We start from the raw sequence: 57,126 nt of genomic DNA on the forward strand, positions 1-57,126 counted from the left end.
CCGGCGTGCCCGTGGACCATCCGACCGGGGCCCCTTCTTGCGACTCATGACCCCATCCTGGGCCGTGACCACGCCAACAGCAGTATTCAACGTTTCTCGATCCTGAACTCGCCCTGTTCGGCGGACTTGCTATGAACCGCTGGCCTCAACTCACCCTGACACACAGGGGTCCGCCATTCCTTGTAGGCGGGGCTGCGCATCCAGCGGGACAGGGCTGCCTCAGCCTCGATCCACCGATGAAGATCGGCCAGGCAGGACCCCGGATATAGAAAGTGCCCTCTGAACTGGAAGGATAGGAGTTCTTCAGGCTTCTATCACTCGGTTCGAGAGGGCACCTCGCAGGTGAGATTACGCTATGACGCGCCGGTGACGGCCGTGACGTTCGACGACGCGAATCTGGTGTCTTGCGCCGGCCTGGTGCCGGTGATGCGTCTGGCCGAGCAGGCCGGTCTGCATGACGCGGTCGCCGGGCGGGTGAGCCTGCCGACGGACAAGGGCGCGAATCCGGCGGGCAAGGTCGCCACGATCGTGGCCGGGATGCTCGCGGGCGCGGACAGCATCGATGACCTCGACGTGGCTCGGCACGGCGGGATGCGGTCACTGTTCAGTAGCGTGTACGCCCCGTCGACGCTGGGGTCGTTCCTGCGGACCTTCACCCACGGGCACGTGCGGCAGTTGCAGGCCGCCGCCCGCGACACCCTGATCGGAGATCGTGGTGCGGGCCGACTCGGCGTTCTACGCCAAGACGGTCATCAGCACCTGCCGACGCCACCAGGTGCGGTTCTCGGTCACCACCCGCATCGACACCAAGATCCGCGCCGCCTGCGACAGCATCGGCGATGACCAGTGGATCGACATCCGGTATCCGCAGGCCGTCTGGGACGACGACGAGCGGCGGTGGATCTCCGACGCGCAGATCGTCGAGACCACCTACACCGCGTTCGCCGGCACCCGGCATCAGGTGACCGCCCGGCTGATCGTGCGCCGCATCCGCCGCGACGACCCGACTCGAACCCCCGGCCAGGAAGAACTCCTGTCCGCCTACCGATATCACGCGGTGTTCACCGACAGCCCGTTCACCCTCGTGCAGGCCGAAGCCCAGCACCGGCAACACGCCGTCATCGAGCAGATCAACGCCGACCTGATCGCCGGCCCGCTCGCGCACCTACCCTCCGGCCGGTTCAACGCCAACGCCGCCTGGCTGACCTGCGCCGGCATCGCCCACAATCTCACCCGGACCGTCGGTCACCTCGCCGCCAGCGCCTGGACAACAGCCCGAACCACCACGATCCGGACCCGAATCGTCAACGTCGCCGCCCGCCTCGCGCACCGGGCCCGCACCATCCACCTGCACCTACCCGAGCACTGGCCCTGGCAGGCCGCGTTCGACAACCTGTTCACCGCCGTCCGTACCGCACCCGGCTGACCACCGCATACCGACCGGAACCAGGCGGCCCGACCACAGGCCACGAACCCCGCCCCACCCCAGCACAACCCTGCCCGGAGCAAGCCGATCACGTAATCGGCGAATCCACCCCGCCCCGAAACCACATCGAACCAAATCTATTCAACAGCGATCAACACGAACCGCATCGGTGGATCGAGGCTGAGCAGGCCGCCGAAAGGGGTAGGGGTTTAGAGAGGTAGAAGATGGCCCTGGCCCCGCTCCACGGTGTGTGGGTCGGCGGCAGACGGGACGGCGTTAGCGCGGAGTATGTTGCGTGCCTGACGTCAGGGTCAAGTCGGTGCGAGCCCTGCGCTCATACAATTCGGCCATGACCGCCCTGGCCCTGCTGGTGTGTCTGGCAGCGTGGCTCGCCTTGATCTACGCGCTGATGTCAAAGGGAGGATTTGCGAGCGGAGTGAGGCAAACCGGCCGTTATCTCCTAGTGGGCGTGCTGGTCATTGCCCTCGGGGCGCTATCTGTGCTCGGCATCTGGCAGTCGTTCGGCGAACTTCGTCCGTCGTGGCAGGCTGCGACGGGACACGGCACCGAGGGCACGTTCATGCCTGAGCGGATGCACGTCATCGGGCGAGGCGGCGATCGCCAGTGGCGGGGCACATTTGTAAGCACGGATCAGACGATCATCCGTCCCGACGTGGCGCTTGATAGCCCGCCTGATCGGATCCAAATTGGCTTGGCCGTACCTGCGCGCGATACGGGAGCGCAAAGGGCTGTCTATGGTGAGGGGATACCCCTCGCGGCAGTACGCAACCTGGCCACGCTGGCGCTGATCACGCTCGGATGGGGGTTGACCGGCTGGTTGCTGGTGGCAAGGCTGCGCCGCCAACCCCGATCGCCGAGTGCCCCGGGTGACTAACTAGGTGACGACGGATGAGAGCAAGGATCAAGGGTGGACGCGGTGGACGGTGGTGGACTGTCTCGGCGGGTCAACGGGCATGTCGGCCAGTTCCTTGACCGCTGACCGTTCTTTCGGGACGAAGGGATTCGGCCTCGCCAGCGGGCCGTTTTCTTGATCAAGTTCGGTGTTCAGTCAAGATCATCGGGCACAGATTCGGCACAACTGAGCCCGAAAAGCCGTGTAAGACGTCGAGAAGCGCTGAGGACTCCAGCCCTGTTCAGGAGCCAGATCTGCCCGATTCTGGATGATCTTTACCCAGCCCAAGGCATTAGGGGTTCGAATCCCCTCAACTCCACCCATCCTGAAGGCCGTTTCCGCTTGTCGGAGACGGCCTTTCTCAGCCTTCGCAGCGGTCACCGAACAGGTCGACCGGACTGACCCGTCAGCGGTCCTGCCCGACGTCGGAGTCGAGGCGAGACGTCTGGCATGCTTGCCCGGCTCAGTCGGCCGACGCGGCTGCTGCCAGGAGCCGGTACGTGGCCTCGTCGAAGGCGACCAGGCGGACGTGTCCGACGGCGGTGGGTGTCGCCCTGATGGTCGTGACCGCGATCGTCGCCGCCTGGTCGGACGGGTATCCGTAGACGCCGGTGCCGATGGCGGGGAAGGCGACGCTGCGAGCGCCGATCTCGTCGGCGACCTGGAGACTGCGCCGGTAGCACGACGCCAGGACGTCCGACTCGCCGTGACCGCCGCCCTGCCACACCGGACCGACCGTGTGGATGACGTGGCGTACGGGCGGGTCGAGGTCGAACGCGGGGGTGGCGACGGCCTCGCCCGGGTCGCACGGCGCCAGGGCGGCGCCCGCCTGCGCCAGCCGCGGTCCCGCCGCCCGGTGGATGGCCCCGTCGACGCCGCCGCCGCCGAGCAGCGACTCGTTCGCCGCGTTGACGACGGCGTCGACGTCCTCGCGGGTGATGTCACCACGTACCACTTCGATCAGAGGCATGGCTCGATGATGTCATCGCCGGTGCGGGCGGGCGCGCGCTGCCGGAGTCAGGGACCGCAGGGTCAGCACGTCACCGAGCCCGTCGACGTGGGTCAGGTCGGTGGCGAACGCGTCGCTCAGGGCGCTGCGCAGGTAGTCCAGCACCGCCGGCCCGGGGGTCAGCGGCACCGGTCCGGCTTCGCCGGTCGAGACCAGGTGCACCTCGCGGGCGAGTCGTCCGGAGGTGTTGACGAACCGGCACAGGTCGTCCCAGCGCAGATACCGCCAGAAGTCGACGCTGACCACCGCGTCGAGGCTGCCCGCCGGGATGGGCGGGTCCATGCCGACCAGGTGGTAGTTCCTGGGACCGGGCGGGGCGGCGTAGTCGAAGGTCAGCGCGCCGGGCGGCAGGTCGACCTGCTCGCTGCCGGTGCCCACCCACAGCACGCGGGGGCCGGGCAGCCGGTCGGCGAGCCGGTCGAACGCCGGCCCGATGCGGCACGTCGAGCGGTGTGCGCAGTCGGTGGCCGCGGCGCGGTAGTAGACGATGCGCTCCAGCGAGTCGTACACGTCGAGGAGACCGTAGAACTCCCACTCGATCACGTGGTACTGCCCCGTGAGCAGGCTCCGGTTGGCCGCGAAGTCGGCGAAGTTGCGGTCCGTGTTGCGGTGGTGCGGGAGGTGGAAGGCGCGGGCCTCGTCGTCGTAGGCGAAGTTCGACCCGGTGACGCCGAGGTGCCGGTGCACCCGGTAGAACAGCTCGATGTCCTCCAGGCCCCAGCGCAGCCCGGAGCGTTCGTCGAACCCGCCGGTGCGGTCGAACAGTTCGCGGGCGAGCGAGATGTTGTGGGTGTAGGCCAGCGCCCAGCCCGCCAGGAGCCACTCCTGCCCCGGCGGCTCGCCGTGCGGGAAGCGCAGGTCCCCGGAGCGCTCCGCGCGGCGGCGGGGGACGGCGGTCATCTCCCGGCCGTCGAGGACGGCGTCGACGTGTTCCAGGCTCAGCTCGTCGCGCCGGCCCATCAGCACGGCGGGCCGGCCGGCGACCGCGTGATGGGCCAGGTGGCGTTCCAGCAACTGCGGGGAGGCGTACGAGTCGGCGTCGAGGAACAGCAGCAGCGGCGCCCGGGTGTGCCGGACCGCCTCGTTGCGGGCTGCGGAACGTCCCCGCCGCCGGGGGAACTCCAGCAGGCGGAGGTCGAGGCCGGCGGCTGCCTCGACGGCGTCGGCGTACCCGGCGGGGGAACCGCCGTCGCGGACCACGACCACCTCGAAGCGCTCGGGGCTCACCGTCTGCCGGGTCAGCGACCGCAGCGTCAGCGACAGGCACTGCGCGTCCTGGTAGGTGGGTATGACCACGCTCAACTCGACCGGGTCGTCCGTCCGTACCGTCATCCGACTTACCTCCGTCATTTGGTGGTGCCCGGTGGACCGGGGTGCCGGCACGCGCCGGCACCCCGTCCGCGATGCCTCCGGCGCCGGACCGGCCGCTGCGGAGACGCCGCGCCGGGAGCGCTTCCATCAGGTCATGGGATTATCGATCACGGGATGGTAGCGATGCATGGTTCCCATCGGCGCGGCTGGCAAGTGAGCCCGGATCAGGCGTAGTAGTTCACGCTGACCGGCCAGGTGCCGGTGTACGGCGTCCAGCCCTGGAGGGTGGCGGGGATACCCACCCGGGTGTTGCAGTTGATGACCTGGAAGTGCAGGTGCGGGCCGGTGGACGCGCCGGTGTTGCCCGACCAGCCGATGACGCGGCCCTGCGGCACCCACGTGCCGGCGTTGTAGATCGCCCGGTTCAGGTGCGCGTAGTGGGTGCACTGGCCGTTCGAGTGCCGGATGATCACCTCGATGCCGTTCTGCCAGTACGGCGACCAGTTCGACATGATGATGGTGCCCGCCTGCGAGGCGGAGACCTCGTAGTTCGCCGGCAGCCCGAAGTCCCAGGCGTACTCGTTGTAGGGGCCCACGTGCGAGTAGGTGCCCTCCGGCCCCTGGGTGACCCGGTAGGACTCGCCCGCCGGGTACGGCAGCTCGTAGTAGTAGTTCGCGGCGGAGGCAGGGCTGGCCCCGACGACCGCGGCCCCGGCAACCATCAGCAGGGCGCTCACGGTCGCGCCGATCCGGCGTAGCACCGTCGTCACTCTGTTCATTCTGGACTCTTCCTGGTACGTCAGCAGAAATCAGCCTCGTCGTGGTTGACGGTGCCGTGGGGAGCTAAACAGCGCACCAGATGTGGATCAATGAATACCTGGACGACTGGGGTGCGATCAGTGGGTCGACAGGGGTCACGACGACACGGGGTGACGACCGTGAGGCGTGGCGTCGGAAGAACCCCGCAACGGAGGCCGGCATCCGGGTCCGCGACCGTCCCGAGGCCCGGCGGACGTGTGGCCGGTCACTACGCTGCCGCCCGTGGAGCGGATGGGGAGCGTGTTCTGGATGGGCGGCTGCGCGGCCGTCGCCGTCCTCCTCGGTGCGGGCCTCGTCGCGCTGGTCGTGGCGGCCCACCGGCGGGAACGGGAGCGGCGGGAGGACTGGCGGCAGTGGGCCGCCCGGCACGGCTGGACCTTCACCGAGCGGCCCGAGATCACCTGGACCGACCGGGTGCCGGGCCGCAGCCGCCGGGGCGTGCGGTTCGCGCTGACCGGGACGCCGCACGGCCGCCCCGTCTGCGTGGCCGAGTACGCGTACACCGAGTCGTACACCTCGACCGGCGCCGACGGCAACCAGACGACCAACTCGCAGACCCACACGTACGTCGTCGGTTCGGTGTGGCTGCGGCGGCCGTTCCCGGCGCTCGCGGTCGGACCGCGCCACACGTTCTCGAAACTGGGCCGCGCGCTGTTCGGCAGCGACACCTATGCCACCGGGCACGAGGAGTTCGACCGGCAGTGGCGGGTGGCCGCGGCGGTGCCGGGGCAGCAGGCGCTGGTCGGGCCGACCCTGATCGCCGCGCACCTGGCGGGGGCGGTGCCGGCCTGGAGCGTGCGGGGGGCGGAGCTGATCACCTACCGGCGCGGCCGGCTGGAGGACCCCGCCCTGTTGCCGTCGCTGCTGACCCCGCTGCTCACGGTCGCCGACCTGCTGGAGCAGGGCCGCTGACGACGGCCCGCCGGCGGACGGCCGGGAAGAGCGCGGGAGGCCGGCCCCGAGGGGACCGGCCTCCCGTCACGGGTGCGGATCACGGCCGCCAGGAGCCCGCGGTCTCGAACCTGTGCTGGTATTCCAGCGTGCCGTTCTTGTCGGCCACGTCGAACACCACCGTGCCCGCCCGCTTGCTGCCCGCGCGCAGGTTGTTGCCGGAGTCCAACGTGTCGCCGCAGCCGGAGAGCACGCCCGCCAGGCCGTTGGCCGTGGTGCCGTTGGCGGCCACCCACTTGAAGTAGAACGGGTTGATGGAGCTCTTGCCCTTGGTCACCGTCGCGGTGACGTGGGCGATCAGGTACATGCCCTTGTCCGGCGCGGGGGCGTACGTCCGGCATCCCTTGGTCTCCGTGGTGAACCGGGTGACCGTGATCTCCATGGTCCCCTCGTCGTCGGAGACCACCAGGGTGGCGCCGGGCCTGAGGTTGAAGGTCTCGCCGTCCTTCGCCGACGGGGACGGGCCGTCCGGTGCCGGGTCCGTGATTCCCGGAGTGGGCAGGGCCCTCTTCAGGTCGTCCGCCGCCCTGTTGGCGCCGACCATGAGCGCGACGACGCCGCCGACGCAGCAGAGCAGGGCCAGCACGGCCACCACGGCCACGACGATCAGGACGGTCTTGTTCTTCTTCGGCGGGGCGACCGGATACGGCGCACCGGGCGGGTAACCGGGCGCGCCGGGCGGCGGGTAGCCGGGCGGCGGGTAGCCGGGCGCACCAGGCGGCGGGTAGCCGGGCGGCGGGTAGCCGGGCGTGCCGGACACCGGCGGGTACGGCGTGCCCGAGGTCGGCTGGTGCGGGGCGGCCCACGGGTCGCCGGTCGGCGGCTGCGGCGGGTGGCCGCCCTGCTCCGCGGGGAACTGCGGGGCCGGCGGGTACGGCTGCTGCTCCGGGTTCGGTTGGTTCGGATCCTGAGGCCCGTAAGGGGGCGGGGGGTGACTCACCGTACTCCTAGGCACACCTGACGACGACGGCAAACGCGGCTGACGCTACCGTGCGCGGACGACGGACCATCTTCGCCTCCGCGGCAGCGCCGCGCTGTCCCCGGTTCGGAATCCGCGCCCGGGTCGACCGGTGCCCCTTCGTACGGGTCAACCGGGCAGCAGCACGGCGGCGGTGCGGACCAGGGCCTCGTCGACGCTGAAGCGGCCCGTGACCAGCGCGGGCGGATCGGGCACCGGGGCGGCGTCGCGCCGCGCCGGCGAGATGCGGGCGGTGAACGTGCCGGCGTCCGGGTCGAGCTCCACGAGGGCGTCGCGGAAGTCGAGCCACGTGCCGACGAGCGGGTGCCACACCTTGTAGACCGTCTCCTTGACGCTGAACACCACCGCCGGCCAGGAGGTCCCCGCCGGCAGGCGGGCGCACCGGTCCTCCTCCTCCGGCAGGCAGATCAGCCGGCGTACGCCCGCGTTGAGCTCGCGGTGCCCCTCGGCGTCGATGCCGACCGACCGGATCTCGCCGGCGCGGGCCGCGACGGCCGCGCAGTAGCCCTCGGTGTGGGTGATCGCGCCGACCACGCCGGCCGGCCAGACCGGCGACCGGTCGGCGGCCGACGGCACCGCGACCGGGGGCACGCCGAGGGCGGCCATCGCCCGGCGGGCGCAGGCCCGCCCGGCGGTGAAGTCGCGGCGGCGGCTCTCCACCGCGCGTTCGCCCAGGCAGGCCCGCTCGGCCGGCAGCAGCTCGGCCGTCCAGTCCGACGCGCCGGCCACGGCAACCGCCACGGCCGGCGGCAGCAGGTCACGCATCGCCGCCTCCTGACGGGTACGCCCGCACGCTCGCCCGCCCGGCGTCGTGCGGCGGCAGGTGTCGACCCGGCCGCCGGGCCGGCGCCCGGTCCACGGTCGGCGTCGCGAGGGCCATGGTCGGTGAACGTACCGGACCGCTGACACCGGAGCGTCCCGCGGCGCTGACAGGGCGTCGCCGACGGTCGGCGGCCATCCACTGCCGGCCGCTCCCGGCGCCCGGTCAGTACGCGTGCGTCACCGTGATCGTGATGTTCGTGCAGGAACTGGCCCGGCTGGTCAGGGCGCTCTTCTCGGCGCTGTCGACGCTCAGCCGCCAGCGGGTCTTCACCGCCACCCACTCGCCGACGTACCGGCACTTCTCGTTGGTCGGCTGCCAGGTCGCCGGGTCCTGGTCGCCCTTGGCCTGGTTGACGTTGTCGGTCACCGCGACCAGCGACCGGACGTCGCCGAGGTCGTTGGCGAACGCCTGCCGCCGCGACGTGCTCCAGTTGCGGGCGCCCGAGTCCCACGCCTCGGCCAGCGGAACCATGTGGTCGATGTCCAGGTCGGACGGGTTGGTCCAGTAGGCCCCGTCGTAGTAGGAGCGCCAGCGTCCGCCGGTGAGCTGGCACCCGGAGCCCACGGTGGGGCGGGTGGTGGCCTCGGCGATGAGCACCTCGTACCGGGTGTTGCAGCCGTCGGAGTCCGCGTCGGTCCAGTGCGGGAACAGGCTGCGGGAGTAGCCGGTGCGGTTCTCGGTGGCCACCGGCAGGTCGGCGACGAGGGTGCGCAGCGGCACCGAGACGGTGGCCGCCCGGGCGGGGGCGGACAGGCCGAGGGTGGCGGCGGTGACGGTGGCCAGCAGGCCGCCGGCCCAGCGGAGGGTACGGGTCATCGCGAACTCCGTCCGATCGATCGGGGACTGGCCGACAGTGCAACCGGCCGGGGTGCCGACAGGCCGGACCCGAGATGACCGGAGAACCAACTCGATCGATACGTTACGGGAACTCGCTGCTGCTGGGAATCCCGTCAGCGGCGAGTGGTGGCAGACTTCGGGCCCGCAGTCGAAGCCGATCCGTACCGTTTGCGCAGGATGACGGACCGTAGATGTCGGATGTAGACCATCCGTTCGGAGTCGCGTAGGTCGGAAATCTGACCGAAGTCGACCCGTTGTGCCAGTGGTACGGGGTGGTTAAGCTCTTGATGCGCGCCCCAATCGCCCGCTTCCCCCGTGGCAGGCGATCGGGGCGCGCTTATACGTCGAACGGGCCCGCACGCCGCCGCGTGCGGGCCCGTTCTCCGCGCGCCCGCCGCGCCGGCTGGGTGGCTGCGGTGCGTGCTCCCGGGCCGGGCGGCGATGTCCAGCCAGGCCACGGCCGACCGCCGCCGGTGGGCGGGACGGGGCGGGTGCCCTGCCGTCCGTCAGATCCAGCGGCCGTCCAGCCACATCCGCGCCGACCACTCCGCGTACGGCAGCAGCGTCCCGACGAAGATCGGATAGAAGTACGCGAAGCAGAGCGCGACCAGCAGGACGTACGCTCCGGCGATCACCCCGCCGACGAGCCTGCGGTCGCGAACCTCGGCCGACTCCTCGCCCGTGCGGGCGGAACCGGCGTCGCCCGGCTGGGTGGAGGCGGCTCCCGGTGGGCCGGCCGGTGTCACGATCGCGCCGAGCACGTAGGTCACCGCCAGCACCAGGAACGGCACGATCGGCGCGGTGTAGAAGGAGAACATCGTCCGGCCGTCGAGCGCGAACCAGAACCAGGGCAGCAGGCCGGCCGCCACGACGAGCAGGATCGCCCACGCCCGCCAGTCCCGCCGGGCCAGGCCCAGCCAGGCCAGTGCCACCAGGGCGGGCAGGAACGACCACCAGAGCAGGGGAGTGCCGAGCAGCAGGACCTCGGAGGCGCAGCTCGGCGCCCCGCAGGTCCCTTCGCCGGACCAGTGGAAGGCGACCGGCCGGCCGAGCAGCAGCCACTGCCACGGCCACGACTGGTACTTGTGCGAATCGTCGAGCCCGGTGTGGAAGCCGTACGCGGCCTTGTGGTATTCGATCAGGTTGTTCAGCGCCCCGAACACGGGGGCGTCACTCAGCGGGGCGTTGGGGTACCGCTCGGCGAGCCGGTAGTAGCCCTCGTCGCCGAGCAGCCAGCCGGACCAGGTGGCGACGTAGGTGAGCACCATCAGCACCCCGGCCAGCACCAGCCACGGCACCTCGTCGAGAAGCGTGTCGCGCCACGGCCGGCGTACGCCGGCGGAGCGGCGGACGCCGACCTCCCACAGGATCACCAGCAGCGCGAAGACCGGCAGGAAGTAGAGCGCGCTCCATTTCACCGCGCAGGCGCCGCCGAACAGGACCCCGGCGGCGAGCCGCCACCACGGCCAGTTCCGCCAGCCGCCCGCCGGCCGACCGGCCCGCCCCGGCCGGCCCGGGTCCAGGCCGGCCTCCAACGCCCGGTCCCACCGGCGGCGCCGCGCGTCCCGGTCGAGCACCAGGGCGCCGAACGTGGCCAGCACGAAGAAGAGCAGGAAGATGTCGAGCAGGGCGGTGCGCGACAGCACCAGGTGGAAGCCGTCCAGCGCGAGCAGCAGGCCGGCGGCGCAGCCGAGCACGGTCGAGCGGAACATCCGCCGGCCGATGCGGACCAGCAGCAGCACCGACAGGGTGCCGACGACCGCCGCCGAGACCCGCCAGCCGAACTCGGGTGCGGTCGTCACCAGCTGCCCCGGCACGGAGATGCCGTGCTCGGCGTCGGAGTAGCCGAAGGCCCACTCGCCGAGCCCGATCAGCCACTTGCCGAGCGGCGGATGGACCACGTAGGACGGGCCACCGTCCTTGTAGTTCCACTCGACGCCCTTGTCGACCAGCCCCCAGGCGTCCCGCGCGTAGTAGATCTCGTCGAACATCTTGCCCGGCGGTCTGCTCAGGCCGACGAAGCGCAGGATCGCCGCGATCGCGACGATCACGCCCGTGGCCACCCAGGAACGCCCGTCCAGCCCGGCCTCGACCGTGGCCAGCCGCCGCCGGACCACGCCGGGAACTCCGCCGGTCGCTGTCGACGGCCCCTGGGATGGGCCACCATCCGTGGGATCCGGCTCCGCCTGGCCCGCGCTCTGTGCTGTCGACGCACTCGTCACCCGGCGATCGTAGGCTGCGAAGGTGCCCGGTGGCGCCCGTCGTCTCCGATACTGGTGACACCGTCGATGAAGGAGCTGCATCTCGTGGGTGAAATGTCCGAAAGCGGGCGCCTGGTCCTGCTCGGCGCACCGCTCGGCAACCCCGCCGACGCCTCCGCCCGGTTCCGGGAGGTGCTCGCCGCCGCGGACGTGGTGGCCGCCGAGGACACCCGCCGGCTCAACCGGCTGGCCCGGGACCTCGACGTCACCGTCGGCGGCCGGATCGTCTCCTACTTCGAGGGCAACGAGGAACGGCGTACCCCCGAGCTGGTCGACGTGCTGGCCGCCGGCTACGTGGTGGCCCTGGTCACCGACGGCGGCATGCCGAGCGTCTCCGACCCGGGCTACCGGCTGGTCACCGCCGCCCTGGACGCCGGCGTGCCGGTCACCGCCGCGCCCGGCCCGAGCGCGGTCACCACCGCCCTGGCCCTGTCGGGCCTGCCCTGCGACCGGTTCTGCTTCGAGGGATTCCTGCCGCGCACCGGCGGTGCCCGCCGGTCCCGGCTGCGGGCCCTCGCCGCCGAGGAACGGACGCTGGTCTTCTTCGAGGCGCCGCACCGCATCGCCGCCGCACTGGCCGACCTGGCCGCCACGTTCGGCGCCGACCGGCCCGCCGCGCTCTGCCGCGAACTGACCAAGACGTACGAGGAGGTCGTCCGCCGCCCGCTCGGCGAGCTGGCCGACTGGGCGACCGAGGGGGAGCCGCGCGGCGAGATCACCCTCGTCGTCGCCGGCGCGCCCGATTCGGCCCCCGAGCGGCCCGACGACGACACGCTGCGGGCCGCCGTCGCCGCCCGCGAGGCCGCCGGGCTGTCCCGCCGGGACGCGATCACCGAGGTCGCCACCGAGTACGCGCTGCGCCGCCGCGACGTCTACACCGTCGTGCACGCCTGACGGGCGGGTGCCGACACGGGGGTCGGCACCCGGCGAGGTGCCTGCCGACGTGGCGAGGTGGTCAGCGCGTGAGGACCGTGTACGACACCGTGCCGTCCGCGTCCTGGCGATTGATGAAGATGTCGTACTTGTCGCTGCGGTAGCCGCGGTTGTCGGGCTTCGAGCGGGCCTGCGTACGCTGCGTGAACCCCTTCGCCTTCACCAACGCGCCGGCCTCGTCGGCCACCTTGTCCAGCGGCGTCTGCGGGGTCAGGACCACGTTCCAGCCCCTGCCCGGAATCACATCCGCCGAGACGAGGGTGCCCGCCACGAGGGGGACCTCGTCGACGGGGTAGCTCGCCGGCAGCTCAACACCGCGGCCGTTGACCTCAGCGGTGTCGCCACCGCTCGCGGGAGCGGTGTCCCCGCTGCTCGCGGAGGTAGCCGGTGCTTTCCCGGCACCGTCACCGGCGCCAGCGGAGTCACACCCGGTCACCAGGAGGACCAGCGCGACGCCTCCCGCACAAGCCATCCGTCGCCGCGCCCCACGCTCAGACATCGCAGACCTCCACGTGGCCGTCGGCATACTCGATCTCGACCACGGAGTCGGGCGGCAACGTCACCGAGCTCGCAGCCAGCTCCACCGACGTGCACTCGGTGGACAGGAACTGCGTGAAATTGTCGTTGATCTTCACGCGGAGTTTCGAGCCGTCCACGCCGTAGGTCGTGCCCTCGCCGAGTGCGGTCTTGATCGCGAAGCCGAGTTTGTCGAGGTCGGATTTGATCTCCGGGGTCGCACCCGGGGCCGACGACCCGGACGGTGCCGACTCCGACGTCGAGGACGTGCTTCCGGCGCGGGCGTCAGCGGGCGGTGAGTCGTCACCGCAGGCTGTCAGGAGCAGCGTGGCGACGGCTGCCAGGCCGCAGCCGGCCAGCCATCGAGGCGAGGTTCTCATTATGTGCCTTCCAGTACGGGCGATGTCGAGGTCAGGGGTCGATCGGGGATCGGGGTGCCGGCGGGGCGGCGAACGCCGTGAGGGCCGGCTGACGGTCAGCCGAGGCGCGTGAGGACGATCTTCACGGCGGACGGTTCATCCGCCGGGACCGCGACGAAGCCGTCGGCATCGCACTTCGTGGTCAGCGTCTGCGACCACGGGGTCCCGCTGACGGGCAAGGCGTTGGTCGGAAGCTGCTGGCCGTCCATGGAGATCTCGTTGTCGGCCGCGAGGCGTCCCCCCGCGCCGGTCTTCAGAACGAGTTGGCCCGACTTCGCCGTCCAGGTGCCGGACTCGGTGCCGTCGAAGCCCAGGACCCAACGCATGTCGCCACCGGGGCTGCTTCCGGTCGAGATGGTGCGGCTGTCGTCCGCGGTCAGCGTGTAGGTCCGGTCGGCGTTCAGTTCGAAGGTCACCTTTCCGGAGTCCTCGACCTTGACCGACGAGAGGTCCTTCTTCAGGAGCGTGGTGATGCCGGCGGTCCACGCGTCACGGTCCAGGACGAACGTCCCGACCAGACAGCCCTGGAGCCGCCGTTCCGGATCGGTCGCGTCCTCCCAACCCGGTCGACGGGCGTCGTCCACGGCAGCGGCGGAGGCGGATGGCGCCTGGGTGGCGGGGGCGGCGGATGGCGCCTGAGTAGCGGGGGAGCCAGCCGTCGGCGTCCCTGCTGACTCTGCGTCGTCGCACGCGGCCATCGCCAGGATGAGGCTGAAGGCTGCGGAGGTGCGGAGAATACGGGCGGCGGTGAGGCGCATGCTGTGTCACTTCCCTGTCGGCCACGGATCGGGGCGCGAGAACCGGGTAGGCGACCGGGAGGACGGTGCGAGCCTGCGGCTGTCGGCCGTGGCCATGAAAGCGCAGAATGGCCCGCCGTGCGATGAGTAGCTTCTACCTAGTGACGCGCCAGCGGGACGCGGTCACTGCACGGAGTTTTCGCCGAGCACCTCGTCGGCGAGGCCGTCCCGTCCGGCAATGCCGAGCTTGCGATAGATCCGGGCGAGATGGTTCTCGACGGTCCGTACCGAAAGACCCAGCTCTGCCCCGATCTCCCGGCTGCGTTCCCGCCGGGCGGCCCGGCGGGCGATGTCGAGCTCGCGGGGTGACAAGGCGCCACCATCGCGCGCGGGCGGCCAGACCGTACCGCAGCGGGTGGTGAGCAGGATCGCTCGCGACCTCCACTTCTGCGCTGTCACCAGGTCGCCGGCTCGGCTGTGCATCCGGGCTGTCAGGTGCGCCGCATGGGCGGCCCGCCCGATGAAGCCCAACCCGTCCAATTCGTCGACGCTGAGAGCGAGCCCGGCCGCGGCACCCCCGAGAACTGCTTCGACGCGGCGGGCAAGCACAGCCGCAAGTGGCGACAGCCCTCCCTGATCGATGACGGCGCGGGCGCGGGCGTCCGACGGATCGAGCATGAATGCCTCGTCCAGGGCCATCAACGCGAGGTGCAGGTGGGCATGCGCGAGCGCGGTGCGACCAGCATCCGACAGCAGGTCGGCGGCCTCGTCACGCCGGTGGGACCGAAGCGCCCGCTCAGCCCGGGTGCGGGCCACGTGCAGGGCGACCTTGACGTCAGCCGTGTGCAGGTCGGTGATGTCCTCGATCAGGTCCTCGGCCGCTCCGAGCCGGCCCCGACGGGCGTTGACGGCTGCCATCAGCGCGACAGCAGCTGACTGAAGGCCAGTGAAGTCCCGCCAGGCGAGATGCCGGGTCGCGCGTCTGGCCAACGCCTCCGCCTGGGTCAGGTCCCCCCGGTGCAGGGCCAGTTCTGCCGCGGCGAACTCCCACATGCCCAACGACGGGTCGGCTTCCCGTGCCGCCCGGTCCCGGTGGTACGACGCAAGGGCCTCCGCCTCGGCGACCCGACCGTCGAACGCGACACTCAGATACTCCGACAACGTCAGGAGAGCAGGGGTGGAGCTGGGCACCTCATCGATCTCGGCCACCAGGGCCCGACCGGCGTCCACGTACGCGAGCACCTCCGACGCCGGCCGGCCGAGACTCGCCAGCATGGCACCGATCACGGCCTCGTTGAGGCGGACGCGAGGATCGTCCGACGTCGGGGAGACCTCGACACCGGGGGACTGCTCACCCGCCATGAGGCGCCACTTGACGAGATCGGTCTCGAGCACCCGCCCCACGACGGGGTCGCTGATCGTGGAGAGGACCGCCGTGACCTGACGTACGGCGCGCTGCGGGTCGCCACCGCGTACGGCCAGGGCGAGCCCCCACTCCCGTCCGATGCGTACCCGCAGGGAGTCGCTCACCGCGGCGAGATCGATCTCGCGCAGGAACTCTTCCGCCGTGGCTATCTCACCCTCCGCCGCAGCGACCGCGCCCCGCAACAGGCGCTCGCGCGGAGACGACGTGCCAAGGGCGTCCAGGAACTCCCTGACCTCCTGGCTCCTGGCGCCAGCCAACGCGACGTCGGCTGCCGCCAGGAGGAGATGGTCACCGACCGGACGCCCCGCCCGCACCGCCATCAGCGTCGACGTACCGGTCCAGGCCGGCCATTCACCCAGGGCATCGGCCAACTGGCCCAGTCGCTCGGCGCGCTCCGACGTCGACCACCGCGACCGCAGCGCCAAGCCCACCAGCGACCTGGTCTGGCGGATCGACGTGCCCTCGACAGCGGCCAGGCCCGCCGCCACCAGGTCGGCGACCACCGGGCCGGCGAACAGGCCGGCAGGGAGTTCGGGTGCCAGGGCGAGGCGCTCCAACGCGGCGTACGCCTCCGGGCTCACGCCGCGGGTCGCCTCCTCGGCACGTCGACGCAGCGCTGGTGTCGCCACGAGGTCGCCCAACTCGGTGCCGCCGGGACCGCGGCCCAGGACGCCTGCGGCAGCCACCTGTTCGACGACCGTCGACAGATGCCCCTCGGCGAGGGACACCAACATCGCCGCCGACCGTGCGGTGAGTTCGTCGCCGACCAGTTCCGCTGCCACTCGCAGAACATCGTCGGAGCCCAGCGGAGCAAGATCTACCCGCCCCCATCGCCCGTGGGTCACCTCGTCGAGCACCGACTTCGGCAGCTCATCGGGACAGGCCACCGCGACCGCCACCAGAGTCCCCGCCCTCGCCAGTTGCCCGAGCAGCACCGCCGATGCGCGATCCAGGGCGTCAGCGTCGTCGACCAGGACGATCGTCCCCCGCGCCCGAATCCGAACGGGAAGGTTCGTGTAGATCGCCAAGGGCGCGGCACCGGCGATCCCATGGTCGGCGATGACCTCGGCAAAGGCGACCAGGGGCACCTCAGCGACCGCATCGGCCCCGCGCACCAGCACCACCGACCGCCCGCTGTCGGTCATCTCGCCACGGAGCTGCTCAAGCACAGCGGTGCGCCCAGACCCCGCTTCGCCCGTCAGGAGCACCGAACGCCCCGACGACAGCTCCGAACGCATCACCGTGACGGCGTCGATCTGCGCTTGGAGGTCCACCACGCGGAGCGTAGTCCGCCCGCTCACTTCGCCTGTCTGCGCTGGTCCCGGGGATCGGCGGACGCGGGCTTGGGATGCTCGTCGTCAGACCGACCAGTGCAGGGGTGACGCGGTGGCCGTCGTCATACCCGCGCCACGCCCAACGCCTTTGGCCAGGTGACGGTGACTATTACGGTCTGTTTGACCAACCGTGACTGACCGCGCCGGCCGTCGACGGTCTGGCGGTGTGGTGTCCCTCGTCTCGATACCACACAGGTATCTTTATGCCGCTCAGGTATCAGTGTTCCGGCGGCAAAGGTTCACGTCTCAGCGGCGGTTGGCCCGCGAGACCAGGTACCAGACCAAGCCGCCGATGAGCGCGGCGGACGCAACGAGACAGCACAGCGTGGCGATGTGCCACGGCTTGATCGCACCCATGCCGGCACGATACCGGCGCCGCCGGCTGCCGGATGCCCCGAGAAGCCCACGCTGCTGAACGCGTTCCGCCGTTTTGGTACGCCATCTGCCCCGCCACCGGCCCGCCCGGTCGTGCCGGGGCCGATCGGTCCCTTCGTCCCGCCGTACCGGGGGCCGGGGCGCGTGAACAACGCCGCTCCCGCCTCGCGCTGGCTCGACCGCTGGGACGTGGGCCGCCGATGAGCGCACGGAAGCCGCCTCCCGAGCGGAAGCTGAAGGCCGGCGAAGTCGTCCACCTGACCCCCGCCGCGTCCCCGCAGTTCACGAAGCCGATCTTCGTCCGCCTGATCCGCGAGATCCCCGAGCGGCACCCGCCGTACGGCTGGCTGTGGTTCGAGGGCTATTCGACGCGCCCGGCGCCGCCGTGGCGAAGCCTGCACTGGGCGACGCCCGTCCTCTGACAGGGGTGAGGTGGCCCGCCGGCCGGTATACCCGGGGGCGCACCCGGCGGCACCACCCCCGGACCTCACCAGGCGGCGACGAGGAAGCCGGCGGTGATCGCCAGCGGGCCACCCAGGGCGACGGCCACCGCCCAGCGGCGGGCGCGGGGATCGGCGATTCGGGTCGACCCCGTCCACCGCGCGATCCCGGCGGCGCAGCCCAGCACCACCAGCAGGCCGAGCAGCCAGCGCAGGTGCGCGGCCGGGCCGGTGTCCGCGTACGCGGTGCCGCCGTCCGGGCCGGTCATCCGGGCCGGCAGCGTCGTGCCGGTCGCGGTGCGCTCGGCGGCCACCCCGCTCACCCGTACGCCGTGCGCGGTCCACGTCTCGTCGGCGGGGGCGAAGTTGCCCCTGCAACGCTGCGTCAGCCCGCCCCCGGTGCAGTCGGCGATCACCACCGTCCCCCGCGTGGCGTGCCCCACCGCCAGCCAGAACGGACCGGCGCTGACCCAGGCGAAGAACGCCGCGACCAGGCTCAACGCCAGCAGTGCGGCCAGCCCCGGCAGCGGATCGGGCGGACGCGGGGTGCGCCGGGCCCGCCGCCGCGCGGCGGCGTCCCGCGTCGACCGCTGCCGCTCGTGGGGCGGCTCGTCCCGGATCGGCGTGCCGTCCCAGTGCACCAGCTCGATCGGTAACCAGTACGCGCCGTCGCCGTCGGGTGCGTCCCCGCCGTCCGGCGTACGCCCGCCGTCGTCCCGGTCGCGCGCGGGTCGACCGCCCTCGCCGTCCGGCGTACGCCCGCCGTCGTCGCGGCCCGGCGCACCGTCGGCGGGGGAACGCCCCCGGCGGGGCCAGCGGTTCGGCTGCCGGACGGGGACCCGGCGCGGCAGGGCGTCCAGCGGCGCCCCGGTCGTGGGCTCCACCTCGACGGCGGGTGCCGGGGACGGCGGCGCCGCCACCGGTCCGTCGGCCTCGGCGGGCGGCTGCGGCGGTGCGACGGCCGGGACCACCCGGGGGTGCGGCGCGAGGGTGCCGCGCGGAGCACCCGCCCCGCCGCCGTCCCCCGGGCCGGAAGGCCGGTCGTCGTGATCACGGGCCGCTCGTCTGCCAGTCACGGCGTCCATTGCACCCCGCCATCCGGACCGGGGTCGGCAGCTCAGGCCGCGTGTCGGCGACAAATCGGGCGGACGGCGGGCCCGATCCGGTCGGGCCACCGGCCCATCGGCCCTATTGGTTCGCGGTCGTCCGGAGCGGGTCACTAGGCTTGCTGGTCATGAGTCACGTTCTCGCGGCGGTCGCCTGGCCGTACGCCAACGGCCCGCGCCACATCGGCCACGTCTCCGGTTTCGGCGTTCCCTCCGACGTCTTCAGCCGGTACATGCGGATGGCCGGGCACGACGTGCTCATGGTCTCGGGCACCGACGAGCACGGCACCCCCATCCAGGTGCAGGCGGACGCCGACGGGGTCACCCCGCGCGAGCTGGCCGACCGCTACAACCGGGTGATCGTGGAGGACCTGCACGGCCTCGGGCTCTCCTACGACCTGTTCACCCGCACCACCACCCGCAACCACTACGCGGTGGTGCAGGAGCTGTTCGAGGGGATGCACCGCAACGGCTACATCGTCCCGAAGACCACCATGGGGGCGATCTCCCCGTCCACCGGCCGGACGCTGCCCGACCGCTACATCGAGGGCACCTGCCCGATCTGCGGCTACGACAGCGCCCGCGGCGACCAGTGCGACAACTGCGGCAACCAGCTCGACCCGGTCGACCTGATCGACCCGAAGTCGCGGATCAACGGCGAGACCCCGAAGTTCGTCGAGACCGAGCACTTCTTCCTCGACCTGCCCGCCCTGGCGGACGTGCTGCGGCAGTGGCTCGACACCCGCGAGGGCTGGCGGCCCAACGTGCTGCGCTTCTCGAAGAACCTGCTCGACGACCTCCAGCCCCGGGCCATCACCCGCGACCTGGAGTGGGGCGTGCCGATCCCGCTCGACGGCTGGCGGGACCGCCCCGACAAGCGGATCTACGTCTGGTTCGACGCGGTGATCGGCTACCTGTCCGCCTCGATCGAGTGGGCCCGCCGCTCCGGCGACCCGGAGGCCTGGCGCAGGTGGTGGTCCGCCGACGGAGTCGGCGGTGACGCCGGCGGCTACTACTTCATGGGCAAGGACAACATCGTCTTCCACTCGGTGATCTGGCCGGCGCTGCTCTCCGGCTACTCCGGCGAGGGCAGCCGCGACGGCGAGCCGGGCCGGCTCGGCCGGCTCAACCTGCCCACCGAGGTGGTCTCCAGCGAATACCTGACCATGGAGGGGAAGAAGTTCTCCTCGTCGCGCCGGGTCGTCATCTACGTCCGCGACTTCCTGGAGCGCTACGACGCCGACGCGCTGCGCTACTTCATCGCCGCCGCCGGCCCGGAGAGCAACGACACCGACTTCACCTGGGCCGAGTTCCTCCGCCGCAACAACGACGAGCTGGTCGCCGGCTGGGGCAACCTGGTCAACCGGTCCGTCTCCATGGCGGCCAAGAACTTCGGCGCGATCCCGCCCGTCGACCCGGCCGGCCTCACCGAGGCCGACGAGGCGCTGCTCGCCGTCGCCCGGGCCGGCTTCGCCACCGTCGGTGACCTGATCGCCCGGCACCGGCAGAAGCAGGCCATCGGCGAGGCGATGCGGGTGGTCGCCGAGGCCAACCGGTACCTCTCCGAGCAGGCGCCGTGGAAACTCAAGGGCGAGGACGACAAGCCGCGGATGGGCACCATCCTGCACGTCGCCCTCCAGGTGGTCAGCGACGCCAACACGCTGCTCACCCCGTTCCTGCCGCACTCCGCGCAGAAGGTGCACGAGCTGCTCGGCGGCACCGGCGTACACGCCCCGATGCCGGTGATCGAGGAGGTCGAGGACCTCGACGGCGGGCCCGCCTACCCGGTGCTCACCGGCGACTACCGCGTCGGCGCGCGCTGGGAGTCCGTACCGCTTCAGGCCGGCCGGCCGCTGGCCGCGCCCAAGCCGGTCTTCCGCAAGCTCGACCCGTCGATCGTCGACGAGGAACTGGCCCGCCTGGCCGGCTGACGGCCGCCCCCGCGCCGACGGGCGCGACCCCCTCGGGGGCCGCGCCCGTCGCCGTCGTAGGCCGGCCAGCCACACCGGACCCGGTGCCGGTGGCGCGTCAGGCCCGGGCCATCGCCGGTGCGCCGATGAAATCCATGATGCTGCGGTTCACCTCGGCCGCGTTCGTCCACGGGATGCCGTGCGGGGCGCCCTTCAGGGTGACCAGCTGGCTGCCGGGCAGCATCGGCTGGAGCCGCTGACCGGTCTTCGGGTACGGCAGCACCGCGTCGGCGTCACCCTGCACGATCAGCACCGGCACGTCGATGCGGGACACGTCGCCCCGGAAGTCGGTCTGCCAGGCGTCCACGCAGTCGTGGGTGCCCTTCGCCGAGGCCCGCGCGCCGATCTCCCAGTGCGCCCGGAACGCCTCCTCGCTGACCAGCCTGCCCTTGTTCTCTCCGTAGTTGAAGAACGCCTCGCAGAAGGTGGTGAGATAGGCGAACCGGTCGTCGACGATGGCCTGCTGGAAGCCCTGGAAGAGGCTCTTCTCGACTCCCTCCGGGTTGTCCGAGGTCCTCAACAGGAACGGCGCGAGGGGGGCCAGCAGCACCGCCCGGTCCACCCGCTGCGAGCCGTACACGCCCAGGTAACGGGTCACCTCGCCGGTGCCCATCGAGTGCCCCACCAGGATCGCGTCGCGCAGGTCCAGCTCCGTCATCAGCACGTCGAGGTCGGCGGCGAAGGTGTCGTAGTCGTACCCGGACGCCGGCTGGGCGGAGCTGCCGAACCCCCGCCGGTCGTACGTGATCGTCCGGTATCCGGCGGCCAGCAGCGGCCCGGTCTGCTTCTCCCAGCTCGCCCCGTTGAACGGGAAGCCGTGGATCAGCACGATCGGCTGACCGGAGCCGTGGTCCTCGTAGTACAGGTCGACGGGGGCGGAGTTCTCCGTCCCCACGGTGATGAAGGGCATGCGCGTCTCCTGGTCACGTGACGGTCGGGACGCCGGCGGGTTCCCGCCCTGCCCGCGGTTATGCCGCCGCACGCGCCCGCCGGGCCCCGGTCACGGCGGGTACGGCAGGTCCACCACCCGGTCGTCGGTGACCTCCGCGGCGGGCGCCCACGTCTCGTAGACGCCCCGCTCCTGGCACTGCGCCCCCGTCTCCGCCACCGCGTCCGGGCCCGGCCGACGCAGGCGCAGGCGCAGCCACCCGGACTCCTCCCGCAGCACCAGGCAGGGCACGCCCCGCCAGTCGACCAACCGCAGCCGGCGGGCCGCCGACTCCACCGGGTAACGGGCGGCCCGGGTCATCGCCAGCACCCGGAACCCGCCCGGCAGGTCGGCCACCGCCTCGTACTCGCCGCCGGCGTAGCCGCCGACCAGCCGGGTCGAGCGGGGCGCCTCGCCGGTCGGCACGTACTCCTGGTCGGGGGAGAGCCCCGGCACCGCCGCCAGCAGGTGCCGCCACTGCGGGCCCACCATCCGCAGCCAGCCGCGCTGCTCGGCCTGGTAGCTGTAGAGCACCACCTCCACGCCGTCGGCCGGGTAGGCGAGCAGGGTGGCGTTCGCCGGCATCGGCAGGTCCGCGAAGTCCCGGGTGACGAACTCCGGCACGAGCTGGGCGCTGCTCGGCACGAAGCCGGTGCCGAGCACCGCCCCGCCCAGCCGGTCCCGGGGGGCGAGCGCGGTCAGCCCCCGGTGCGCCTCGCCGACCGGCACGTCGTAGTCGGCCGGGTCGGCCGCCCGCCAACGCAGCGCGTACGTCACGTCCGCGCCGTCGTGACCACCCGTGCCGTCGGTGCGCAGCACGGCCGTCGCCGCCGGCGTACGCAGGTGCGCCACGTCGTGCTCCCGGTAGCAGAAGCCGTGCGGCAGCCACCCGCGCACGTATCCGGCGAGCTGCCGCGCGGAGAGCACCTTGACCATCCGGGTGCCCCGCCGCAGCACCGCCGAGGCGCGCACCGCCGCCAGCGTCGGGTCACCGGCCGCCGCCGGCTGCTGGCTGAGCTGCTGCACGTACGACCAGCCCAGATCCCGGTGCAGCGGCACCAGCAGGGGGGACTCCGCCTCCTCGATCGGCACCGCCGTCGGGTGCACGACGGCGACCTCGGTGGCGTGCGCGTACCTGCGCCACGGCAGCGCGGCGCCGGGCCGGGGCGCCCACTCGAAGCCGGGCGCCTCCTCGGCGCTGAACAGCTCGTACGCCGCGCCGCGGGCGATCTCCTCCGCCGGGTACACCACGCCCCCGTACGTCACGCGCGGGCCGTCTGCGCTGCTCTGTGGGGTGACGGTCACCCCGACGACGCTAGGCGCGAGATGTGCCCTCGGGGTGAACGGCCGATGGCGTCCCCGGAACGCGGGCCACCCGCGGTGTGTGATGCTGGCCGCGATGAGCGAGCCCACCGAAACCCGCAAGCAGCGCGCCGCCCGCCGGGCCGGGGAGTTCCCGCCCGTACCCGAGCCGCTGCCCCGCCCCGTGCCGGACAGCCACACCCACCTCGACATCACCGTCAGCGAGGCCGGCACGCCCCCGCCGCCGCGCGCGGACGGGGACCGGGGCGCCGGGCCCACCGGGGACCCGGTCGCCGCGGCCGTCGCCGTCGCCGCGTCGGTGGGCGTCGACCGGCTGGTGCAGGTCGGCGTGGACGTCGCCTCCTCCCGCTGGGGGGCCGACGTCGCCGACACCCAGCCGGCCGTGCTGGCCACCGTGGCGCTGCACCCCAACGAGGCGCCCCGCCTGCCCGACCTGGACGAGGCGCTGCGCGAGATCGAGGCGCTCGCCGCCCGGGACCGGGTGCGCGGGATCGGCGAGACCGGCATGGACTTCTTCCGCACCGGCGAGGAGGGCCGCGCCGTGCAGGAGGAGAGCTTCCGGGCGCACATCGCCATCGCCAAGCGGTACGGCAAGGCGCTCGTCGTGCACGACCGGGACGCGCACGCCGACGTGCTGCGGATCCTCGACGACGAGGGCGCACCGGACACCGTGGTGCTGCACTGCTTCTCCGGCGACGCCGACTTCGCCCGCGAGTGCGTCCGCCGGGGCTACCTGCTCAGCTTCGCCGGCACGGTCACCTTCGGCAGCGCCGCCGCGCTGCGGGAGGCCGCCGCGCTGACCCCGGTCGAGCAGCTCCTGGTCGAGACCGACGCGCCCTACCTGACCCCGATGCCGCACCGGGGCCGGCCGAACGCCTCGTACCTGATCCCGCTGACCGTACGGTCGTTGGCCGAGACGACCGGCACGGACCTGGACCGGCTCTGCGCCGCCCTCTCCGCCACCGGCGACCGCGTCTTCGGCCCGTGGTGAAAGGAAGGGCCCCTTCCTAACGCATAGCGTTAGGAAGGGGCCCTTCCTTTCACGCAAGGCGGCCGGCATAGGCTACGGGGCGTGACCGGTCTCCTCGGCCCGGCGGAGATCCGGGAACTGGCCGCCCGGCTGGGCGTCACCCCCACCAAGAGGCTCGGCCAGAACTTCGTGCACGACCCGAACACCGTCCGGCGCATCGTCGCCGCCGCCGGGCTGAGCCCGGACGACGTGGCGCTGGAGGTCGGCCCCGGCCTCGGTTCGCTCACCCTCGCCCTGCTTCCCGCCGCCGCGCACGTGCACGCCGTGGAGCTGGACCGGACGCTGGCCGGCGCGCTGCCGGAGACCGCCGCCCGGCACGCCGGGCCCGACGCCGCGCGGCTGAGCGTGCACCACGCCGACGCGCTGCGCGTCCGCGCCGCCGAGCTGGCCGACCCGGCGCCGACCGCGCTGGTGGCGAACCTGCCCTACAACGTGGCCGTGCCGGTGGTGCTGCACCTGCTCGCCGAGCTGCCCAGCCTGCGGCACGGGCTGGTGATGGTGCAGAAGGAGGTCGCCGACCGGCTCGTCGCCGGCCCCGGCTCCAAGGTGTACGGCGTACCGTCGGTCAAGCTCGCCTGGTACGCCGCGTCCCGCGCCGCCGGGAAGGTCCCGCCGAACGTCTTCTGGCCGGTGCCGAACGTCGACTCCGGGCTGGTCGCCTTCGCCCGCCGCGAACCGCCCCGCGCCGACGTACCCCGGGAACGGGTCTTTGCCGTGGTGGACGCGGCCTTCGCGCAGCGCCGCAAGACCCTGCGCGCGGCGCTGGCCGGCTGGGCCGGCGGCGCGGACCGGGCCGCCGCCGCGCTCACCGCAGCCGGCGTCGACCCCGGCGCACGCGGTGAGTCGCTCACCGTCGAGCAGTTCGCCGCCATCGCCGCGTCGGCTCCGGCCGCCCCACCCGCCGCGCAGTAGGCTGACGCCCGTGACCGAGGCCTGGGGACCGGACGACGAGGACGAGCAGCGGCGGCGCGGAGCGAGCGGGCCGGTGCGGGTCCGGGTGCCCGCCAAGGTCAACCTGCACCTCGGGGTGGGACCGTTGCGTCGCGACGGCTACCACGAGCTGAACACCGTCTACCACGCCATCTCCATCCACGACGAGCTGACCGCCCGTCGGGGCGACACGCTCACCCTCACCATGGAGGGCGAGGGCGCCGGCGAGCTGGCCCTGGACGACACCAACCTGGTCATCCGGGCGGCCCACGCCCTCGCCGGCTACGCCGGGGTGCCGCCGCACGCCCGGCTGCACCTGCGCAAGCAGATCCCGCTGGCTGGCGGGCTGGCCGGCGGCAGCGCCGACGCGGCCGCCGCGCTGGTTGCCTGCGACGCGCTCTGGGGGACCGGGCTGTCCCGCGACGAGCTGGCCGGCATCGCCGCCGACCTGGGCTCCGACGTGCCGTTCCTGATCCACGGCGGCACCGCGCTCGGCACCGGCCGGGGGGAGACGGTCAGCCCCGTGCTGGCCCGCCCCACCACCTGGCACTGGGTGGTGGCCGTCGCCGACGGCGGCCTCTCCACCCCGGCCGCCTACCGGGAACTGGACCGGCTCCGCGCCGCCGGCGCCGCCGGCGAGCCGCTGGGCAGCACCGACGCGCTCTTCGCCGCGCTGCGCCAGCGCGACCCCCGGGTGCTCGCCGCGACCCTCGGCAACGACCTGCAATCCGCCGCCCTGACGATGCGCCCGTCGCTGGCGGAGACGCTGAAGGCCGGCGAGGCGGCCGGCGCGCTGGCCGGCATCGTCTCCGGCTCGGGACCGACCTGTGTCTTCCTCGCGGCGGACGCCGCCGACGCCGAGCGCGTCGCCGCGGAGCTGACCACCGCCGACGTGTGCCGCGAGGCGCGTACCGCCCACGGCCCGGTCCCCGGCGCGCGCATCGCCTGACCGGCCCGATTCTCCCCGCGCCCGACCCGGCCTCCCCGGGGGCCGCCGGCCCAGGGTTCGCGGGAGCCCGCGCCCGGCGGGCGGCGGGGCGGTCCGCGTACGCTGGGAGGCTCAGGCGTCCCAGGTGCCGACCGGCACCGGGACGCCTTGATCATGGGAGGTGAGGTCGTGGCCAACATCGTCAACCTGGACCGGGTGTCCAAGGGCTACGGCGCTGCCGGGCCGCTGCTCACCGACGTCTCGCTCGGCCTGGACGACGCCGACCGGATCGGTGTGGTCGGCCTCAACGGCGCCGGCAAGTCCACCCTGCTGCGGCTGCTCACCAAGATCGAGGAACCGGACGCCGGCCGGGTCACCCACCGCCGCGACCTGCGGGTGGCCTGGCTGCCGCAGACCCTCCAGCTCGCCCCCGAGGCCACCGTCCGGGACGTGGTGCTCGGCACCGCCTGGCTCGGCGAGAGCATGGGCGCCGAGCACGAGTGGGCCGGCGACGCGGGCGTGCGGGCCATCCTCGACGGCCTCGGCATGCCCCACCTCGGCCTCGACCAGCCCGTCGGCCCGATGTCCGGCGGCGAGCGGCGGCGCGTCGCGCTGGCCGCGCTGCTCGTCCGCGAGTCGGACCTGCTCATCCTCGACGAGCCCACGAACCACCTCGACGTCGGCGGCGTCGACTGGCTGGCGAAGTACCTCGTCGGCCGCAAGGGCGCGCTGGTCGTGGTCACCCACGACCGGTGGTTCCTCGACGCCGTCTGCACCGACACCTGGGAGGTGGCCGACCAGACCGTCCGGGCGTACGAGGGCGGCTTCGCCGCGTGGACGCTGGCCCGCGCCGAGCGGGACCGGGTCGCCGCGGCCACCGAGGCCCGCCGGCAGAACCTGCTCCGTAAGGAGATCGCCTGGCTGCGGCGCGGCCCGCCCGCCCGCACCTCCAAGCCGCGCTTCCGCATCGACGCCGCCAACGCGCTCATCGCCGACGTCCCGCCGGCACGCGACACCATGTCGCTGCAACGGCTCGCCACCGCCCGGCTCGGCAAGCAGGTGTACGACCTGACGGAGGTCACCCTGCACGCCGGCCCGAAGGAGATCCTGCGCGACGTCACCTGGCAGGTCGGCCCCGGCGACCGGATCGCCGTCCTGGGGCGCAACGGGGCGGGCAAGACCACCCTGCTGCGGATGCTGGCCGGCATCACCCGCCCCGACGGCGGGCGCTTCGCCACCGGCTCGACCGTCCGCCCGGCCTTCCTCTCCCAGGAGCTGGCCGAGCTGCCCGGCCACCTGCGCGTGCTCGAAGCCGTGGAGGAGGTCGCCCGGCGGGTGCAGCTCGGCGACCGGGAGGTCTCCGCCGCCCAGCTCGCCGAGGTCTTCGGTTTCGACGACCGGCGGCTCTGGACGCCGGTGAGTGACCTCTCCGGCGGCGAGCGTCGCCGGTTGCAGATGCTGCGGCTGCTCGCCGGCGAGCCGAACGTGCTCCTGTTCGACGAGCCCACCAACGACCTGGACACCGACACCCTCGCCGCCCTGGAGGACCTGCTCGACTCCTGGCCCGGCACCGTCATCGTGGCCAGCCACGACCGGTACCTCATCGAGCGGGTCACCGACGTCGCGTACGGGATGTTCGGCGACGGCCGTCTGGTGCACCTGCCCGGCGGCGTCGATGAGTACCTGGCCCGCGCCGCGGGCCGGCCCGACCCCGCGCTGCCGGAGACGGCCCCCGCGGCCGGCGCCCCCGCCGCGACCGGCATGTCCGCCGCCGAGGTGCGGCAGGCCCGCAAGGAACTGGCCCGGCTGGAACGGCAGGTCGGCAAGCTGGAGCAGAAGGAGGCGACGCTGCTCGACCAGCTCGCCGCGCACGCCACCGACTACGCCAAGGTCGCCGAGCTCGACGCCCAGCTCAAGGAGCTGCGGGCCGAGCGGGAGCGCACCGAGGAGTCCTGGCTGGCCCTGGCCGACGAGATCCCGGCGAGCTGAGCCACCGGGGTGCTCGCGTCGTCGCACCGGGAGGCCCCCGTGTGCGGCGTCACACCCCGGCGTGCGGGACAATCGTTGCCGACCCTCACCCGAACGGCGTTGGAGACTCAGACATGGCCCACACCCCCGTCAACCACCCCGCGCGGCCGGTCTACCGGGCGATCGGCGGGCTGACCGGTCTGTACCTGGTGGCCTTCGGCGTGCTCGGCATCATCGCGAGCGCCGGCAACGAGGTCCTCGCCCAGGATGACACCCAGGTCCTCGGCCAGGGCACCAACCTCGGGTTCTCGCTGCTCAGCGTCCTGCTGGGGGCCGCCGTGCTGGCCGGCACCGCGATCGGCCGCAACATCGACGTCATGATCAACCAGTGGCTGGCGTACGCCGTCATGACGATCAGCCTCGCCGGTCTCGCCTTCATCCAGACCGACGCCAACATCTTCAACTTCAGCATCTTCACCGTCATCGCGCTGATGGTGGTCGGCCTGGTCCTGCTGATGGTCGGCATGTACGGCAAGGTCGGCACGGAGCAGGAGCAGGAGGCCTGGCAGAAGGCCCGACTCGTGCTCTGAGTGGTTGTCGGGTTTTCGCCGGAGCCCGATCTGCTGCGGGCGGTCAGGCTCGATCCCTGCGCAGGTCGGGTTCCGGCGAAGCCCCTCGTGGTCCCGCTCCGTCCGGCCCGTTGCCGCCCGGTGGGGTGGGATCTTGGTGGTTCCGCCTCTTGTCGGGTGGCCGTCGGGCGGTTTGGCGGACGGCTGACCTCCTCCGAGGGACAATCAGGGTAAATGTCCTGATTGGTGGAGGAATCATGCCGCACTTTCCCGTGAACCATCCGGCGCGGCCGGTCTACCGGGTCCTCGCCGGGCTGGTGGGCCTCTACATCCTGGTCTTCGGGGTCTGGGGCGTCGTCCTGACGTGGGGCGACCCGCTCTTCGACCGGGGCGACAACTGGGCCCTCGGGCTCCGCACCAACCTGGCCTTCTCGCTGGCCTCCGTCGCCTTCGGGATCGTGCTCATCGTCGGGGCGTCCCGGCGCGGCAACCTCGGCCACTACATGAACCTGACCGCCGGGATCGTCTTCCTGGTCACCAGCGTCCTCACGATGGCCGTGCTCCAGACCGAGGCCAACGTCCTCAACTTCTCGATGTCCACGGTCATCGTGTCGATGATCTTCGGCCTGCTCCTGCTCGGCACCGGCCTGTACGACAAGGTCGGCACCGACGAGCACGCCGAGGAGGAGCGGCGGCGCCGGCACCATCCGGTCTCCGAGGCCCACAGCCGCTGACGGCGCCGGGGTTCAGCGCCCCCGCACCGTGATCAGGCTCGGCTTCGCCTCCAGGTGCGACAGCCCGCTCCAGGCCAGGTTCACCAGGTGCGCCGCCACCGTCTCCTTGCGCGGCTTGCGCACCTCCAGCCACCAGCGGCCGGTCAGCGCCACCATCCCCACCAGCGCCTGCGAGTAGAGCTCGGCCAGCTTCGGGTCGTAGCCCCGGCTGGAGAACTCGGCACCCAGGATGTGCTCCACCTGGTGGGCCACGTCGTTCATCACGCTGCTGAAGTTGCCCGCCGCCGACAGCACCGGCGACTCCCGTACCAGCACCCGGAAGCCGCTGGTCTCCTCCTCGATGTAGGTCAGCAGGGCCAGCGCCGCCTGCTCCAGCAACTCGCGCGGGTGCCCGGCGGTCAGGGCCGTGGTGATCCGGTCCAGCAGGGCGCGGACCTCCCGGTCCACCACCACCGCGTAGAGCCCCTCCTTGCCGCCGAAGTGCTCGTAGACCACCGGCTTGGAGACCTTCGCGCGGGCCGCCACCTCCTCTATCGAGGTGGCGTCGAAGCCGCGCTCGGCGAAGATCTGCCGGGCGATCGAGATCAGCTGCTCCCGGCGCTGGGCCGCCGACATGCGTACGCGTGAGGAGGGCTTGGGGGCCGCGGCGGGAATCGCCCGCCGCCGGCCGGTCGTGCCGCCGCTGCCGGGGACACCCGCCACGTTCTCGTCACTCCGCCGGCGCTCGGTCATCCGGCCATCCTGCCAGGCGACCTGCGCGCCCAGCGTCCGCGCTACGGCCCGGTGGCCCCGCCCATCAGCGCCGGGCCGAGGACCGAGACCACCACCAGCAGCGGGAACAGCCGGTCCACCCGGCTGATGTCGCGGGCGGCGAGCAGGTCGGCAGACCACGACGCGGCGCTCAGGTGGTGGGTGCGGAAACTCGATCTACCGGTTGAGCGTTTCCAGCGCGCCAATCTCAAGAAACACCGGGCCGCCACGGTGCGACGCAACGTCGGAGCCGACTATCGTGGCTGCCTAGTGATCACCGTGCCATGCAGCCGCGAGCTCTACTGGCGGATCGAAGGTATGATCGCCGAGCTGTTCCAGACCGTCGGGGGACGCGAACCGGAATTTACGGCAAGCGAAGCTTGACATTTTATGGGGTGTGGGGTAACGGCAACCCGCAGGCCTTTGGAGCCTTGAGCTCCTGGTTCGAATCCAGGCACCCCAGCTCACACCGCATCTCCCGGCATTCGTGTGGCCGTGCCGAACGGCGGCTCGCCGTCTGGTTAGCATGGCCGCGAGACTGTTCGCCGTCCCGACGGGAGCCCGTGTCGTGTCCCAGCCCCACCTCCGCACCGTTGTCGTGCTCGCCGCCGGTGAGGGCAAGCGGATGAAGTCGGCGCTGCCCAAGGTGCTGCACCCGCTGCTCGGCCGCACCCTCGTCGGCCACGTGCTCGCCGCCGCCGCACCGCTGGCCGCGGACCGCACGGTGGTCGTGGTGGGGCACGGCGCCGACCAGGTGCGCGCGCACCTGGCGGAGATCGCCCCCGAGGCCACCCCGGTGCTCCAGGCCGAGCAGCTCGGCACCGGCCACGCCGTCCGGATCGCGCTCGACGTCGCGCCGGACGCCACCGGCACCGTGGTCGTCATCAACGGCGACGTGCCGCTGCTGCGCCCGGGGACGGTGGCCGCGCTGGTGGAGGCGCACGAGGGCGCGGGCGCGGCGGCGACCGTGCTCGCCGCCGAGGTGCCCGACCCGACGGGTCTGGGCCGGATCGTGCGGGACGCCGACGGGCGGCTCGAGCAGATCGTCGAGGAGCGCGACGCCACCGGGGCGCAGCGGGCGATCCGGGAGATCAACGCCGGCATCTACGCGTTCGACGCCGCCCGGCTGCGCGACGCGCTGGGCAAGCTGTCGACCGACAACGACCAGGGCGAGGAGTACCTGACCGACGTCTTCGCCCTGCTGGGCTCGGCCGGTGAGCCGGTGGCGGTGCACGTGGCGACGGACCACGTGGAGACGCTGGGCTGCAACGACCGGGTCGAGCTGGCCGCGCTGCGCCGGCTGCTGCGCGACCGGGTCAACGAGGCCTGGATGCGTACCGGGGTCAGCCTGCTCGACCCGGACACCACCTGGATCGACGTGACGGTCGCTCTGGACTCCGACGCCGTGGTCGACCAGAACACCCAGCTGCGCGGCGGCACGGTGGTCGGCACGGGCGCGGTCGTCGGGCCGGACGTGACGCTGATCGACACCGTCGTCGGCCCGGGCGCCACGGTGCTGCGCAGCCACGCGGTGGGCGCGGAGGTCGGCCCGGGCGCGAGCGTCGGGCCGTACGCGTACCTGCGGCCGGGCGCCAAGCTGGCCGAGAAGGCCAAGGTCGGCACGTTCGTCGAGGTGAAGAACTCGGAGGTGGGCGCGGGCGCGAAGGTGCCGCACCTGTCCTACGTGGGGGACGCGACGATCGGCGCGAAGGCGAACATCGGCGCGGCGACGATCTTCGTGAACTACGACGGGGTGAACAAGCACCGCACCACGGTCGGCGAGGCCGCGTTCGTCGGCTGCGACACCAGCCTGATCGCTCCCGTCGAGGTGGGCGCCGGGGCGTACGTGGCGGCGGGCAGCGCGATCACGCAGGACGTGCCGCCGGGCGCGCTCGGGGTGACCCGCGCGCCGCAGCGCAGCATCGACGGCTGGGTGGCCCGCAAGCGGGCCGGCACGGCCTCCGCCGAGGCGGCGGCGCGGGCCCAGCAGGCCGATGAGGATGCGTCGGCACCGGGATTCCGGGCAAGTGAAGGTGAGGCAATCCACGGGGATGCCGAGCCGGTCGGGTCGGCCTCGGGCGCGGGGGATACTGCAACCGAATAGTCCCCGGCCCACCACCACCGCCGGGTACCACCGACCAACGGGAGCAGACGGGCCCATGGGCAGCATCGTCGCCGAAAACCGCAAGAGCCTGATGCTTTTTTCCGGACGTGGCTTTCCGGAGTTGGCCAAGGAGATCGGTGAGGTGCTCGGCGTCGCGCCGACGCCGGCCGACGCGTACGAGTTCGCCAACGGTGAGATCTTCGTACGGTTCAAGGACTCGGTACGCGGTTCGGACGCCTTCGTGGTCCAGTCCGTCACGCACGGGGTCAACACGTGGGTCATGGAGACCCTCATCATGATCGACGCGCTGAAGCGTGGTTCGGCCAAGCGGATCACCGTGGTGCTGCCGTTCTACCCGTACGCCCGGCAGGACAAGAAGCACCGCGGCCGGGAGCCGATCTCGGCCCGGCTGGTGGCGGACCTGCTGAAGACGGCCGGGGCGAACCGGATCCTCACCGTCGACCTGCACACGGCGCAGATCCAGGGTTTCTTCGACGGCCCCGTCGACCACCTCTTCGCGATGGACATCCTCGCCGAGTACGTCCAGCACAGGTACGACGGCCGCCCGATGACGGTGGTCGCGCCGGACTCGGGTCGGGTGCGGGTGGCCGAGCGGTGGACGGACCGGCTGGGCGGCTGCCCGCTGGCCTTCATCCACAAGACCCGGGACCCGCTCAAGCCGAACCAGGTGGTGGCGAACCGGGTGGTCGGTGAGGTCGAGGGGCGGGTCTGCCTGATCGTCGACGACATGATCGACACGGGCGGGACGATCTGCGGGGCGGCGGACATCCTCCGGGAGTCCGGCGCGGCCGACGTGATCGTGGCCTCGACCCACGCGCTGCTCTCCGACCCGGCGACCGAGCGGCTGAAGAACGCCCCGATCAGCGAGGTCGTGGTGACCAACACGCTGCCGCTGCCGCCGGAGAAGCAGCTTGACAAGATCACCGTGCTGTCGATCGCGCCGCTGCTGGCGCGGGCGATCCGCGAGGTCTTCGACGACGGTTCGGTGACCACCCTCTTCGGTGGCCTGAGCTGACCGTCCGACGCCGGGCCGGGCGGCGCGACCGCCCCCGTCCCGGCGTCGCGGGGCACCCGCGGCGGGGTGCCGCCGGGCAGGGCCGTCTCACCCCTGCGGGCCTGCGGGAACGGTGACGAGGGGACTGCCGTAACGCGCGGAATCAGCTCGGGTAGACTGGTGCGGTTGCCACGGCGAGGGTGCCCGGCGGGCCGCTGACAAGCGCCGCACGGAGGCACCGTCATCGACGCGGTGCTCCGGGCAGTCGTTCTCGACGCATGAGCCCCAGCGAGCCCCTCGCCCCAGCACCGCCAGACGACAAGCCGCCGCAGCGAAAGCATCAGGAGTTTCCCCGTGTCCGAGGTAAAGATCAGCGCCGAGCCCCGTACCGAGTTCGGCAAGGGTGGTGCCCGTCGTACCCGCCGGGCCGGCAAGGTGCCCGCCGTGCTGTACGGCCACGGCGAGAAGCCCAAGCACATCGCGCTGCCGGCCCGCGAGTTCGCCGCGGCGATCCGCAAGGGCGGTGCCAACCAGCTCTTCGCGATCGAGGTCAGCGACGGCACCCAGGTGCTCGCGCTGCCGAAGGCGATCCAGCGTGACCCCATCAAGGACAGCTTCGAGCACGTCGACCTGCTGCTGGTCCGTCGGGGCGAGAAGGTCACCGTCGAGGTCCCGGTCCAGCTGACCGGTGCGGCCGCGAGGGACACCCTGATCGTGCACGACCACGACACCCTGTCGGTCACCGCCGACGCCACCAAGGTGCCGGACCACCTGGAGGCCTCGATCGAGGGCCTGGAGGCCGGCACGCAGGTCACCGCCGGCGACGTTGAGCTGCCGGCCGGCGTCGAGCTGGCCGCCGACTCGGAGCAGACCGTCGCCTCGGTGACCGCCGCGCCGACCGCCGAGCAGCTCGAGGCCACCCTCCCCGAGGTCGAGGAGGCCACCGAGGAGGCCGAGGCCGGTGTCGGCGAGGAGACCGCCGAGGTCGCCGAGGCGCCGGCCGCCGAGGGCGAGGGCGAGGAGACCGCCGAGGCGAAGACCGAAGCCTGATCGGATCGCATCGTTGCGACAGGCGTCCCCGCTCGGTCGGGGGCGCCTGTCGGCGTACCGGGGTACGGGCGGGTGGGTGACGGCTAGCAGCGGGAGGGGCGGGGCGTGACGGACGAGGCGGGGCCGTGGCTGGTGGTCGGCCTGGGCAACCCGGGTCGGGAGTACGCCGGCAACCGGCACAACGTCGGCTTCATGGTGGCCGACCTGCTGGCGGGCCGGCTCGGCGCGAAGTTCGGCCGGCACAAGCGGGCGGTGGCGGAGGTCGCCGAGGGGCGGCTCGGCTTCGGCGGGCCGAAGCTGGTGCTGGTCAAGCCGCTGACGTACATGAACCTTTCCGGTGGGCCGGTCACCGGTCTGGCCCAGTTCCACAAGGTGCCGCCGGGCCGGGTGGTCGCGGTGCACGACGAGCTGGACATCGGCTACGGCCAGCTGCGGGTGAAGTGCGGCGGTGGCGAGGGCGGGCACAACGGCCTGCGGTCGATGTCGAAGTCGCTGGGCACGAAGGAGTACGTCCGGGTGCGGTTCGGCATCGGCCGGCCGCCGGGGCGGCAGGACCCGGCGGACTACGTACTGTCGGATTTCGGCGCGGCCGAGCGCAAGGAGCTCGAGTTCCTGGTGGACCGGGCGGCGGATGTGGTGGAGTCGGTGATCAGCAGGGGCGTGGAGCCGACGCAGAACCTCTACCACGGGGTGTGAGCGCCGGGGCGGGCGCCGGGGGCCGGTAGTCTTCGCCTTTCGGCGCGACGCGACCGTCGGGGCGGGGCCGGGCGGCGGGCGTGCCGGGCGCGGAGCGTGGCGAGGCGACGGGAGCGAGAGTCATGGGCAGTCCTCCGATGATCGACGGGGCTTTCGCCCGGTGGCTGGCGGCCCGGGCCGGTCAGGCGCTGCTCGGCCTGCGGTCCGAGATGGGCTTCGCCGACGCGGGGGCGTTGCGGTCGGCGGGTGACAAGGTCTCGCACGACCTGATCCGCACCGAGTTGGCGAAGTGGCGGCCGGGTGACGCGGTCCTGTCCGAGGAGGACGAGGGCTCGCGGCTGGCGTGGGCGGCGGAGGTCACCGCCGAGGCGGTGTCCCGGCTGACCGCCGACCGGGTGTGGATCATCGACCCGCTCGACGGCACCCGGGAGTTCTCCGAGGAGGGCCGTTCGGACTGGGCGGTGCACGTGGCGCTCTGGTCGCGTACCGCGCCGACGCCGCACGGGCTGGTCGGGGGCGCGGTCGGGTTGCCGGCGCAGCAGCGGGTGCTGGGCACCGACTATCCGCCGGCGTACCCGCCCACGAGGGTGGAGGCGGCGGCGCCCGGCGGGCGGACGATCCGCCTGGCGGCGAGCCGGAGCCGGCCGCCGGTGTTCCTGACCGACCTGGCGGAGGACGTCGGGGCGCACCTGGTGCCGATGGGTTCGGCCGGGGCGAAGATCGCCGCGGTGGTCACCGGCGAGGTGGACGCCTACATCCACGCGGGCGGCCAGTACGAGTGGGACTCGGCCGCGCCGGTCGCTGTGGCGACGGCCACCGGGCTGCACGCTTCCCGGATCGACGGTTCTGCGCTGAGATACAACGAGGCGGATCCGCGCCTGCCCGACCTGCTGGTCTGCCGCGAGGATCTCGCCAGTCGGTTGCTTGCAGCGTTGCAGCGTCATTCCGGGTAGCCTGAGCGGCACTTCTTGGCATGCCCGACCGGAAAGGTCTGGAATACGATGAGCGGATTCGAGCGAAGCGAGCCCGTGTCATGACCGCCCCCGCCGCCTACCAGGTGTCGCACCTCGACGCGCTGGAGGCCGAGAGCATCTTCGTGATGCGCGAGGTGGTCGCCGAGATGGAGCGGCCGGTGCTGCTCTTCTCGGGCGGCAAGGACTCGATCGTGATGCTCCGGCTGGCCCAGAAGGCGTTCGCCCCGGCCAACGTCCCGTTCCCGGTCATGCACGTGGACACCGGGCACAACTTCCCCGAGGTCCTGGAGTACCGGGACCAGCGGGTCGCCGAGCTGGGGCTGCAACTGGTGGTGGCGAGCGTGCCGGAGGCGCTGGCCAGCGGGCTGGTGCGCGAGTCGGCCGACGGGATGCGCAACCGCATCCAGACCCCGGTGCTGCTGGAGGCGGTGGAGAAGCACCGCTTCGACGCGCTCTTCGGCGGAGCCCGCCGCGACGAGGAGAAGGCCCGCGCCAAGGAGCGGATGTTCAGCTTCCGCGACGAGTTCGGCCAGTGGGACCCGAAGAACCAGCGCCCGGAGCTGTGGGCGCTCTACAACGGCCGCCACCACCCGGGCGAGTCGATCCGGGTCTTCCCGCTGTCCAACTGGACCGAGCTGGACGTCTGGCACTACATCGCCCGCGAGCGCATCGCCCTGCCGTCGATCTACTACGCGCACGAGCGCGAGGTGGTCGAGCGCGACGGGATGCTCTACGCGGTCAACGAGTTCTTCCGGCCCCGGACGGGTGAGGACCGGTTCAAGGCGCGGGTGCGCTACCGGACGGTGGGCGACGCGTCCTGCACGGCGGCGGTCCGTTCCGACGCCGACACGGTCGAGAAGGTCATCGAGGAGGTCGCCGCCACCCGGATCACCGAGCGCGGCGCGACCCGCGGCGACGACCGGGTCAGCGAGGCCGCCATGGAGGACCGCAAGCGGGAGGGCTACTTCTGATGACCACCGAGACCGTCGCGCCCGAGGGCGCGGACCCGACGGACGGCCGGGCCGCCACCGGGGCCGGGCCGGAGGCCCGCCCGATGGACCTGCTGCGCTTCGCCACCGCCGGCAGCGTCGACGACGGCAAGTCGACCCTGATCGGCCGGCTGCTCTACGACACGAAGTCGCTCTTCACCGACCAGCTCGCCGCCGTCGAGGCGGTCAGCGCCGCGCGGGGCGACGAGTACACGAACCTGGCGCTGCTCACCGACGGCCTGCGGGCCGAACGCGAGCAGGGCATCACCATCGACGTCGCCTACCGCTACTTCGCCACGCCCAGGCGGAAGTTCATCATCGCGGACACCCCGGGGCACATCCAGTACACCCGCAACATGGTCACCGGGGCGTCGACCGCCGACCTGGCGCTGATCCTGGTGGACGCCCGCAAGGGCCTGGTCGAGCAGTCCCGCCGGCACGCGTTCCTCTGCTCGCTGCTGCGGGTGCCGCACCTGGTCCTCTGCGTCAACAAGATGGACCTGGTCGACTTCTCGCAGGAGGTCTTCGAGCGGATCGCGGACGAGTTCACCGCGTTCGCCGCGAAGCTCGAGGTGCCCGACCTGACGGTGGTGCCGGTCTCCGCGCTGCGCGGCGACAACATCGTCACCCGCTCGGACAACATGCCCTGGTACGAGGGCCCGTCGCTGCTGCACCACTTGGAGCGGGTGCACATCGCCAGCGACCGCAACCTGGTCGACGTGCGCTTCCCGGTGCAGTACGTGATCCGCCCGCAGTCGACCACCGTCACCGACTACCGGGGCTACGCCGGTCAGGTCGCCTCCGGCGTGCTCAAGCCGGGCGACGAGGTGATGGTGCTGCCGTCGGGGTTCACCAGCCGGATCGCCGCCGTGGAGACCGCCGACGGGCCGGTCGCGGAGGCGTTCCCGCCGATGTCGGTGACCGTACGCCTGGAAGACGAGATCGACATCTCCCGGGGCGACATGATCTGCCGGCCGAACAACGCCCCGTCGGTGTCCCAGGACATCGAGGCGATGGTGTGCTGGATGGACGAGACCCGTCCGCTGCGGGTCGGCGGCAGGTACGCCATCAAGCACACCACCCGCTCGGCGCGGGCGATCGTGCGGGCGCTGCACTACCGGCTGGACATCAACTCGTTGCACCGCGACGAGTCCGCGGACGGGCTGGGGCTCAACGAGATCGGCCGGGTGCGGCTGCGGACGACCGTTCCGCTGCTAGCGGACGAGTACCGCCGCAACCGCACCACCGGCGGTTTCGTGATCATCGACGAGGCCACGAACCGTACGGTCGGCGCGGGGATGATCGTCGAAGCGCAGTGAGTCCCCGCCGACGGGCCGGCGCCCGCCCGCGGTGCTCAGTCCAGCCGGGTGGCGCCCGGGCCGGGCAGGACGGTGACGTGGCCGGGCGCGGTGAAGCCCCGCTCGGCGTACGCGGCCGTGACGGCGGCGGCGACCGCGTCGGTCCGTTCCGCGTCGACCAGGGCGAGGACGCAGCCGCCGAAGCCGCCGCCGGTCATCCGGGCACCGAGCGCCCCGGCGGACAGGGCCGCCTCGACGGCCGTGTCGATCTCCGGGACGGTGATCTCGAAGTCGTCCCGCATCGAGGCGTGCGAGGCGGTCAGCAGCGGCCCGATCTCGCGTACCCGGCCGGCGCGCAGCAGCGCGGCGGTGTCGAGCACGCGCTGGTTCTCGGTGACGACGTGTCGTACCCGGCGGCGGGTCTCGTCCTCGTCGAGCCGGGCCAGGGCGTCGGCCAGCCCGTCGGCCGGGACGTCGCGCAGCGCCGCGACGCCGAGCAGCCCGGCGGCCCGCTCGCAGGATGCGCGGCGGGCGGCGTACTCGCCGTCGGCGTGCCGGTGCGGGGCCCGGCTGTCGACGACCAGCACGGCGAGGCCGGCGGCGGCCAGGTCGAACGGGACCTGCTCGACGGCTTCGTCACGGCAGTCCAGGAAGAGCGCGTGCCCGGCGCGGCAGCGGATCACGGCTGACTGGTCCATGATGCCGGTCGGCGCGCCCACGTAGTCGTTCTCGGCGCGCTGGGCCAGCCGGGGCCGGCACTCGGCGGGCAGGTCCAGCCCGCCCAGGTCGACCAGGGCGGCCAGCACGGCGGCCTCCAGCGCGGCCGAGGAGGACAGTCCCGCGCCCAGGGGCACGTCGGAGGCGACCGCCAGGCGGGCGCCGGGCACCGCGTGCCCCGCCTCCCGCAGCGCCCAGACGACCCCGGCCACGTACGCGCCCCAGCCGGTGACCCGGCCGGGCCCGGTGACCTCGTCGGCGCCGAAGGCGACCGTCTCGCCGGTGAGGTCGGAGCGGACCGTCCACGTGTCGCCGGGCTGCGGGGCGGCTGCCGCCACGGTGCGCAGCGGCAGGGCGAAGGGCAGGACGAAGCCGTCGTTGTAGTCGGTGTGCTCGCCGATGAGGTTCGCCCGGCCGGGAGCCGCCCAGCGGCCGGCGGGCGGCTCGCCGTACGCCGAGCGGAAGCCGGCGGCGGCGCGGGCCGCGACGTCGTCGGTCACCGTGGCCCCGCGACGTGCGTGCGGTAGAAGGCCCAGGCGTCACCGACGATGTCGGGCAGGGTCGGCTTGCGCGGCACCCAACCCAGTTCCTCGCGGGCCAGCGCGGACGACGCGACCAGTTCGGCGGGGTCGCCCTCGCGGCGCGGGCCGACCTCGACGGGCACGGGGTGCCCGGTGACCTCGCGGACCACGTCGACCACCTGCCGGTTGGTGAAGCCGTTGCCGTTGCCCAGGTTGTAGATCCGGTGCTGGCCGGCGGTCGCCGCGTCGAGCGCCAGCAGGTGGGCGCGGGCCAGGTCGGCGACGTGGATGTAGTCGCGCACGCAGGTGCCGTCGACGGTCGGGTAGTCGTCGCCGAAGAGCTGGAGCTTCTCCCGCCGGCCGGCGGCCACCTCCAGCGCGATCGGGATGAGGTGGGTCTCGGGGTCGTGCCGCTCGCCGAGCGCCACGTCGCCGTCGAGGTAGGCGCCGGCGACGTTGAAGTAGCGCAGCGAGACGGCGGCCAGGCCGTGCCCGACGGCCTCGGAGGTGAGGGCCATGTCGACGGCGAGCTTGGTGGCGCCGTACGTGTTGGTGGGGGCCTTCACGGCGGTCTCGGGGATCGGCAGCTCGGTGGGGTTGCCGTAGACGGCGGCGGTGGAGGAGAAGACCAGGCGGGGCACGCCGGCGGCCCGGACGGCGTCGATCAGGGCGAGCGAGCCGACGGTGTTGGTGTGCCAGTAGAGCTCGGGCCTGGTCATCGACTCGCCCGCGGCGATCAGCGCGGCGAAGTGCAGCACCCCGTTGAAGCCCGCGTCGGGGGTGAGCACCCGCGCGGCGTCGTGGACGGGCGCGTCGACGTACGTCGCGTCGGGGGCGAGCGCCTCCCGGTGGCCGGTGCGCAGGTCGTCGAGCACCACCACCTCGTGGCCGGCGTCGAGCAGCATCCGGGTCACCACGCTGCCGATGAAGCCGGCGCCGCCGGTGACGAGCAGTTTCACGTCGGTCTCCTCCTGCCTGGCCGCCCGGTTGCGACCCGTGTCGTGATCACCCTACGGCCGGTGGCCCGGTGGCCGCCCCGCGTCAGTCACCGCATCGATCCATCATGATTGCACAACTTCGAACAGAGCCGCACATCGGCTGCCCGCCGGCCCGGCGCTGTCTACCATCACTGTCATGCGGGAAGCGGGTGCTCCCGGGCTGCGGCGACGCGCCCGGAGCCGGTCACGCCGCGAGCCGGGGCCGCTACCCCGGGCCGTCGCCCGGATGGTGGTGCGCGCCGCCGACGCCGCCACCCGCGTGGTGACGGCCCTGCTCGGCGCCAGCCCGGCGGCCGGCCGGGAGCGGATCAGCGAGGCGGAGCTGCGCGACCTGGTCGCCGCCAACACCCTGCTCGACCCGGTCGAGCGGCGGATCATCGACGAGGTGCTGGTCGCGGGCGCGAGCCTGGTCCGCAAGGTGATGATGCCGCGCACCGAGGTCGTCTTCCTCTCCGCCGGGCTCACCATCGCCGAAGCGGAGCGGTTGGTGCGGGCCGAGACGCACACCCGCTACCCGGTCGTCGACGGCACCCACGACGACGTGGTCGGCTTCGTGCATCTGCGCGACGTGCTGCTCCGCCCCGACGTCGACCCCTGCACCACGGTCGGCGAGCTGACCCGCGAGGTGAAGCGGCTGCCCGGCAGCAAACGGGTGCTCGCCGCGCTCAGCGAGATGCGCCGGGAACGCCACCACCTCGCCGTGGTCGTCGACGAGTACGGCGGCACCGCCGGCATCGTCACCCTGGAGGACCTGATCGAGGAGCTGATCGGGGAGATCCACGACGAGTACGACACCGACCCCGACCCGGTGCACGTGGGGCTGCCCGCCGTGGTGGACGGCCGGCTCAACCTCGCCGACTTCGCCGAGCACACGGGGGTGCGCCTGCCGCCCGGCCCGTACGAGACGGTCGGCGGTTTCGTGATGGCCGCGCTGGGCCGGCTCCCGGTCGCCGGCGACGAGGTGCCGGTGACCGTCGGCCGGCCCGGCGACGACGGCCCGGAACCCGACGACCCGCCCGGCGGCTGGCTGCTGCGGGTGCTCACGCTGGAGGGGCGGCGGGTGGCCCGGGTCACGGTTGCCGACGCGCGCGTGCCGGAGCCACGGCGCGAGGTCACCGCCCCGACACCGGTGGAGCGGAGCCGACCCGCCGGCCCGTCATGACGCGCACCGGGTCTTGCTGACAGAATTGCCGCCATGTCCGACGTTCCCGCCCGCCCCCGCGTCTTCTCCGGCATCCAGCCGACGGCCGACTCGTTCCACCTCGGCAACTACCTGGGCGCCGTTCGGCACTGGGTGGCGTTGCAGGACACCCACGACGCCTACTACTGCGTGGTCGACCTGCACGCGATCACGGCGGGGCACGACCCGAAGACGCTCGTGCAGCGCTCCCGGATGGCCGCCGCGCAGCTCTTCGCCGTCGGTCTCGACCCGGAGCGCAGCGCGCTCTTCGTGCAGTCGCAGGTGCCCGAGCACTCGCAGCTCGCCTGGGTGCTCGGCTGCATCACCGGGTTCGGCGAGGCGAGCCGGATGACGCAGTTCAAGGACAAGTCGCAGAAGCAGGGCGGCGAGCGGGCGAGCGTCGGCCTGTTCACCTACCCGATCCTGCAGGCCGCCGACATCCTGCTCTACCAGGCGAACGCCGTGCCGGTCGGCGAGGACCAGCGCCAGCACCTGGAACTCTCCCGCGACCTCGCCCAGCGGTTCAACTCGCTGTTCGGGCAGACCCTGACGGTGCCCGCGCCGCACATCGTCAAGGACACCGCGAAGATCACCGACCTGCAGGACCCGACGGCCAAGATGTCGAAGTCGTCCTCGTCGCCGGCCGGCATCGTCAACCTGCTGGAGGACCCGGCCCGCTCGGCCAAGAAGATCCGTTCCGCGGTCACGGACACCGGGCGCGAGATCGTCTTCGACACCGAGACCAAACCCGGCGTCTCCAACCTGTTGACCATCTACTCCGCGTTGAGCGGGCGCAGCGTCGACGACCTGGTCGCCGCGTACGCCGGCAAGGGCTACGGCGACCTGAAGAAGGACCTCGGCGAGGTGGTACGGGAGTTCGTCGGCCCGATCCAGGAGCGCACCCGGACCTACCTCGACGACCCGGCGCAGCTCGACAAGCTGCTCGCCGCAGGCGCGGAGAAGGCCCGCGTCGTCGCCGATGCGACGCTGCGCACCGTGTACGAGCGGGTGGGCTTCTTCCCGCCGGTGCGCGGCGAGTAGCGCCCCGGCGCGACGGGTGAGGGCGGACGAGCCGGTGGGCGGAGGGATGACGCAGAGCGTGGATCGCAGGGACGGGGCGCCGGACGCCGGTGACACCATCGAGATCGGCATCGCGGTCGACATCCCCGAGCCGTGGGGCGGCATGCTCACCCGGCGGCGCGTCGAGGCCGGCGACCCGCGGGTCGTCCCGGCACACGTGACCCTGCTCGGGCCGACCGAGATCCCGGTGGCGACGCTGCCGGCGGTGGAACGGCACCTCGGCACGGTCGCCGCCGCCCACCTGCCGTTCAGCCTGCACCTGCGGGGCACCGGCACGTTCCGCCCGGTCACCCAGGTCGTCTTCGTGGCCGTGGCCGCGGGGATCAGCGAGTGCGAGCTGCTCGCCGCCGCGATCAGGGCCGCCCCCGAGCTGTACCGCGAGACGCGCTTCCCGTACCACCCGCACGTCACGGTCGCGCAGGACGTCACGCCGGAGGCGCTGGACCGGGCGTACGAGGACCTGGCCGACTTCTCGGCGATGTTCGAGGTCGAGGCGTTCACGCTCTTCTCGCACAGCGGGCAGACCCGGTGGCAGCCGCGCCGGGACTTCCGGCTGGGCGGCTGAACGGTCGCCCGGGTGCGCCACGGCGTCCACGCCGCCGCCGGCTCCCGCCGTACGACCGCCGCCGGGCGCGGGTCGGCGCCCGGTCGCCCGCACGCCGGCGGAAGATCGGCGAGGATGACGACGTGAACGTGCTGGGCCGCATCGAGGCGGGCATCGACCGCCGAATCAGTGCCGCGCGCCGCCGGTGGGGCGCCGCCGACCACCTCTGGCGGGCCGGCGTGCTCTACAACGACGTGCTGGGCGGGCGGCTGGCCGCCGCGATCGCCTACTACGGCTTCTTCGCGGTCTTCGCGCTGGCGCTGGTCGGATACTCGATCTTCGGGGCCATCCTGGAGGACAACGACGAGGTCAGCGCGGCCGCCGCGGACTTCCTCCGGGAGAACCTGCCGTTCCTGGATCCGGTGCAGATCGCCGAGAGCAGCGGCACGGTCGGGGTGATCGGCCTGATCATTCTCGCGTTCACCGGCGTCGGCTGGGTGGAGGCGATCCGCTCCTCCCAGCGGCTCATGTACGGCCTCAACCAGCAGCCCGGCAACCTGGTGGTGCGCCGCCTGGTCGACCTCGGCGTGCTGTTGGTGATCTTCGTGCTGCTCGGCGTCTCGGTGGCGGCGGTGGACGCCCTGGAGTCGCTGCTGCGCTTCCTGCTGCGCAGCACCGGCTCGGTCGGCCTGACCACGATCAGCGCGGTGCTCAGCGTGCTGGTCAACGCGGTGCTGGCCACCCTGCTGCTGCTGGCGGTGCCGAGGCTGCGGATGAGCCGGTCCCGGCTGCGCCCGGTGGTGCTGCTGGTCGCGGTCGGCATCACGCTGCTGAACACCGTCGGGCGCTTCTACGTGGTGCGCACGGAGCGTAATCCGGCGTACACGGTGGTGGCGGGCGCCGTCGGGCTGCTGCTCTACCTCTACCTGCTCAACCAGCTGGTGCTCTTCGGGGCGGCGTTGGCCGCGACCAGCCCGCGCGGCAGGGTGGTGGATCTGGCGGAGGGGCCCGGGGAGGCCGGCCTCGACGCGGACACGGACCCCGGGGCCCCGGGCGGGGCCGGATGAACGGGGGGCCGGGCGTGCGGATCGCGATCGAACAGGGCTCGGCGGTGCCGCCGTACGAGCAGGTGCGCGGGCAACTCGCGGAGCTGATCGGGACGGGCCGGTTGGCGGTGGGCACCCGGCTGCCGACCGTGCGACGGTTCGCGGCCGACCTCGGGCTGGCGGTGAACACGGTGGCCCGGGCCTACCGGGAACTGGAGGCGGCTGGCCTGTTGGAGACCCGGGGCCGGCACGGCACGTTCGTCGCACCCGGGCGCGACGACGCGACGGACCGGTTGCAGCGGGTGGCGGCCGACTACGCCGCCGAGGCCGCCCGGCTGGGCGTGCCGCCCGCGGCGGCGCTGGCCCTGGTGCGCGCGGCGTTGGACGCGGCCCGACCGGCCTGACGGCGGCTGTGCCAGCTGACCGGCGACGCGGGTCAGGGGCGCCGGCGACCCCGCCGTCCGGTGCGCGCGGGAGGGGGAATGGCGGGAATGGCTCCCCGGGCGTCCGGCGCCGCGGACATGATGGGCGCGTGGGCGCACTCGTGACACTGGACCTGCCGGACGACTCGCCGATGCTCGGCCTGCCGTGGATCATCACCTTCGGCCCGCTCGGCGACCCGGACGAGTGGGAGCCGGTGGTCTGCGGCCCCTACGAGCGGCCGCACGCCCTCGCGCTGGCCGAGTCGATCGTCGCCGAGGAGCAGCTGATGGCGGTGGTCGAGCCGCTGCTGCCCGCGGTCTCGGCCGAGGAGATCCGCGGTGAGATCGCCGCGGCGCAGATCGCCGCCGAGGACGAGGCGGCGCAGCTCGACCACACCGATCTCTACGGCGACTTCGAGGACACCGTCGACGAGGAGTTGGAGGCGGCGGGCGAGGATGCCGAGGGCGGGGAGCCGCTCGCCCCGCCCACCGAGGCCGAGCTGCGGGCCGGCTTCGGGCGCATCGCCGCCAGGCTCACCGGCGGCGTCTGAGCCGATCCGGGCCGACGCGTCCAGACGGACGCCGGCGCCACCGGAGCGGACCCCGGAGGCGCCGGCGCCACCTCACCCCCCACCACAAGGGGTCGGTAGCCCAGTCGCCCGTCGGCGCGGGGCACGACGGACGACCAGGTCGATGACGGGTTACCCGCTCAGGACCGTTCGAACCAGGCCGCCGCGTCGACTCGGAGCAGGTGGCCGGAGCCCTGCCCGGTGAGCGGCTCGCTGGCGGCGATCGGTGCGCCGTACCCGTCGACGAGGGCCGGCGCACCGCTGATGTTGACCACGCAGGTCAGCACGGTGTCGCCGGCGGTGCGGCTGAAGGCGAGCACGCCCGGCCCGGCCTCCAACCAGGTGACTTCGCCCGCGTCGGCGGCCAGCGCCGGGTGCTCCCGGCGGATCCGCAGCGCGGTGCGGTACAGCTCCAGCGTCGAACCGGGCACGCCGCTCTGGGCGGCGACCGAGAGGGCCCGCCAGGTCGCCGGGGCCGGCAGCCAGCTCAGCTCGCTGCCGGCGGGCCCGAAGCCGTACGGGGCCAGCTCGCCGCTCCACGGGATCGGCACCCGGCAGCCGTCGCGGCTCTCGCCGGTGCGTAGGAACGCCGGGTCCTGACGCAGCTCGTCCGGCAGGTCGAGCACCTCCGGCAGGCCCAGTTCCTCGCCCTGGTAGAGGTAGGCGCAGCCGGGCAGGGCGAGCATCAGCAGGGTGGCGGCACGCGCCCGGCGCAGCCCCTCGGCGCCGTCGCCGTAGCGGGTCACGTGCCGCTGCTTGTCGTGGTTGGAGAGCACCCAGGTGGTGGGCGCGCCGACGATGGTCGACTCGGCGAGCGCGGTGTCGATGACCTTGCGGAACGAGTCGGCGGACCAGGTCGCGTCGAGGAAGTCGAAGCTGAACGCCTGGTGCAGCTCGTCGGGGCCGATGTAGCGGGCGAGGCGCTGCGGGGTCTCGGCCCACGCCTCGGCCACCGCCATCCGGCCGCCCGGGTAGCTGTCCAGGATCGGCCGCCAGGCGCGGTAGATGTCGTGCACCTCGTCCTGGTCGAAGTAGGGGAGCCGGCCCTTGCCGAGCAGTTCCGCCTGACGCTGGCCGGTGGTCATGGAGTTGAACCCCACGTCCGGCAGCCCCTCGGCCTTGATCATGCCGTGCGCCACGTCGATCCGGAAACCGTCGACGCCCCGGTCGAGCCAGAAACGCAGGACGCCCTCGAACTCGGCGCGTACCTCCGGGTGCCGCCAGTTCAGGTCCGGCTGGGCCGGGTCGAACAGGTGCAGGTACCACTGGCCGTCGTCGATCCGCGTCCAGGCGGGGCCGCCGAAGATGCTCTCCCAGTCGTTCGGGGGCAGCTCGCCGTTCGCACCCTTGCCCTCGGCGAAGAGGTAGCGCGCCCGCTCCGCGGAGCCTGGCCCGGCGGCCAGCGCCGCCTGGAACCACGGGTGCGCGCTGGAGGTGTGGTTGGGCACCAGGTCGACGATGATCCGCAGGCCGAGGGCGTGCGCGTCGGTGATCATCGCGTCGAAGTCCGCGAGGGTGCCGAACATCGGGTCGACGTCGCGGTAGTCGGCGACGTCGTACCCGCCGTCGATCATCGGGGAGGTGTAGAAGGGCGTCAGCCAGAGCGCGTCCACGCCGAGGTCGTGCAGGTACGGCAGGCGCTCCCGGATGCCCTGGAGGTCGCCGACGCCGTCGCCGTTCGAGTCGGCGAAGCTGCGTACGTAGACCTGGTAGACGACCGCGGAGCGCCACCAGTCGTCGTCGGAGGTCAGCGGCGAGGGGTTGCTGACGGTCATCGGTGGCGTTCCCCGTTCTGTGGCGCGGGAGGGCGGCACCCGGCGCGGCGCGGGGTGCGGGGGCGGTGTCTGAGCAGAATGCCGCTCGCTACTGCAAGAGTCAAGCATTCCTTGCGCAAGAAATGGTGTGGGTCACGGGGTGCCCTGACGGCGCGACCTGCGCGCCGAGGCCGGCGGCACCCACTGCCGGCGCCCGCCCGGTCCTCCGCAGCGCGGGCGGTCAGGCCGGAACGGCAAGTGCGGGTGGGGCCGGGCGCTGCCGCGTCGAGCCGCCCGATGCCGGGCGTGCGGCGTCGGCGGGGGCGACGGCGGTGGAGCCGCGCACCACCAGCTCCGGGCGGAACAGGTACTCCGAGTTCGGGGCGGCGTGCCCGTTGATCTCGTCGACCAGGGCCCGGACGGCGGCGACGGCCATCGCGGCCACCGGCTGGCGCATGGTGGTCAGCGGCGGGTCGGTGAAGGCCATCAGCGGGGAGTCGTCGTAGCCGACCACCGACAGTTCCCCCGGCACGGACATGCCGCGCTGCCGGGCGGCCCGGATCGCGCCGAGCGCCATCAGGTCGGAGCCGCAGACGATGCCGGTGACGCCCCGGTCCAGCAGTCGGGCGGCGGCGGCCTCGCCGCCCTCCACCCCGAACAGGGAGAGCTCGGCCAGCTCGTCGAGGCCGGCCTCGTCGACGCCGACCAGCCGGCCCATCGCGGCCCGGAAGCCGGCCACCCGGCGCTGCACCGGCACGAACCGGTCCGGGCCGGTGATCAGGCCGATGCGGCGGTGTCCGAGCGCCACCAGGTGGGCCACGGCCAGCTCGGTGGCCTCGCCGTCGTCACAGGAGACGAAGGGCGCGGGAATGCCGGGCGCGTAACCGTTGATCAGCACGACGGGCAGCGGGCGGGCGATCAGGGCCCGGTAGCGGTCGTGGTTGGCGGCGGTGTCGGCGTGCAGGCCGGAGACGAAGACTATTCCGGAGACCTGCCGGTCCAGCAGCATCTCCACGTACTCGTCCTCGGTGACCCCGCCGGCGGTCTGGGTGCAGAGCACGGGGGTGAAGCCGCTCTGCGCCAGGGTCGACTCGATCACCTGGGCGAAGGCGGGGAAGATCGGGTTGTCGAGTTCGGGGACCACCAGGCCCACGAGGCCGGCGCTGCGCTTGCGGAGCCGGGCGGGACGCTCGTAGCCGAGCACATCGAGGGCGGTCAGTACGGCCTGTCGGGTCTCGGGGGCCACACCCGGGCGGTCGTTGAGCACCCGCGACACCGTGGCCTCGCTGACTTCGGCCTGTTGGGCGATGTCGGACAGTCGAGCGCGCATGGGCGCACTTTAGCTCACCGGCAAGTTCTTGCGTACACTTCTGCAAGCCCTTCCATTCTCTGAAACCCCTTGCTAACGTCCCCGCAACACGCGAGAGCAGCGGCGCAGCACGCCGGGCGCCGGTTGGCAAGAAACCTACAGAGCTTCCACTGGCGGGATCGCCCTTCCCCCGGCGTGCCGCCATGACGACAGGAGTACCGATGCGCATCCGTACCGCGGGTGTGGTCGCCGTCCTCGGCCTGGCGCTCGCCGCCACCGGCTGCGGCAGCGACAGCAGCGACGAGCCGGCCGCGAAGGAATCCACCAAGGCCGCCACCGGCGGCAAGCTGGTGATCTGGGCCGACGACAAGCGGGCCGCCGCCCTCAAGCCGTTCGGCGAGAAGTTCGGCCAGGAGAACGGCGTCACCGTCGAGGTCCAGGCCGTCTCCAAGGACCTGCAGACCAACTTCGTCACCGCCTCGCAGCAGGGCAGCGGCCCGGACGTCGTGGTCGGCGCGCACGACTGGATCGGCAACCTGGTGCAGAACGGCGCCATCGACCCGGTCCAGCTCGCCGCCGAGCAGAAGAGCGCGTTCAACGAGACCGCCGTCAAGGCCGTGACCTTCAACGGCCAGCTCTACGGCGTGCCCTACGCCATGGAGAACCTGGCGCTGATCCGCAACACCGAGCTGGCCCCCGAGGCGCCGAAGACCATCGAGGACCTGGTCGCCGCCGGCAAGAAGCTCAAGGCCGAGAAGAAGGCCAGCGAGATCCTCTGCCTGCAGTCCGGCCAGAACGGCGACGCCTACCACATCTACCCGCTCTACAGCTCGGCCGGTGGATACCTCTTCGGCACCGCCGCCAACGGCGACTACGACCCGAAGGACCTGGGCGTGGGCAAGCCGGAGTCGATCGCGGCGTTCCAGAAGATCGCCAAGCTCGGTGAGAAGGGCGAGGGCGCGCTCAAGCGTTCGATCACCCCCGAGAACTCGATCGCCACGTTCACCGGCAAGAAGTGCGCCTACCTCGTCTCCGGCCCGTGGGCCATCGCGGACGCCAAGAAGGCCAACATCTCCTACGACATCTCCCCGGTCCCCGGCTTCGCCGGTGGCAAGGAGGCCCAGCCGTTCGTGGGCGTCCAGTCCTTCTACGTCGCCGCCAAGGGCAAGAACAAGGCCCTGGCCCAGGAGTTCGTGGCCAACCACGTCACCACCCCCGAGCTGGCCGTGGCGCTCTACAACGCCGAGCCCCGCCCGCCGGCGCTGACCGCCGCCCTCGACCAGGTCAAGGGCACCGACCCGGACCTGGCCAAGTTCCAGGAGGCCGGCAAGAACGGCCAGGTGCTCCCGGCGATCCCGGCCATGGCCGCGATCTGGGACCCGTTCGGCAAGGCGGAGGCCGCCATCATCGGCGGCGCCGACCCGGCCAAGACGATCACCGCAGCCGGTAAGACGATCTCCGGCCAGATCAAGTAATGAGCACGTCGCTGTCCGGCCCGGGGGCTGCCACACAGCCCCCGGGCCGGGGGCCCCTCCGGTCCGGGTCCCCGCGCAAGCCCCGTACGGCGCGGAACCACGCGCCGATCACCCTGACCGGCCTGCTCGTCAAGGTGGTCCTGCTCGGCCTGGTGGCCGGAATCGCGATCTGGGCGGCCTTCCCGCTCGTCGAGGCCGAGCTCTGGGGCGGACTGGCGATCCTGCTGGCGACCACCGCCGGCCTGTTCTACCTCTACCTGTCCCCCCGGCACATCCCCGGCAAGTACCTGATCCCGGGCACGCTCTTCCTGGTGGCGTTCCAGATCCTCCCGGTGCTCTACACCGTGAGCACCGCCTTCACGAACTTCGGCGACGGCCACCGGGGCAGCAAGGACGACGCCATCGTCGCCATCCAGAGCGGCTCGGTGAAACAGGTCCCCGGTTCGATCCAGTACCCGCTGACCGTCGCCACCAAGGGCGACCCGGCCACCGGCGCGCTGGTCTTCCTGGTCACCGACCCCACGACGAACACCGTCTCCGTCGGCGACACCGAGGGTCTGCGTCAACTCGACGCCGGCAGCGTCACCGTCGCCCCGGGCGGCAAGGTCACCGCCGCCGAGGGCTACCAGATCCTCAACTTCGGCGAGGCCAGCAACCGGAGCAGGGACATCACCGGGCTGGTGGTGCCGACGTCCGGGGGCGCGCTGCGCTCGTCCGGCCTGTCGCGCGCCTACGAGGGCAAGGCGATCCGGGCGTACGACGCGGGCTGCGACTGCATCCGCGACAGCGAGACCGGAAAGACCTGGACCGCCGACGATTCCGCCGGGTCCTTCGTGACCGCGGACGGCGAGGCGCTGGCCCAGGGCTGGAAGGTCAACGTCGGGCTGCGGAACTTCTCGGACGTGCTCACCGACCCGGCCATCTCCGGTCCGTTCTTCGGCACGCTGATCTGGAACTTCGCCTTCGCGCTCGGCTCCACCGGCTTCACGTTCCTGCTCGGCATGGGCATCGCGCTGGCGCTGCACTCGCCCCGGATGCGCGGCACCAACTTCTACCGGGTGCTGCTGATCCTGCCGTACGCCATGCCGTCGTTCGCGATGCTGCTGGTCTGGCGGGACATGTTCAACACCGACTTCGGCCTGATCAACAACCTCTTCGGGCTGGGGGTGGACTGGTTCGGTGAGACCTGGTCGGCCCGGCTCGCGGTGCTGCTGGTGCAGCTCTGGCTCGGCTACCCGTACATGTTCCTGGTGACCACCGGCGCGTTGCAGGCCATCCCGCGCGAGCTGACCGAGGCCACCGCGGTCGACGGGGCGTCGCCCTTCCAGTCGTTCCGCGCGGTGACCCTGCCGCTGCTGCTGGTGGCGATCTCGCCGCTGCTGATCGCGTCGTTCGCGTACAACTTCAACAACTTCAACGCGGTCTACTTCGTCACCGAGGGCGGGCCCTTCCCGGCGGACAACCCGACGGCCGGTGCCACCGACCTGCTGATCACCTACACCTACCGGCTGGCCTTCGGCGCCCAGGGTGCCGAGTACGGCCTGGCCGCCGCCGTCTCGATCTTCATCTTCACGATCGTGGCGACGGTGTCGGCGATCAGCTTCTCCCGGACCCGCAAGCAGGAGGAGGTGTACTCGTGAGCACCCACGCGGACGCGCCCGTCGCCAACCGCAACGCGACCGCAAGGTCGAGGAACCGCTGGTTCGCCCAGGTGGGGTGGCGGCACCTGGTCGGGGCGCTGGCGGTGGCGTTCAGCCTCTTCCCGATCCTGTTCGTCCTCTCGGCGGCGCTCAACCCGCTCGGCACGCTCTCCTCCACGGAACTCGTGCCGACCGGCGCCTCGCTGGAGAACTTCACCAACCTGTTCGAGCGGACCGCGTTCGGCCGCTGGTTCCTCAACTCGCTGCTCCTGGCCGGGGTGGCCAGCTTCGCGTCGATCTTCCTGTCGGCGCTGGCGGCGTACGCCTTCTCCCGGATGCGCTTCGCCGGGCGCCGGGTCGGGCTGCTCTCCCTGCTGTTGATCCAGATGTTCCCGCAGTTCCTGGCGATCGTGGCGATCTTCCTGATCTTCACGAAGGTCACCGACCTGTGGCCGGTGATCGGCTTCAACACCCCGTGGGGCCTCTTCCTGCTCTACATGGGCGCCGCCCTCGGCGCGAACACCTGGCTGATGAAGGGCTTCTTCGACACCCTGCCGAAGGAACTGGACGAGTCCGCCACGGTGGACGGCGCCTCACACGCCCAGATCTTCTTCCGGATCATGCTGCCGCTGGTGGCGCCGATCCTGGCGGTGACCGGCCTGCTCGCCTTCATCGGCTCGATCAACGAGTTCGTGATCGCCAACGTGTTCCTCACCGACACCGACTCGAAGACCCTCGCGGTCGGCATGTTCGGCCTGGTGGCCGGTGAGCGCAACAACAACTTCGGGATCTTCGCGGCGGGCACCCTGCTCACCGCCATCCCGACGGTGCTGGTGTTCCAGATCCTCCAGCGCTACATCGTCAACGGCCTCACGGCCGGAGCCGTCAAGGGCTGAAGCAGAGCTGCGGCAAGGGCGTCGGCGTCCGACGTACACCGGAGCAGTCACGGATCGACCGCCGCGGTCGGGGAACCGGCCGCGGCGGGAGACCCCTTTCTCTCCCCGTCCGACCGACGCGAAAGGCGCCACCATGTCCCTGTCGCCGCACCACGACGGCTCCGCCCTGTACGTCCCCGAGCAGGAACCCGCCCTCGGCGACGTCGTCGACGTGTTCGTCCGGGTGCCGACCACCGCAGGCGTACGGCAGGTGCACGCGCGCACCACCGGCGACGGCGAGCCCCGGTTCACCGAGGCGGTCGTCGACCGCGTCGACGGCGGCGACGTCTGGTGGCGGGTCGCCGTCGAGGCCCGCAACCCGGTCAGCAACTACCGGTTCATGCTCACCGGCAGCCGCGGCTACCGATGGTTGAACGCCACCGGGGTGGTGCCCCACGACGTGCCCGACAACGCCGACTTCAAGCTGGTCACCCACGCCCCGCCGCCCGCCTGGGCCCGCGAGGCGGTGATCTACCAGATCTTCCCGGACCGCTTCGCCCGATCGGCCGCCGCCGAGGGCCGCGAGCTGCCGGACTGGGCGATCGGGTGCGACTGGGACACCCCGGTGATCGGGCGCGGCCCCGAGACGCCCCGGCAGTTCTACGGCGGCGACCTGGACGGCGTCACCGGGCGGCTGGACCACCTGGACCGCCTCGGCGTCAACACCGTCTACCTGACCCCGATCTTCCCGGCCCGCTCCAACCACCGCTACGACGCGGCCAGCTTCGACACCGTCGACCCGCTGCTCGGCGGGGACGCCGCGCTGGCCCGCCTCGCCGACGCCGTACGCGCCCGGGGCTGGCGGCTGCTCGGCGACATCACCAGCAACCACACCGGCGACGCGCACGAGTGGTTCACCAGGGCGGCTGCCGACTCCTCGGCGCCCGAGCGGGGGCTGTACTACTTCGACGAGGTGACCGGGGACTACGAGTCCTGGAACGGGGTCAGGTCGCTGCCGAAGCTGAACTGGGGCAGCGCCGAGCTGCGCCGGCGCTTCGCCACCGCCGACGACTCGCTGCTGCGCCGCTGGCTGCGCCCGCCGTACGGGCTGGACGGCTGGCGGGTGGACGTGGCGAACATGACCGGGCGGCGGGGCGCCGACGCGTACACCCACGAGGTGGCGGCGCTGCTGCGCGAGGTGGTCGCCCAGACCCGGGCCGACGCCCTGCTGATGGCCGAGCACGGCCACGACCACACGGGCGACCTGGACCGCGACGGCTGGCACGGCACGATGAACTACGTCGGCTTCACCGATCCCGTCTGGTCCTGGCTGCGGCACGGCGACGAGCCCGTGCCGAACTTCCTCGGCACCCCGGGCGGGGTGGTGCGCCGGCACGCGGACGCGGTGCTGGCCACCATGAACGCCTACCGCTCGTTGGTCTCCTGGCGGTCGTACACCCACTCGTGGCAGCTGCTGGGGTCGCACGACTCGGCCCGGATCCGCACCGTGGTCGGCGACGCCGCCCGGCAGGAGGTCGCCGCCGGGCTGCTCGCCACCATGCCCGGCACCCCGATGATCTTCGCCGGTGACGAGCTGGGCCTGACCGGCAGCAACGGCGAGGGCTCGCGTACCCCGATGCCGTGGCACCGGCCGGAGAGCTGGGACGCCTCGACGTTCGCCGCGTACCGCGCCCTGGTCGCGCTGCGCCGCGCGGAGCCCGCGCTGCGCCACGGCGGCCTGCGCTGGTTGCGCGCCGACGCGGACACGCTGGTCTTCCTGCGCGAGGCGCCGACCGGCACGGTGCTGGTGCTGGCCCGTCGCGCCGCCGGCGAGCCGCTGCGCCTGACCGGGCTGCGGCCGGCCGAGAACCTGTACGGGGGCGCCCCCGCCCTGCGCCCCGACGGCGACGGCGCGGTCAGCCTCCCGGCGGACGGCCCGACCTTCCAGGCCTGGCGCCTGACCTGACGGCGTAGTGGCGGGGCGGGACCCCTACCCGCCCGCTACTACGATCCGTCGTTGATGAGGGAGGATAGTGCACGTGGAAGCTCTGAGACTGATACTTCGCTACGTTCACCTGATCGGGTTCGCCCTGCTGCTCGGCGGTGCGATCGTCCAGTACGTCAGCGGCAGGCTGCGGATCAACCCGGGCATGCTCTGGGGGGCCGCGATCATGCTGGCGACCGGGATCGGCCTCTCCGCTCCCCTGCGCGACGGCGACGAGCCGGACCCCGCGAAACTTGTTACCAAGTTGGTGCTCGCGATTCTGATCTTCGTCATGGTGTTCTTTTCCCGGAAGCGCGACGTGGTCAACCGGGGGCACTTCGGGGCGATCATCGCGTTGACCCTGGTCAACGCCGCGGTGGCCGTCTTCTGGCGATAGCGGCACCGGCGGGGGACGACGCGCAGAATGGGACGTTCCGCGACGCCTCGCCGCGCATCTACCAGCACTTAGCGTGATCTGGCCCACCTAAGGGTTACGTAGGGGTAACAGGCGCTCAACAGTCGTGCACGATTGGCGGCCGGTGGGTGGGCGCGGGCGTACGCTCCCGTCCGTAACGTGGGATGCCGGCGGCGCACGCAGGCCGGCTCAAGGGCTGCCACCGTGCAGGACGCGGTGTGCAATGGGAAGGAGACGTCTTGCGCTCTGTGCGTGGGATGCGGATCGCCTCCGCCTTCGCGGTGGGTGGGCTCGTGCTGGGTGCCGCCGCGTGCGGTGAGGCCCCCGAGGAGAACAACAACGCCGGCAGCGGCGACAAGAAATACAGCGCCTGCATGGTGACCGACGTCGGCGGCATCGACGACAAGTCGTTCAACACCTCCGCCTGGAAGGGCCTGGAGGAGGCGAAGAAGGCCAACGACAACATCGACATCAAGTACGTCGCGTCGAAGGCCGAGGCGGACTACGAGGTCAACCTGACCCAGTACGTCAACCAGAAGTGCGACTTCATCCTGGCCGTCGGCGGCCTGATGGGTGACGCCACCTCCAAGATCGCCAAGGCGAACCCGAACCAGCAGTTCGGCATCGTCGACGCGAAGGTCCCGGAGACCAACGTCTACCCGATGCAGTTCGACACCGCCCAGGCCGGCTTCCTCGCCGGTTACCTGGCCGCCGGCATGACCAAGAGCGGCACGGTGGGCACCTACGGTGGCCTGCCGATCCCGCCGGTCACCATCTTCATGGACGGCTACGCCGACGGCGTCGCGCACTACAACAAGACCAAGGGCAAGTCGGTCAAGGTCGTCGGCTGGGACAAGGCCACCCAGAAGGGCTCCTTCACCAACGACTTCGTCAAGCAGGACGAGGGCAAGAAGGTCAGCGACGCGCTGGTCGCCCAGGGCGCCGACATCGTCATGCCGGTCGCCGGCGGCGCCGGCCTCGGCACCACCGGTGCGGCGAAGGCGTCGGGCGGCAAGTACAACACCATCTGGGTGGACGTCGACGGCTGCGAGAGCACCCAGGACTGCTCGGCGATCATCACCACCGTCGAGAAGAACATCCCGGACGCCGTCAAGGAGGCCGTCGTCAAGGCCGCCAACGGCGAGAAGCTCTCGGCCACCCCGGGCTACCTCGGCAACCTGTCGAACAACGGCGTCGGGCTCGCCCCGTACCACGAGTTCGACAGCAAGGTCCCGGCCGAGCTGAAGGCCGAGATCGACAAGCTGAAGGCGGACATCGCCGCCGGCACCGTCACCGTCACCTCCGCGGCCCAGCCGAAGTGAGGCTCCGCCGGCCACCCGCGGTGAGACGATCACCGGGGTAGGCCGGCGAGCGGTAACAGCACGACGATCCGGCCGCCCCGGCGTCGCGGGGAAACCCCCACGGCGCCGGGGCGGCCGATCCGCACCACCCGACGACGGCCCCGCGCCGCGAGCGGTCCACCGGCAGCTACGCTGCACCATCGCTTCGCACTCCAGGAGGTTGCGCTGAGACTCGAACTGCGCGGCATCACCAAGCGGTTCGGTGATCTGGTCGCCAACGACCACATCGACCTCACGGTGGAGCCTGGAGAGATCCACGCCCTGCTCGGCGAGAACGGCGCGGGCAAGTCGACCCTGATGAACGTGCTCTACGGGCTCTACCAGCCCGACGAGGGCGAGATCCTGGTCGACGGCGCGCCGCTGAAGCTGCGGGGCCCGTCCGACGCGATCGCGGCCGGTATCGGCATGGTGCACCAGCACTTCATGCTGGTGCCCGTCTTCACCGTGACCGAGAACATCATGCTCGGCGCCGAGCAGGTCCGGGGCGGCATCGCCGGATTCCTGGACCGGCGGCGGGCCCGGCGCGAGGTCGCCGAGGTCTCCGAGCGGTACAACCTGCGGGTCGACCCGGACGCGGTGATCGAGGACCTGCCGGTCGGCATCCAGCAGCGGGTGGAGATCGTCAAGGCGCTCACCCGCGACGTCGACCTGCTGATCCTCGACGAGCCGACGGCCGTGCTCACGCCGCAGGAGACCGAGGAACTGCTCACCGTGATGCGGTCGCTCAAGGCCGCCGGCAAGTCGATCGTCTTCATCACCCACAAGCTGGGCGAGGTCAAGGCCATCGCCGACCGGATCACGGTGATCCGGCGCGGGAAGACCGTCGGCACCGCCTCCCCCCAGGCGAGCCGGGACGAGCTGGCCGCGCTCATGGTCGGCCGCAGCGTCCGGCTCACGGTGGAGAAGGAGCCCGCCGCCCCCGGCAAGCCGGTCCTGGAGGTCTCCGGCCTGGTCGTCGACGACGACCGGCAGATCCGGGCGGTCGACGGGATCGACCTGACCGTACGCGCGGGCGAGGTGCTCGGCGTCGCGGGTGTGCAGGGCAACGGCCAGACCGAGCTGATCGAGGCGATCATGGGGCTGCGCCCGACGCTCGCCGGCACGGTCACCCTCGACGGGCAGCCGGTGCACGGCTGGTCGACCAAGAAGGTGCTCCGCGCCGGCGTCGGCTACGTGCCCGAGGACCGCAGCGTCGACGGCCTGGTCAAGGAGTTCTCCGTCGCCGAGAACCTGGTGCTCGACATCTACGACCGGCCGCCCTTCGGCAAGGGCCTGGCGCTGAAGCCGGACGCCATCGCCAGGTCGGCCAAGGAGCGGATCGAGCAGTTCGACGTCCGCACCTCCTCGGCCGACGCGCCCGTCGGC

51 protein-coding genes, 1 tRNA gene and 1 pseudogene (1 of these 53 only partly in view) are annotated in these 57,126 nt (G+C 72.3%); 33 read left to right on the top strand and 20 right to left on the bottom strand.

Annotation, left to right across the window (positions count from 1 at the left end):
* Positions 1-342 precede the first annotated feature (342 nt).
* A pseudogene (locus KBX06_RS24225) lies at positions 343-1,426 on the top strand (transposase).
* A 349-nt stretch (positions 1,427-1,775) separates the two neighbouring features.
* Entirely contained in the window at positions 1,776-2,321 is a 546-nt protein-coding gene (locus KBX06_RS24230; RefSeq protein WP_210838977.1) for a hypothetical protein, read from the top strand.
* A 481-nt stretch (positions 2,322-2,802) separates the two neighbouring features.
* Here the strand turns inward: KBX06_RS24230 and KBX06_RS24235 are convergent, their stop codons facing one another.
* The 3 genes from KBX06_RS24235 to KBX06_RS24245 all read right to left on the bottom strand — a co-directional run bounded on the left by KBX06_RS24235 (position 2,803) and on the right by KBX06_RS24245 (position 5,438).
* Entirely contained in the window at positions 2,803-3,309 is a 507-nt protein-coding gene (locus KBX06_RS24235) for an O-acetyl-ADP-ribose deacetylase (RefSeq protein WP_210838979.1), read from the bottom strand.
* A gap of 12 nt (positions 3,310-3,321) precedes the next feature.
* Complete coding sequence (locus KBX06_RS24240) at positions 3,322-4,680, bottom strand: glycosyltransferase family 2 protein (RefSeq protein WP_210838981.1); 1,359 nt, start codon at positions 4,678-4,680, stop codon at positions 3,322-3,324.
* 203 nt (positions 4,681-4,883) lie between these two features.
* On the bottom strand, positions 4,884-5,438 hold the full coding sequence (locus tag KBX06_RS24245; protein WP_210838983.1) for a M23 family metallopeptidase: 555 nt from the start codon (positions 5,436-5,438) through the stop codon (positions 4,884-4,886).
* Between the two features lie 262 nt (positions 5,439-5,700).
* Here KBX06_RS24245 and KBX06_RS24250 point away from each other — a divergent pair, with 262 nt between their 5' ends.
* Positions 5,701-6,390: a hypothetical protein gene (locus KBX06_RS24250; protein ID WP_210838985.1), complete on the top strand. Its 690-nt coding sequence runs from the start codon at positions 5,701-5,703 to the stop codon at positions 6,388-6,390.
* Between the two features lie 79 nt (positions 6,391-6,469).
* On the opposite strand, the gene KBX06_RS28565 is transcribed toward KBX06_RS24250, so the two are convergent.
* The 4 genes from KBX06_RS28565 to KBX06_RS24270 all read right to left on the bottom strand — a co-directional run bounded on the left by KBX06_RS28565 (position 6,470) and on the right by KBX06_RS24270 (position 11,290).
* Positions 6,470-7,369, bottom strand: a complete 900-nt coding sequence (locus KBX06_RS28565; RefSeq protein ID WP_210838987.1) for a DUF4352 domain-containing protein — start codon at positions 7,367-7,369, stop codon at positions 6,470-6,472.
* 147 nt (positions 7,370-7,516) lie between these two features.
* A complete protein-coding gene (locus tag KBX06_RS24260) occupies positions 7,517-8,173 on the bottom strand; it encodes a 4'-phosphopantetheinyl transferase (RefSeq protein WP_210838989.1) in 657 nt (218 codons plus the stop codon).
* A gap of 220 nt (positions 8,174-8,393) precedes the next feature.
* Positions 8,394-9,047 carry an HNH endonuclease family protein gene (locus tag KBX06_RS24265; protein WP_210838991.1) on the bottom strand — a complete coding sequence of 218 codons (654 nt, stop codon included), beginning with the start codon at positions 9,045-9,047 and terminating at the stop codon, positions 8,394-8,396.
* 527 nt (positions 9,048-9,574) lie between these two features.
* Entirely contained in the window at positions 9,575-11,290 is a 1,716-nt protein-coding gene (locus tag KBX06_RS24270) for a dolichyl-phosphate-mannose--protein mannosyltransferase (protein ID WP_210838993.1), read from the bottom strand.
* Between the two features lie 66 nt (positions 11,291-11,356).
* Here KBX06_RS24270 and rsmI point away from each other — a divergent pair, with 66 nt between their 5' ends.
* Positions 11,357-12,223, top strand: a complete 867-nt coding sequence (gene rsmI, locus KBX06_RS24275) for a 16S rRNA (cytidine(1402)-2'-O)-methyltransferase (protein WP_247686593.1) — start codon at positions 11,357-11,359, stop codon at positions 12,221-12,223.
* 61 nt (positions 12,224-12,284) lie between these two features.
* On the opposite strand, the gene KBX06_RS24280 is transcribed toward rsmI, so the two are convergent.
* From KBX06_RS24280 to KBX06_RS28570, 4 genes are all read right to left on the bottom strand, one after another.
* Positions 12,285-12,533, bottom strand: coding sequence for a hypothetical protein (locus KBX06_RS24280; protein ID WP_210838997.1), 249 nt, complete (start codon positions 12,531-12,533; stop codon positions 12,285-12,287).
* Between the two features lie 220 nt (positions 12,534-12,753).
* Positions 12,754-13,158, bottom strand: coding sequence for a hypothetical protein (locus tag KBX06_RS24285; protein ID WP_210838999.1), 405 nt, complete (start codon positions 13,156-13,158; stop codon positions 12,754-12,756).
* Between the two features lie 95 nt (positions 13,159-13,253).
* Positions 13,254-13,955 carry a hypothetical protein gene (locus tag KBX06_RS24290; RefSeq protein ID WP_210839001.1) on the bottom strand — a complete coding sequence of 234 codons (702 nt, stop codon included), beginning with the start codon at positions 13,953-13,955 and terminating at the stop codon, positions 13,254-13,256.
* 162 nt (positions 13,956-14,117) lie between these two features.
* Positions 14,118-16,634 (bottom strand): LuxR C-terminal-related transcriptional regulator, encoded by a 2,517-nt coding sequence (locus tag KBX06_RS28570; protein WP_210839003.1) that lies wholly within the window; start codon positions 16,632-16,634, stop codon positions 14,118-14,120.
* Positions 16,635-17,269: 635 nt separating this feature from the next.
* Here KBX06_RS28570 and KBX06_RS24300 point away from each other — a divergent pair.
* The gene (locus KBX06_RS24300) at positions 17,270-17,491 is read left to right on the top strand and encodes a hypothetical protein (RefSeq protein WP_210839005.1); all 222 of its coding nucleotides are present in this window, start codon (positions 17,270-17,272) and stop codon (positions 17,489-17,491) included.
* Positions 17,492-17,556: 65 nt separating this feature from the next.
* Here KBX06_RS24300 and KBX06_RS24305 read toward each other — a convergent pair whose 3' ends face one another.
* Positions 17,557-18,594 (bottom strand): hypothetical protein, encoded by a 1,038-nt coding sequence (locus KBX06_RS24305; protein ID WP_247686594.1) that lies wholly within the window; start codon positions 18,592-18,594, stop codon positions 17,557-17,559.
* A 149-nt stretch (positions 18,595-18,743) separates the two neighbouring features.
* On the opposite strand from KBX06_RS24305, the gene metG reads away from it, so the two are divergent.
* Complete coding sequence (gene metG, locus KBX06_RS24310) at positions 18,744-20,546, top strand: methionine--tRNA ligase (protein WP_210839007.1); 1,803 nt, start codon at positions 18,744-18,746, stop codon at positions 20,544-20,546.
* A gap of 97 nt (positions 20,547-20,643) precedes the next feature.
* Here the strand turns inward: metG and KBX06_RS24315 are convergent, their stop codons facing one another.
* Together KBX06_RS24315 and KBX06_RS24320 are read right to left on the bottom strand one after the other, a co-directional pair.
* The gene (locus tag KBX06_RS24315) at positions 20,644-21,495 is read right to left on the bottom strand and encodes an alpha/beta fold hydrolase (RefSeq protein WP_210839008.1); all 852 of its coding nucleotides are present in this window, start codon (positions 21,493-21,495) and stop codon (positions 20,644-20,646) included.
* A 90-nt stretch (positions 21,496-21,585) separates the two neighbouring features.
* Positions 21,586-22,818, bottom strand: coding sequence for a hypothetical protein (locus KBX06_RS24320; RefSeq protein WP_210839011.1), 1,233 nt, complete (start codon positions 22,816-22,818; stop codon positions 21,586-21,588).
* An 82-nt stretch (positions 22,819-22,900) separates the two neighbouring features.
* Between KBX06_RS24320 and KBX06_RS24325 the strand changes: the two genes are divergently transcribed.
* From KBX06_RS24325 to KBX06_RS24350, 6 genes are all read left to right on the top strand, one after another.
* On the top strand, positions 22,901-23,827 hold the full coding sequence (locus tag KBX06_RS24325; protein ID WP_210839013.1) for a TatD family hydrolase: 927 nt from the start codon (positions 22,901-22,903) through the stop codon (positions 23,825-23,827).
* 81 nt (positions 23,828-23,908) lie between these two features.
* Complete coding sequence (gene rsmA, locus KBX06_RS24330; protein ID WP_210839015.1) at positions 23,909-24,778, top strand: 16S rRNA (adenine(1518)-N(6)/adenine(1519)-N(6))-dimethyltransferase RsmA; 870 nt, start codon at positions 23,909-23,911, stop codon at positions 24,776-24,778.
* Positions 24,779-24,788: 10 nt separating this feature from the next.
* Positions 24,789-25,745 carry a 4-(cytidine 5'-diphospho)-2-C-methyl-D-erythritol kinase gene (locus tag KBX06_RS24335; protein ID WP_210839016.1) on the top strand — a complete coding sequence of 319 codons (957 nt, stop codon included), beginning with the start codon at positions 24,789-24,791 and terminating at the stop codon, positions 25,743-25,745.
* Between the two features lie 168 nt (positions 25,746-25,913).
* Entirely contained in the window at positions 25,914-27,713 is a 1,800-nt protein-coding gene (locus tag KBX06_RS24340; RefSeq protein WP_210839018.1) for an ABC-F family ATP-binding cassette domain-containing protein, read from the top strand.
* 113 nt (positions 27,714-27,826) lie between these two features.
* Positions 27,827-28,282, top strand: coding sequence for a DUF4383 domain-containing protein (locus KBX06_RS24345; protein WP_210839020.1), 456 nt, complete (start codon positions 27,827-27,829; stop codon positions 28,280-28,282).
* 236 nt (positions 28,283-28,518) lie between these two features.
* Positions 28,519-28,995 carry a DUF4383 domain-containing protein gene (locus KBX06_RS24350; protein WP_210839022.1) on the top strand — a complete coding sequence of 159 codons (477 nt, stop codon included), beginning with the start codon at positions 28,519-28,521 and terminating at the stop codon, positions 28,993-28,995.
* Between the two features lie 12 nt (positions 28,996-29,007).
* On the opposite strand, the gene KBX06_RS24355 is transcribed toward KBX06_RS24350, so the two are convergent.
* Together KBX06_RS24355 and KBX06_RS24360 are read right to left on the bottom strand one after the other, a co-directional pair.
* On the bottom strand, positions 29,008-29,727 hold the full coding sequence (locus tag KBX06_RS24355) for a TetR/AcrR family transcriptional regulator (RefSeq protein ID WP_247686596.1): 720 nt from the start codon (positions 29,725-29,727) through the stop codon (positions 29,008-29,010).
* Positions 29,728-29,768: 41 nt separating this feature from the next.
* The gene (locus KBX06_RS24360; protein ID WP_210839024.1) at positions 29,769-29,957 is read right to left on the bottom strand and encodes a hypothetical protein; all 189 of its coding nucleotides are present in this window, start codon (positions 29,955-29,957) and stop codon (positions 29,769-29,771) included.
* Positions 29,958-30,136: 179 nt separating this feature from the next.
* Between KBX06_RS24360 and KBX06_RS24365 the strand changes: the two genes are divergently transcribed.
* The 8 genes from KBX06_RS24365 to KBX06_RS24400 all read left to right on the top strand — a co-directional run bounded on the left by KBX06_RS24365 (position 30,137) and on the right by KBX06_RS24400 (position 37,892).
* Positions 30,137-30,208: transfer RNA gene (locus tag KBX06_RS24365), tRNA-Gln, on the top strand.
* 63 nt (positions 30,209-30,271) lie between these two features.
* Complete coding sequence (gene glmU / locus KBX06_RS24370) at positions 30,272-31,849, top strand: bifunctional UDP-N-acetylglucosamine diphosphorylase/glucosamine-1-phosphate N-acetyltransferase GlmU (RefSeq protein ID WP_210839026.1); 1,578 nt, start codon at positions 30,272-30,274, stop codon at positions 31,847-31,849.
* A 55-nt stretch (positions 31,850-31,904) separates the two neighbouring features.
* Positions 31,905-32,885, top strand: a complete 981-nt coding sequence (locus tag KBX06_RS24375; protein ID WP_210839028.1) for a ribose-phosphate diphosphokinase — start codon at positions 31,905-31,907, stop codon at positions 32,883-32,885.
* Positions 32,886-33,218: 333 nt separating this feature from the next.
* On the top strand, positions 33,219-33,914 hold the full coding sequence (locus KBX06_RS24380; RefSeq protein WP_210839030.1) for a 50S ribosomal protein L25/general stress protein Ctc: 696 nt from the start codon (positions 33,219-33,221) through the stop codon (positions 33,912-33,914).
* Between the two features lie 105 nt (positions 33,915-34,019).
* On the top strand, positions 34,020-34,610 hold the full coding sequence (gene pth / locus KBX06_RS24385; protein WP_210839032.1) for an aminoacyl-tRNA hydrolase: 591 nt from the start codon (positions 34,020-34,022) through the stop codon (positions 34,608-34,610).
* A gap of 122 nt (positions 34,611-34,732) precedes the next feature.
* Positions 34,733-35,563: an inositol monophosphatase family protein gene (locus KBX06_RS24390; RefSeq protein ID WP_210839034.1), complete on the top strand. Its 831-nt coding sequence runs from the start codon at positions 34,733-34,735 to the stop codon at positions 35,561-35,563.
* Positions 35,564-35,643: 80 nt separating this feature from the next.
* Positions 35,644-36,555 carry a sulfate adenylyltransferase subunit CysD gene (cysD, locus tag KBX06_RS24395; RefSeq protein WP_210839036.1) on the top strand — a complete coding sequence of 304 codons (912 nt, stop codon included), beginning with the start codon at positions 35,644-35,646 and terminating at the stop codon, positions 36,553-36,555.
* Positions 36,555-37,892, top strand: a complete 1,338-nt coding sequence (locus KBX06_RS24400) for a sulfate adenylyltransferase subunit 1 (RefSeq protein ID WP_210839038.1) — start codon at positions 36,555-36,557, stop codon at positions 37,890-37,892. Before cysD ends, KBX06_RS24400 begins: the two co-directional genes overlap by 1 nt.
* Before the next feature lie 35 nt (positions 37,893-37,927).
* On the opposite strand, the gene galK is transcribed toward KBX06_RS24400, so the two are convergent.
* Positions 37,928-39,088 carry a galactokinase gene (gene galK / locus KBX06_RS24405; protein WP_210839040.1) on the bottom strand — a complete coding sequence of 387 codons (1,161 nt, stop codon included), beginning with the start codon at positions 39,086-39,088 and terminating at the stop codon, positions 37,928-37,930.
* A complete protein-coding gene (gene galE / locus KBX06_RS24410) occupies positions 39,085-40,068 on the bottom strand; it encodes a UDP-glucose 4-epimerase GalE (RefSeq protein ID WP_210839042.1) in 984 nt (327 codons plus the stop codon). The genes galK and galE overlap by 4 nt, the downstream gene beginning before the upstream one ends.
* Positions 40,069-40,243: 175 nt before the next feature.
* Here galE and KBX06_RS24415 point away from each other — a divergent pair, with 175 nt between their 5' ends.
* The 6 genes from KBX06_RS24415 to KBX06_RS24440 all read left to right on the top strand — a co-directional run bounded on the left by KBX06_RS24415 (position 40,244) and on the right by KBX06_RS24440 (position 44,930).
* Entirely contained in the window at positions 40,244-41,269 is a 1,026-nt protein-coding gene (locus KBX06_RS24415; protein ID WP_210839044.1) for a hemolysin family protein, read from the top strand.
* Between the two features lie 33 nt (positions 41,270-41,302).
* A complete protein-coding gene (gene trpS, locus KBX06_RS24420) occupies positions 41,303-42,328 on the top strand; it encodes a tryptophan--tRNA ligase (RefSeq protein ID WP_210839046.1) in 1,026 nt (341 codons plus the stop codon).
* A gap of 46 nt (positions 42,329-42,374) precedes the next feature.
* Positions 42,375-42,932 carry a 2'-5' RNA ligase family protein gene (locus KBX06_RS24425; protein WP_210839048.1) on the top strand — a complete coding sequence of 186 codons (558 nt, stop codon included), beginning with the start codon at positions 42,375-42,377 and terminating at the stop codon, positions 42,930-42,932.
* Positions 42,933-43,054: 122 nt separating this feature from the next.
* Positions 43,055-43,978 carry a YihY/virulence factor BrkB family protein gene (locus KBX06_RS24430; protein WP_210839050.1) on the top strand — a complete coding sequence of 308 codons (924 nt, stop codon included), beginning with the start codon at positions 43,055-43,057 and terminating at the stop codon, positions 43,976-43,978.
* Entirely contained in the window at positions 43,975-44,361 is a 387-nt protein-coding gene (locus KBX06_RS24435) for a GntR family transcriptional regulator (protein ID WP_210839052.1), read from the top strand. The genes KBX06_RS24430 and KBX06_RS24435 overlap by 4 nt, the downstream gene beginning before the upstream one ends.
* A 128-nt stretch (positions 44,362-44,489) precedes the next feature.
* Positions 44,490-44,930 (top strand): hypothetical protein, encoded by a 441-nt coding sequence (locus KBX06_RS24440; RefSeq protein WP_210839054.1) that lies wholly within the window; start codon positions 44,490-44,492, stop codon positions 44,928-44,930.
* Between the two features lie 158 nt (positions 44,931-45,088).
* Here the strand turns inward: KBX06_RS24440 and KBX06_RS24445 are convergent, their stop codons facing one another.
* On the bottom strand, positions 45,089-46,723 hold the full coding sequence (locus KBX06_RS24445; protein ID WP_210839056.1) for a glycoside hydrolase family 13 protein: 1,635 nt from the start codon (positions 46,721-46,723) through the stop codon (positions 45,089-45,091).
* A gap of 220 nt (positions 46,724-46,943) precedes the next feature.
* Positions 46,944-48,032 (bottom strand): LacI family DNA-binding transcriptional regulator, encoded by a 1,089-nt coding sequence (locus KBX06_RS24450; protein WP_210839058.1) that lies wholly within the window; start codon positions 48,030-48,032, stop codon positions 46,944-46,946.
* A gap of 200 nt (positions 48,033-48,232) precedes the next feature.
* Here KBX06_RS24450 and KBX06_RS24455 point away from each other — a divergent pair, with 200 nt between their 5' ends.
* From KBX06_RS24455 to KBX06_RS24485, 7 genes are all read left to right on the top strand, one after another.
* On the top strand, positions 48,233-49,486 hold the full coding sequence (locus KBX06_RS24455) for a maltose ABC transporter substrate-binding protein (RefSeq protein WP_210839061.1): 1,254 nt from the start codon (positions 48,233-48,235) through the stop codon (positions 49,484-49,486).
* Entirely contained in the window at positions 49,486-51,126 is a 1,641-nt protein-coding gene (locus KBX06_RS24460; RefSeq protein ID WP_210839063.1) for an ABC transporter permease subunit, read from the top strand. The genes KBX06_RS24455 and KBX06_RS24460 overlap by 1 nt, the downstream gene beginning before the upstream one ends.
* Positions 51,123-52,022 carry a sugar ABC transporter permease gene (locus KBX06_RS24465; RefSeq protein ID WP_210839065.1) on the top strand — a complete coding sequence of 300 codons (900 nt, stop codon included), beginning with the start codon at positions 51,123-51,125 and terminating at the stop codon, positions 52,020-52,022. Before KBX06_RS24460 ends, KBX06_RS24465 begins: the two co-directional genes overlap by 4 nt.
* Positions 52,023-52,155: 133 nt before the next feature.
* Positions 52,156-53,967: a glycoside hydrolase family 13 protein gene (locus KBX06_RS24470; protein ID WP_210839066.1), complete on the top strand. Its 1,812-nt coding sequence runs from the start codon at positions 52,156-52,158 to the stop codon at positions 53,965-53,967.
* A gap of 73 nt (positions 53,968-54,040) precedes the next feature.
* On the top strand, positions 54,041-54,382 hold the full coding sequence (locus KBX06_RS24475) for a hypothetical protein (protein WP_210839068.1): 342 nt from the start codon (positions 54,041-54,043) through the stop codon (positions 54,380-54,382).
* Positions 54,383-54,657: 275 nt separating this feature from the next.
* Positions 54,658-55,722 (top strand): BMP family protein, encoded by a 1,065-nt coding sequence (locus KBX06_RS24480; RefSeq protein WP_210839131.1) that lies wholly within the window; start codon positions 54,658-54,660, stop codon positions 55,720-55,722.
* A 264-nt stretch (positions 55,723-55,986) separates the two neighbouring features.
* Positions 55,987-57,126, top strand: partial view of an ABC transporter ATP-binding protein gene (locus tag KBX06_RS24485; RefSeq protein ID WP_307854741.1) — the 5' portion only. It continues 399 nt past the right edge of the window; the window shows 1,140 of its 1,539 coding nt (coding positions 1-1,140); its start codon is at positions 55,987-55,989; its stop codon lies off the right edge, out of view.

The sequence above is a fragment of the Micromonospora sp. C31 genome (assembly GCF_018070575.1).
Classification (GTDB): domain Bacteria; phylum Actinomycetota; class Actinomycetes; order Mycobacteriales; family Micromonosporaceae; genus Micromonospora.

Bases quoted from the DNA above. Each gene is read 5' to 3' on its own strand.
- trpS (WP_210839046.1), top strand. From the start codon at position 41,303: ATGTCCGACGTTCCCGCCCGCCCCCGCGTCTTCTCCGGCATCCAGCCG.
- KBX06_RS24305 (WP_247686594.1), bottom strand. From the start codon at position 18,594: ATGGACGCCGTGACTGGCAGACGAGCGGCCCGTGATCACGACGACCGG.
- KBX06_RS24480 (WP_210839131.1), top strand. From the start codon at position 54,658: ATGCGGATCGCCTCCGCCTTCGCGGTGGGTGGGCTCGTGCTGGGTGCC.
- KBX06_RS24345 (WP_210839020.1), top strand. From the start codon at position 27,827: ATGGCCCACACCCCCGTCAACCACCCCGCGCGGCCGGTCTACCGGGCG.
- KBX06_RS24400 (WP_210839038.1), top strand. From the start codon at position 36,555: ATGACCACCGAGACCGTCGCGCCCGAGGGCGCGGACCCGACGGACGGC.
- KBX06_RS24375 (WP_210839028.1), top strand. From the start codon at position 31,905: ATGGGCAGCATCGTCGCCGAAAACCGCAAGAGCCTGATGCTTTTTTCC.
- KBX06_RS24415 (WP_210839044.1), top strand. From the start codon at position 40,244: ATGCGGGAAGCGGGTGCTCCCGGGCTGCGGCGACGCGCCCGGAGCCGG.
- KBX06_RS24230 (WP_210838977.1), top strand. From the start codon at position 1,776: ATGACCGCCCTGGCCCTGCTGGTGTGTCTGGCAGCGTGGCTCGCCTTG.
- KBX06_RS24355 (WP_247686596.1), bottom strand. From the start codon at position 29,727: ATGACCGAGCGCCGGCGGAGTGACGAGAACGTGGCGGGTGTCCCCGGC.
- KBX06_RS24325 (WP_210839013.1), top strand. From the start codon at position 22,901: ATGCTGGCCGCGATGAGCGAGCCCACCGAAACCCGCAAGCAGCGCGCC.
- KBX06_RS24390 (WP_210839034.1), top strand. From the start codon at position 34,733: ATGGGCAGTCCTCCGATGATCGACGGGGCTTTCGCCCGGTGGCTGGCG.
- KBX06_RS24240 (WP_210838981.1), bottom strand. From the start codon at position 4,680: ATGACGGTACGGACGGACGACCCGGTCGAGTTGAGCGTGGTCATACCC.
- KBX06_RS24350 (WP_210839022.1), top strand. From the start codon at position 28,519: ATGCCGCACTTTCCCGTGAACCATCCGGCGCGGCCGGTCTACCGGGTC.
- KBX06_RS24245 (WP_210838983.1), bottom strand. From the start codon at position 5,438: ATGAACAGAGTGACGACGGTGCTACGCCGGATCGGCGCGACCGTGAGC.
- KBX06_RS24425 (WP_210839048.1), top strand. From the start codon at position 42,375: ATGACGCAGAGCGTGGATCGCAGGGACGGGGCGCCGGACGCCGGTGAC.
- KBX06_RS24450 (WP_210839058.1), bottom strand. From the start codon at position 48,032: ATGCGCGCTCGACTGTCCGACATCGCCCAACAGGCCGAAGTCAGCGAG.
- KBX06_RS24235 (WP_210838979.1), bottom strand. From the start codon at position 3,309: ATGCCTCTGATCGAAGTGGTACGTGGTGACATCACCCGCGAGGACGTC.
- KBX06_RS24460 (WP_210839063.1), top strand. From the start codon at position 49,486: ATGAGCACGTCGCTGTCCGGCCCGGGGGCTGCCACACAGCCCCCGGGC.
- KBX06_RS24445 (WP_210839056.1), bottom strand. From the start codon at position 46,723: ATGACCGTCAGCAACCCCTCGCCGCTGACCTCCGACGACGACTGGTGG.
- KBX06_RS24435 (WP_210839052.1), top strand. From the start codon at position 43,975: ATGAACGGGGGGCCGGGCGTGCGGATCGCGATCGAACAGGGCTCGGCG.
- KBX06_RS24260 (WP_210838989.1), bottom strand. From the start codon at position 8,173: ATGCGTGACCTGCTGCCGCCGGCCGTGGCGGTTGCCGTGGCCGGCGCG.
- rsmI (WP_247686593.1), top strand. From the start codon at position 11,357: ATGAAGGAGCTGCATCTCGTGGGTGAAATGTCCGAAAGCGGGCGCCTG.
- KBX06_RS24290 (WP_210839001.1), bottom strand. From the start codon at position 13,955: ATGCGCCTCACCGCCGCCCGTATTCTCCGCACCTCCGCAGCCTTCAGC.
- KBX06_RS24265 (WP_210838991.1), bottom strand. From the start codon at position 9,047: ATGACCCGTACCCTCCGCTGGGCCGGCGGCCTGCTGGCCACCGTCACC.
- KBX06_RS24315 (WP_210839008.1), bottom strand. From the start codon at position 21,495: ATGCCCTTCATCACCGTGGGGACGGAGAACTCCGCCCCCGTCGACCTG.
- KBX06_RS24285 (WP_210838999.1), bottom strand. From the start codon at position 13,158: ATGAGAACCTCGCCTCGATGGCTGGCCGGCTGCGGCCTGGCAGCCGTC.
- glmU (WP_210839026.1), top strand. From the start codon at position 30,272: ATGGCCGCGAGACTGTTCGCCGTCCCGACGGGAGCCCGTGTCGTGTCC.
- metG (WP_210839007.1), top strand. From the start codon at position 18,744: ATGAGTCACGTTCTCGCGGCGGTCGCCTGGCCGTACGCCAACGGCCCG.
- KBX06_RS24455 (WP_210839061.1), top strand. From the start codon at position 48,233: ATGCGCATCCGTACCGCGGGTGTGGTCGCCGTCCTCGGCCTGGCGCTC.
- cysD (WP_210839036.1), top strand. From the start codon at position 35,644: ATGACCGCCCCCGCCGCCTACCAGGTGTCGCACCTCGACGCGCTGGAG.
- KBX06_RS24300 (WP_210839005.1), top strand. From the start codon at position 17,270: ATGAGCGCACGGAAGCCGCCTCCCGAGCGGAAGCTGAAGGCCGGCGAA.
- KBX06_RS24470 (WP_210839066.1), top strand. From the start codon at position 52,156: ATGTCCCTGTCGCCGCACCACGACGGCTCCGCCCTGTACGTCCCCGAG.